This window comes from Uruburuella suis (genome assembly GCF_004341385.1).
Lineage (GTDB): Bacteria > Pseudomonadota > Gammaproteobacteria > Burkholderiales > Neisseriaceae > Neisseria > Neisseria suis.
In genome coordinates this window covers 1-57,671 of record NZ_SLXE01000001.1, presented here as the reverse complement: position 1 = coordinate 57,671, position 57,671 = coordinate 1, and the positions used below count along the sequence as shown (strand labels likewise).

49 protein-coding genes, 2 pseudogenes and 1 CRISPR repeat array (1 of these 52 running past the window's edge) are annotated in these 57,671 nt (G+C 53.8%); of the genes and pseudogenes, 22 read left to right on the top strand and 29 right to left on the bottom strand.

Translation table 11 applies throughout. The features are described 5' to 3' along the window. Positions 1-741 carry the 3' portion of a DUF1963 domain-containing protein gene (locus tag EV680_RS00235; RefSeq protein WP_165870879.1) on the top strand. 1,605 nt of this gene lie to the left of the window's left edge, so 741 of the gene's 2,346 nt are visible here — the last part of the coding sequence; its start codon lies off the left edge, out of view; its stop codon occupies positions 739-741. Positions 742-1,193: 452 nt separating this feature from the next. Here the strand turns inward: EV680_RS00235 and trpD are convergent, their stop codons facing one another. From trpD to EV680_RS00205, 6 genes are all read right to left on the bottom strand, one after another. Next, positions 1,194-2,228: an anthranilate phosphoribosyltransferase gene (gene trpD / locus EV680_RS00230; RefSeq protein ID WP_132951987.1), complete on the bottom strand. Its 1,035-nt coding sequence runs from the start codon at positions 2,226-2,228 to the stop codon at positions 1,194-1,196. Between the two features lie 23 nt (positions 2,229-2,251). After that, entirely contained in the window at positions 2,252-2,839 is a 588-nt protein-coding gene (locus EV680_RS00225; RefSeq protein WP_132951985.1) for an aminodeoxychorismate/anthranilate synthase component II, read from the bottom strand. Between the two features lie 219 nt (positions 2,840-3,058). After that, positions 3,059-3,823 (bottom strand): endonuclease/exonuclease/phosphatase family protein, encoded by a 765-nt coding sequence (locus EV680_RS00220; protein WP_243650308.1) that lies wholly within the window; start codon positions 3,821-3,823, stop codon positions 3,059-3,061. A gap of 153 nt (positions 3,824-3,976) precedes the next feature. Further along, entirely contained in the window at positions 3,977-5,011 is a 1,035-nt protein-coding gene (gene ruvB / locus EV680_RS00215) for a Holliday junction branch migration DNA helicase RuvB (RefSeq protein WP_132951981.1), read from the bottom strand. A gap of 192 nt (positions 5,012-5,203) precedes the next feature. Then, positions 5,204-5,509 (bottom strand): hypothetical protein, encoded by a 306-nt coding sequence (locus EV680_RS00210; RefSeq protein WP_132951979.1) that lies wholly within the window; start codon positions 5,507-5,509, stop codon positions 5,204-5,206. A gap of 68 nt (positions 5,510-5,577) precedes the next feature. Further along, entirely contained in the window at positions 5,578-6,069 is a 492-nt protein-coding gene (locus tag EV680_RS00205; protein WP_132951977.1) for a peptidylprolyl isomerase, read from the bottom strand. Between the two features lie 154 nt (positions 6,070-6,223). On the opposite strand from EV680_RS00205, the gene EV680_RS00200 reads away from it, so the two are divergent. The 18 genes and pseudogenes from EV680_RS00200 (at position 6,224) to coaBC (ending at position 27,095) form a co-directional block, all read left to right on the top strand. Further along, a complete protein-coding gene (locus EV680_RS00200; protein ID WP_132951975.1) occupies positions 6,224-6,847 on the top strand; it encodes a flavin prenyltransferase UbiX in 624 nt (207 codons plus the stop codon). A gap of 281 nt (positions 6,848-7,128) precedes the next feature. After that, complete coding sequence (locus EV680_RS00195; protein ID WP_132951973.1) at positions 7,129-7,647, top strand: hypothetical protein; 519 nt, start codon at positions 7,129-7,131, stop codon at positions 7,645-7,647. A 280-nt stretch (positions 7,648-7,927) separates the two neighbouring features. Continuing rightward, a complete protein-coding gene (locus EV680_RS00190; RefSeq protein WP_132951971.1) occupies positions 7,928-9,268 on the top strand; it encodes a paraquat-inducible protein A in 1,341 nt (446 codons plus the stop codon). Next, positions 9,258-10,901, top strand: a complete 1,644-nt coding sequence (gene pqiB, locus EV680_RS00185) for an intermembrane transport protein PqiB (protein ID WP_132951969.1) — start codon at positions 9,258-9,260, stop codon at positions 10,899-10,901. The genes EV680_RS00190 and pqiB overlap by 11 nt, the downstream gene beginning before the upstream one ends. After that, positions 10,901-11,428, top strand: coding sequence for a PqiC family protein (locus EV680_RS00180; RefSeq protein ID WP_132951967.1), 528 nt, complete (start codon positions 10,901-10,903; stop codon positions 11,426-11,428). The genes pqiB and EV680_RS00180 overlap by 1 nt, the downstream gene beginning before the upstream one ends. A 92-nt stretch (positions 11,429-11,520) precedes the next feature. Further along, entirely contained in the window at positions 11,521-13,170 is a 1,650-nt protein-coding gene (locus EV680_RS00175; protein ID WP_132951965.1) for a multidrug ABC transporter permease/ATP-binding protein, read from the top strand. Positions 13,171-13,391: 221 nt separating this feature from the next. Continuing rightward, entirely contained in the window at positions 13,392-13,634 is a 243-nt protein-coding gene (locus tag EV680_RS11990) for a hypothetical protein (RefSeq protein ID WP_207894255.1), read from the top strand. A gap of 27 nt (positions 13,635-13,661) precedes the next feature. After that, positions 13,662-15,485 (top strand): annotated as a pseudogene (locus EV680_RS00170) (TonB-dependent siderophore receptor); the annotation flags it as partial. Between the two features lie 281 nt (positions 15,486-15,766). Continuing rightward, a pseudogene (locus tag EV680_RS12155) lies at positions 15,767-15,982 on the top strand (ATP-binding cassette domain-containing protein); the annotation flags it as partial. A gap of 88 nt (positions 15,983-16,070) precedes the next feature. After that, positions 16,071-16,544, top strand: a complete 474-nt coding sequence (locus EV680_RS00165) for an ABC transporter ATP-binding protein (protein ID WP_279387848.1) — start codon at positions 16,071-16,073, stop codon at positions 16,542-16,544. Between the two features lie 221 nt (positions 16,545-16,765). Then, the gene (locus EV680_RS00160) at positions 16,766-17,647 is read left to right on the top strand and encodes an ABC transporter substrate-binding protein (RefSeq protein ID WP_132951963.1); all 882 of its coding nucleotides are present in this window, start codon (positions 16,766-16,768) and stop codon (positions 17,645-17,647) included. Further along, positions 17,641-19,608 carry a Fe(3+)-hydroxamate ABC transporter permease FhuB gene (gene fhuB / locus EV680_RS00155; protein WP_132951961.1) on the top strand — a complete coding sequence of 656 codons (1,968 nt, stop codon included), beginning with the start codon at positions 17,641-17,643 and terminating at the stop codon, positions 19,606-19,608. The genes EV680_RS00160 and fhuB overlap by 7 nt, the downstream gene beginning before the upstream one ends. Before the next feature lie 352 nt (positions 19,609-19,960). After that, positions 19,961-21,769, top strand: coding sequence for a DUF294 nucleotidyltransferase-like domain-containing protein (locus tag EV680_RS00150; RefSeq protein ID WP_132951959.1), 1,809 nt, complete (start codon positions 19,961-19,963; stop codon positions 21,767-21,769). After that, the gene (locus EV680_RS00145) at positions 21,769-22,389 is read left to right on the top strand and encodes a 3'-5' exonuclease (RefSeq protein WP_132951957.1); all 621 of its coding nucleotides are present in this window, start codon (positions 21,769-21,771) and stop codon (positions 22,387-22,389) included. The genes EV680_RS00150 and EV680_RS00145 overlap by 1 nt, the downstream gene beginning before the upstream one ends. Positions 22,390-22,875: 486 nt before the next feature. Continuing rightward, positions 22,876-23,139 carry a DUF4212 domain-containing protein gene (locus EV680_RS00140; RefSeq protein WP_132951955.1) on the top strand — a complete coding sequence of 88 codons (264 nt, stop codon included), beginning with the start codon at positions 22,876-22,878 and terminating at the stop codon, positions 23,137-23,139. Between the two features lie 4 nt (positions 23,140-23,143). Beyond that, positions 23,144-24,913 carry a sodium:solute symporter family protein gene (locus EV680_RS00135; RefSeq protein WP_132951954.1) on the top strand — a complete coding sequence of 590 codons (1,770 nt, stop codon included), beginning with the start codon at positions 23,144-23,146 and terminating at the stop codon, positions 24,911-24,913. A gap of 71 nt (positions 24,914-24,984) precedes the next feature. After that, complete coding sequence (locus EV680_RS00130; protein WP_132951952.1) at positions 24,985-25,500, top strand: hypothetical protein; 516 nt, start codon at positions 24,985-24,987, stop codon at positions 25,498-25,500. A gap of 398 nt (positions 25,501-25,898) precedes the next feature. Further along, positions 25,899-27,095 (top strand): bifunctional phosphopantothenoylcysteine decarboxylase/phosphopantothenate--cysteine ligase CoaBC, encoded by a 1,197-nt coding sequence (gene coaBC / locus EV680_RS00125; protein WP_132951950.1) that lies wholly within the window; start codon positions 25,899-25,901, stop codon positions 27,093-27,095. A 162-nt stretch (positions 27,096-27,257) separates the two neighbouring features. After that, a CRISPR array of direct repeats spans positions 27,258-28,347; the repeat unit is 32 nt; unit sequence GTTTCAACTCACAGCCGCCCGAAGGCGGCTGG. A 210-nt stretch (positions 28,348-28,557) separates the two neighbouring features. Here coaBC and cas2 read toward each other — a convergent pair. The 13 genes from cas2 to rpsT form a co-directional block, all read right to left on the bottom strand. Then, a complete protein-coding gene (gene cas2 / locus EV680_RS00120; RefSeq protein ID WP_132951948.1) occupies positions 28,558-28,851 on the bottom strand; it encodes a CRISPR-associated endonuclease Cas2 in 294 nt (97 codons plus the stop codon). 20 nt (positions 28,852-28,871) lie between these two features. Next, positions 28,872-29,045 carry a hypothetical protein gene (locus tag EV680_RS11890; RefSeq protein WP_165870877.1) on the bottom strand — a complete coding sequence of 58 codons (174 nt, stop codon included), beginning with the start codon at positions 29,043-29,045 and terminating at the stop codon, positions 28,872-28,874. A 50-nt stretch (positions 29,046-29,095) separates the two neighbouring features. Then, positions 29,096-29,989: a toll/interleukin-1 receptor domain-containing protein gene (locus EV680_RS00115; protein ID WP_132951946.1), complete on the bottom strand. Its 894-nt coding sequence runs from the start codon at positions 29,987-29,989 to the stop codon at positions 29,096-29,098. A 606-nt stretch (positions 29,990-30,595) separates the two neighbouring features. After that, a complete protein-coding gene (locus EV680_RS00110) occupies positions 30,596-31,339 on the bottom strand; it encodes a pseudouridine synthase (RefSeq protein WP_132951944.1) in 744 nt (247 codons plus the stop codon). A 169-nt stretch (positions 31,340-31,508) separates the two neighbouring features. After that, complete coding sequence (locus EV680_RS00105; RefSeq protein ID WP_132951942.1) at positions 31,509-32,654, bottom strand: THUMP domain-containing class I SAM-dependent RNA methyltransferase; 1,146 nt, start codon at positions 32,652-32,654, stop codon at positions 31,509-31,511. A 323-nt stretch (positions 32,655-32,977) separates the two neighbouring features. Beyond that, positions 32,978-34,252, bottom strand: coding sequence for an MFS transporter (locus EV680_RS00100; protein ID WP_132951940.1), 1,275 nt, complete (start codon positions 34,250-34,252; stop codon positions 32,978-32,980). 93 nt (positions 34,253-34,345) lie between these two features. Next, on the bottom strand, positions 34,346-35,818 hold the full coding sequence (gene xylB, locus EV680_RS00095) for a xylulokinase (RefSeq protein ID WP_132951938.1): 1,473 nt from the start codon (positions 35,816-35,818) through the stop codon (positions 34,346-34,348). A 10-nt stretch (positions 35,819-35,828) separates the two neighbouring features. Beyond that, on the bottom strand, positions 35,829-37,199 hold the full coding sequence (dalD, locus tag EV680_RS00090; protein ID WP_132951936.1) for a D-arabinitol 4-dehydrogenase: 1,371 nt from the start codon (positions 37,197-37,199) through the stop codon (positions 35,829-35,831). A gap of 486 nt (positions 37,200-37,685) precedes the next feature. Further along, positions 37,686-37,823: a hypothetical protein gene (locus EV680_RS11885; protein WP_165870878.1), complete on the bottom strand. Its 138-nt coding sequence runs from the start codon at positions 37,821-37,823 to the stop codon at positions 37,686-37,688. Positions 37,824-37,827: 4 nt separating this feature from the next. Further along, positions 37,828-39,636, bottom strand: coding sequence for an aspartate--tRNA ligase (gene aspS, locus EV680_RS00085; RefSeq protein ID WP_132952235.1), 1,809 nt, complete (start codon positions 39,634-39,636; stop codon positions 37,828-37,830). Positions 39,637-39,680: 44 nt separating this feature from the next. Further along, on the bottom strand, positions 39,681-40,406 hold the full coding sequence (locus EV680_RS00080; RefSeq protein WP_132951935.1) for a DUF502 domain-containing protein: 726 nt from the start codon (positions 40,404-40,406) through the stop codon (positions 39,681-39,683). 319 nt (positions 40,407-40,725) lie between these two features. After that, positions 40,726-41,877, bottom strand: coding sequence for a phospholipase A (locus tag EV680_RS00075; RefSeq protein WP_132952233.1), 1,152 nt, complete (start codon positions 41,875-41,877; stop codon positions 40,726-40,728). Between the two features lie 159 nt (positions 41,878-42,036). Further along, entirely contained in the window at positions 42,037-42,300 is a 264-nt protein-coding gene (rpsT, locus tag EV680_RS00070; protein WP_132951933.1) for a 30S ribosomal protein S20, read from the bottom strand. Positions 42,301-42,613: 313 nt separating this feature from the next. Between rpsT and EV680_RS00065 the strand changes: the two genes are divergently transcribed. Next, positions 42,614-43,771 carry an extracellular solute-binding protein gene (locus tag EV680_RS00065; protein WP_132951931.1) on the top strand — a complete coding sequence of 386 codons (1,158 nt, stop codon included), beginning with the start codon at positions 42,614-42,616 and terminating at the stop codon, positions 43,769-43,771. Between the two features lie 134 nt (positions 43,772-43,905). Here the strand turns inward: EV680_RS00065 and EV680_RS00060 are convergent, their stop codons facing one another. From EV680_RS00060 to EV680_RS00015, 10 genes are all read right to left on the bottom strand, one after another. Continuing rightward, positions 43,906-45,690: an ABC transporter ATP-binding protein/permease gene (locus tag EV680_RS00060; RefSeq protein WP_132952231.1), complete on the bottom strand. Its 1,785-nt coding sequence runs from the start codon at positions 45,688-45,690 to the stop codon at positions 43,906-43,908. A 467-nt stretch (positions 45,691-46,157) separates the two neighbouring features. Beyond that, positions 46,158-48,365 carry a TonB-dependent siderophore receptor gene (locus EV680_RS00055; RefSeq protein ID WP_132951929.1) on the bottom strand — a complete coding sequence of 736 codons (2,208 nt, stop codon included), beginning with the start codon at positions 48,363-48,365 and terminating at the stop codon, positions 46,158-46,160. 237 nt (positions 48,366-48,602) lie between these two features. Further along, complete coding sequence (locus tag EV680_RS00050; protein WP_132951927.1) at positions 48,603-48,962, bottom strand: SpoIIAA family protein; 360 nt, start codon at positions 48,960-48,962, stop codon at positions 48,603-48,605. A gap of 16 nt (positions 48,963-48,978) precedes the next feature. Beyond that, a complete protein-coding gene (locus EV680_RS00045; protein WP_132951925.1) occupies positions 48,979-49,878 on the bottom strand; it encodes a DMT family transporter in 900 nt (299 codons plus the stop codon). Positions 49,879-50,032: 154 nt separating this feature from the next. Continuing rightward, on the bottom strand, positions 50,033-50,608 hold the full coding sequence (gene pth / locus EV680_RS00040) for an aminoacyl-tRNA hydrolase (protein ID WP_424580100.1): 576 nt from the start codon (positions 50,606-50,608) through the stop codon (positions 50,033-50,035). A 44-nt stretch (positions 50,609-50,652) separates the two neighbouring features. Further along, the gene (locus EV680_RS00035; protein ID WP_132951921.1) at positions 50,653-50,943 is read right to left on the bottom strand and encodes an RnfH family protein; all 291 of its coding nucleotides are present in this window, start codon (positions 50,941-50,943) and stop codon (positions 50,653-50,655) included. Beyond that, positions 50,930-51,367 (bottom strand): type II toxin-antitoxin system RatA family toxin, encoded by a 438-nt coding sequence (locus tag EV680_RS00030; RefSeq protein WP_132951920.1) that lies wholly within the window; start codon positions 51,365-51,367, stop codon positions 50,930-50,932. Before EV680_RS00030 ends, EV680_RS00035 begins: the two co-directional genes overlap by 14 nt. Before the next feature lie 125 nt (positions 51,368-51,492). Beyond that, on the bottom strand, positions 51,493-52,497 hold the full coding sequence (gene arsB / locus EV680_RS00025) for an ACR3 family arsenite efflux transporter (RefSeq protein ID WP_132951919.1): 1,005 nt from the start codon (positions 52,495-52,497) through the stop codon (positions 51,493-51,495). A gap of 65 nt (positions 52,498-52,562) precedes the next feature. Next, positions 52,563-52,985 carry an arsenate reductase (glutaredoxin) gene (arsC, locus tag EV680_RS00020; protein WP_132951918.1) on the bottom strand — a complete coding sequence of 141 codons (423 nt, stop codon included), beginning with the start codon at positions 52,983-52,985 and terminating at the stop codon, positions 52,563-52,565. 258 nt (positions 52,986-53,243) lie between these two features. Beyond that, a complete protein-coding gene (locus EV680_RS00015) occupies positions 53,244-53,600 on the bottom strand; it encodes an ArsR/SmtB family transcription factor (protein ID WP_132951917.1) in 357 nt (118 codons plus the stop codon). A 338-nt stretch (positions 53,601-53,938) separates the two neighbouring features. On the opposite strand from EV680_RS00015, the gene EV680_RS00010 reads away from it, so the two are divergent. Then, complete coding sequence (locus EV680_RS00010; protein WP_132951916.1) at positions 53,939-55,957, top strand: site-specific recombinase; 2,019 nt, start codon at positions 53,939-53,941, stop codon at positions 55,955-55,957. 272 nt (positions 55,958-56,229) lie between these two features. Next, a complete protein-coding gene (paeA, locus tag EV680_RS00005; protein WP_132951915.1) occupies positions 56,230-57,534 on the top strand; it encodes a polyamine export protein PaeA in 1,305 nt (434 codons plus the stop codon). The last annotated feature ends 137 nt before the right edge of the window (positions 57,535-57,671 follow it).

Genomic DNA, 57,671 nt, shown 5'->3' with positions numbered 1-57,671 from the left:
ATCTATGCCGACACCGACAGCGCCGACGATGAAAACGAAGCCGAAGCCGCCCAAGCGATTCTGCACACCTTTATCGCCGACAACGACCGCCAAGTCGCCGCGCTGGATGATGCCGAATTGAGCACACTGTGGTCGTCCGAGCGCGCCGTGCTGCTGCCGCAAATCGCCAGCATCCGCAGCCGCACCGACGCATTGATGCTGATTGGCAACCCCGTCGCCAGCGACCAACGCCTGTATGCATTGCAGCAAGAAATGAACCCCGCCAAAACCGCCTGCTGCCGCCAATTAATGCCGGAAATGCACACGCTCGCGGATGATGAATCCGCGCCTTACTGGGGGCATCCGGTGTCCGGCGAATACGCCGTTTCAGGCAGCCTGCAAAGCCAATATCTGCTGCACGACAGCTTTGAATTTGCGCAACACCACGGCGCGCCCTTATATCAATGGGCGCAGCAACAAGGCCTGAGCGACGATGCCATCGAAGCGATCGAAGCCATTATCAACCGCCAGCAAAGCAGCAACCATTTGATGGGCTACCCCTTCTTCACCCAAACCGATCCGCGCTATTACCATGCAGCAAAGCAGGAAGATATATTATTGTTCCAACTCGATTCCGCCGGCCACGGCAACGATGTGGATATTTTGTGGGGCGACAGCGGCGTGGGCGCGTTTTTTATCAACGCCGAAGATTTGGCGGGCGGGCATTTCGAGCGCAGCTGGTTTAATTGGGATTGCTATTAAAACAAAGCCATCCGCATCTTGCGCTTGATTTTCATGCTTGGATTGCGTTGAAATCATGCACGCTTTTTTGGCGCAGATTTCAGGCCGTCTGAAACTTTTTCAGACGGCCTGAAATGTATACAGCCTGAGGCCTTTGCAAAACACCCTTTCCGTCGCTCCTGCGCAGGCAGGAGCCCAGTCTGAAGCGCAGCTTCAGTTGTCGGGCAGGTAGCTACCATGAAAATATGAGAAATCAAATATTTGATTTTATAAAAAATTTATTATTTTCAGAAATATGTGAGATAAGCAAGGCGCTGCTTTGCACTGGACACCCGCCTGCGCAGGAGCGACGGAAAGGGTGTTTTACAAAGGCCTCAGCCTGATCTATAAAACATCGGCTTCCAGTTTATTGATACCCATAAAAAATGCCATCTGAAAGCTTTCAGACGGCATTTTAACAAGCCTGTTTATTTTCAACCCTGAGCCAAGCGCTGCGATGCGGCCACCAATTCTTGCTGTTTGGCGCGCGCCCTGCCCGAATCGATGGCTTCGCGCGCGGCTTCCACGCCCGCTTCCAAAGAATCGGCAACATTCGCCGCATAAATGGTGGCCGCCGCATTGAGCAGCACGATATCGCGCGCAGCACCGGCTTCGCCGGCCAACACGCGGTTCATCATCGCCAGCGATTGGGCGGCATCGGCCACTTTGATGTCGTCGAGGTTTTCGCGCACGGCAATGCCGAATTGCTCGGGGTGGATACTGTATTCGCTGATTTCGCCGTTTTTAAGCTCGGCCACGCGGCTCTGGCCGGTGAGGGTGATTTCATCGAGCCCGTCGCTGCCGTGCACCACCAACACATGCTCGGCGCCCAGCTGCTGCAACACGCGCGAAAGTATGCCCACCAAATCAACGTGAAACACGCCCAACACCTGATTGGGCGCGGCGGCCGGATTGGTGAGCGGCCCCAAAATATTAAACACGGTTTTCACGCCTAAGGCTTTGCGCACGGGCGCTACATGACGCATGCTGCTGTGGTGGTTGGGCGCAAACATAAAGCCCATGCCGGTTTCTTCGATGCATTGCCCCACTTTTTCAGGCGAGAGGCCGAGCGACACGCCCATCTCTTCCATCACATCGGCCGCGCCGCTGGATGACGACACCGAGCGCCCGCCGTGTTTGGCCACTTTGGCGCCGGCCGCCGCGGCCACAAACATGGCGGTGCTGGAAATATTGAACGTGTGCGCGCCATCGCCGCCGGTGCCCACAATGTCCACCAAATGCTGCTTGCCGGCCACGGGCACCGGCGTGGCGAATTCGCGCATCACGCCGGCGGCGGCGGCGATTTCGGCCACGGTTTCCACCTTCATGCGCAAGGCCACCAACAAAGCGGCCACCATTTCCGGCGCCACCTGCGCGCTCATGATTTGGCGCATCAGGCCGCTCATTTCATCGTGAAACAATTCGTTGTTGTCTAAAAGCCGCGCAAGCGCTTGCTGGGGCGTAATCATAAGGTTCTCTTTATGCGGATGATTTAAAAGGCCGTCTGAAAGTTTTTGAATTCAATCAAGAAATTATTCAGCATCTCGTGGCCGTGCTCGGTGAGCAGCGCTTCGGGGTGAAACTGCACGCCTTCGAGCGGCAGGCTTTGATGGCGCACGCCCATGATTTCGCCGTCGTCGGTCCAGGCGCTGATGTTCAGGCATTCGGGCAGGCTTTCGCGCTCGATCACCAAGCTGTGGTAGCGCGTGCACGTTACCGGGTTGGGCAGGCCTTGAAACATGCCTTGAGCATGGTGATGCACCGGCGACACTTTGCCGTGCATCAGCGTTTTGGCGCGCACAATATGGCCGCCAAAGGCTTCGCCGATGGCCTGATGGCCCAAGCAAACGCCCATAATCGGCAGCTTGCCGGCAAAATGCTGAATCGCGGCCACAGAAATGCCGGCCTCGCGCGGCGAACAGGGGCCGGGGCCTATCACCAGATATTGGGGCTTGAGCGCTTCGATTTCGGCCGGCGTGATGTCGTCGTTGCGGCGCACCAGCACTTCTTGGCCGAGCTCGGCGAAATATTGCACGATGTTGTAGGTGAAGCTGTCGTAATTGTCTATCATCAAGAGCATGATGTTCTTTCGCAAAACAGGTGCGCGGCGGCAAGAGGCCGTCTGAAAGCGCGATTATACCGCGTTTTAACACAATATTAACGCACAATATGCAGATTATCGGGGCGCCGGATATGGGCAGCAAATTTTGGCCGAACCGGCATTATCACACCGCAAAGGCCGTCTGAAACCATGAGCAACGGCTTCAGACGGCCTCAAGATAGCCAACATCCACACCGCTCAAGGCAGGCGCGGGCGCACTTTGGCGCTCAAGGGCAGATGGTCGGACAAAAGCTGCCATTGCCGGCTTTTGTGCACTTGCGCATCGAGCACTTCCAAATTGCGCGTGTAGATGCGGTCGAGGCTGAGCAGCGGCATGCGTGCGGGGAACGTTTTCGGGCGCTGCCCCAGCGTGTCGATAAACACTTCCTGTAAATTGAGCGCACTGCCGAGCGAAAGACAGGATTTTTGCCGCCAATCGTTAAAATCGCCGGCGATAATCAGCGGGCTCATCGGGTGCACATGCCGGCTCACATATTCAAAAATGGCCTGATATTGCTTGTTGCGGTCGGGCTCGCGCAAATTCAGATGCGCACACAAACACACCAGCGGAAACGGCCAGCCTTCGGGATGGATTTCGCAATGCAGCACGCCGCGCTGCTCGAGTTTGTTCACACTGATATTGAGGTTGTGGCGCGTTTCAATCGGCAGATGGCTCAAAATGGCATTACCATGATGGCGCTCGGGAAACACTGCGTTTTTGCCGTAGCTGCTGTAAAACGAAAGATGCTCGCTGATGATGTCGTAATGCGGCTGGGCGGGAAACGCGGGCAGCTTGAGCTGGCGGCGCAGGTTTTCACCCTGCACCTCCTGCAAAAAAAGCACGTCGGATTTCAAGCCCTGCAAGGCCTCGGCCATGCTTTCAACCTGCACTTTGCGGTTGAGCGCCGACATGCCTTTGTGCATATTATAAGTGGCAATGATAATCGGAGAATGTTCAGACATGGTGTGTTCTTTATTATCCGGGGTTAACTTGATTATTCTAAGCGGATGCCGTTTAAGTTATGCTAACTATAGTTAAAAATATACTGCCGCTTGCCAAAAAATTCAAATCAATGATGTAAAAGGCCGTCTGAAAACTTTTCAGACGGCCTCTCGCTATTCTTTTTCCTGCTGCAAACCAAAGTGCAGATAGCTGATTTGCGTGGCCATGCGCCCGCGCGGGGTGCGCTGCAAAAAGCCTTGCTGAATCAGATAAGGCTCGATCACGTCTTCAATGGTGTCGGTGGATTCGCCGATGGCGGCGGCCACGTTTTCCAGCCCCACCGGGCCGCCGCTGAATTTGTGCAAAATGGCTTCGAGAAATTTCCGGTCCATCACATCAAGCCCCGCCGCATCCACATCGAGCATGGAAAGCGCCGCATCGGCCACTTCGGCGCTGATGATGCCGTTGTTTTTCACCTCGGCATAATCGCGCACGCGCCGCAGCAGGCGGTTGGCGATGCGCGGTGTGCCGCGGCTGCGGCGGGCGATTTCCCACGCGCCCTCTGCGCCCATGTTCAATTGCAGCAATTGCGCCGAACGCGCCACAATGGTGGCCAAATCGTGGGTTTCGTAAAATTCCAGCCGCGACACAATGCCGAAGCGGTCGCGCAAAGGGTTGGTGAGCATACCGGCGCGGGTGGTGGCGCCCACCAGCGTGAAAGGCGGCAAGTCGATTTTTACCGAACGCGCCGCCGGGCCTTCGCCGATCATGATGTCGAGCTGGTAATCTTCGAGCGCCGGATAAAGAATTTCTTCCACCACCGGGCTTAAGCGGTGGATTTCATCGATAAAGAGCACATCGTGCGGCTCTAAATTGGTGAGCAGCGCCGCCAAATCGCCGGCGCGCTCGAGCACGGGGCCGCTGGTTTGGCGCAGGTTCACGCCCAATTCTTTGGCGATAATGTGCGCCAACGTGGTTTTGCCCAAGCCCGGCGGGCCGAATAATAAAGTGTGGTCGAGCGCTTCGCCGCGCTTTTTGGCCGCCTCGATAAAAATCGCCAATTGCTCTTTGGCTTTGGCCTGGCCGATATAATCGGCCAATGTTTTCGGGCGCAGAGCGCGTTCGAGCAGCTCTTCTTGCGAAGAAATGCTTTGCGCGGTGATGATGCGCTGAGGCGCGGCGGCGGTGAGCTTGTCGGTTTGCAGCATGATGGTGGGCTTTGGTAAAAATCAGTTGGATGATACCTGAAAACAACAGCTTTGGCTTGCAAAGGCCGTCTGAAAAGCCGTCTGGAAATATGTGCCGGCCAAGTTTCAGACGGCCTGCAGCAAAATGAAATGCGGACAAACCCCGAATCCGCATTTCTCAAACTGGGCTTGAAAGATTTTCCACCGTTTTCTTCAGCCGCGCTGCTCGCGCCACATCAGGTAATCGCGCAGCGGCGGCACGGGCGGATTGAGGCAATGCGGGCACACGCCGGTGATGTCTTCATCGTCTTCTTCGATGTGCAGCGCGTTGGGATCGAACCTCGCCTGCTGCATCACAGCCTGCGCCAACGCCTGCGCTTGCACCACGTCGAATTCAAAATTGTCCACAATCTCGGCCAGTAAGCTTTGCTCGGCATCGCTGAAGCCTGCGCTGTGTTCGGCTATCAGGCGGATATAGTCGGGGTTGCGGATTTTGAGGGTGAGTAAATCGGTGTTCATAATCGTCCGTGTGTATGATGTCAAAGGCCGTCTGAAATCTTTTCAGACGGCCTGTTGCGGTAAAACGCTTATACGATTTCGGCTTTGGTGATCACCACCGCATCTTGCGGCACATCATCATGATAGCCGTGGCGTTTGGTTTTCACGCCTTCAATCGCATCCACCACATCTTGGCCTTCCACCACTTTGCCAAACACGGCATAGCCCCAGCCGTGCATGCTCGGATCGGTGTGGTTCAAAAAGTCGTTGTTTTTGGTGTTGATGAAAAACTGCGCCGAAGCCGAATGCGGCGCTTGGGTGCGCGCCATCGCCACGGTGTATTTATCGTTTTTCAGGCCGTTTTGCGCTTCGTTTTGAATCGGCTCGCGGGTGGCTTTTTCGTTCATGTTTTCATCCATGCCGCCGCCCTGAATCATAAAGCCTTTGATGACGCGGTGGAAAATCACGCCGTCGTAAAAGCCGTCTTTCACATATTGCTCGAAGTTGGCCGCGGTAACGGGCGCTTTTTCATGGTCGAGCTCGATGCCGATGGTGCCGAAATTGGTGTGCAGTTTAATCATATTAACAATCCTTGTTGGGCTGGTTTGAATCTTTTAATAGATGGGGAAGCCGCTCAAAATATTCAAGGCCGTCTGAAAAGATTTTTCTGCATGCTTTCAGACGGCCTCTGCCTTTTGCTACAATAAGCGCCTGATTTTGCAAATTGCCGCCTTTATGAACACGCCCGCCCATCCGATTCAAACCGTCACCCTCGCCTTCACCGGCGCTTCCGGCATGCCTTACGGTATGCGCCTGCTCGAATGCCTGCTGAGCGCGGACAAAACCGTGTGGCTGCTTTATTCGCAGGCGGCGCAAGTGGTGGCGCAGCAGGAAATGGGGCTGAGCCTGCCCGCTTCGGCCGCTGCCTGCCAAGCGGCTTTGTGTGCGCAATTTAACGTGTCCGCCGAGAGTTTGCGCGTGTTTGGCAAAGACGAATGGTTTGCGCCACCCGCCTCGGGCACCAATCCTGCCGACGCGATGATTATCTGCCCGGCCAGCATGGGCGTGGTGGCCGCGGTGGCGCACGGCACTTCCGATCACTTAATCGAGCGCGCCGCCGATGTGGCGCTGAAAGAGCGCCGCCCGCTGATTATTGTGCCGCGCGAAACGCCTTTTTCCACCCTGCATCTGGAAAACCTGCTCAAGCTCTCGCAATACGGCGCCGTGATTCTGCCGCCCTCGCCCGGCTTTTACCACCACCCGCAGCAAATCGGTGATTTGGTTGATTTCGTGGTGGCGCGTATTCTCGACCAATTGCGCATTCCGCACACCTTGATGCGCAAATGGGGCGAAAAATAATATGGAAGCTTTACAACAATTTATCGCCATGATTGCAGCTTTCGCCAAATGGATATTGACAATACTCGATGCTTTGTTTTAACCTGCCAGCCATGAACTCACAAGCCATTCGCCCCTTTGCTTATTTTTATTGGTACCCCACAAACGTGCGGTACTTTTTTGCGCTTGTCTGATTCGTTCAGATTCCAAACTTTAAGCAAACGCGAAAACTTCAGCCGCCACAGATAAATCGGGCGGCTTTTTTATTTGCCGCCGCCACCCGCCACACAGGAGCAGATAAAATGAAAACCGCACCCCAAGCCCAACACCCCGCTATCGAAACCGCGCCTTTGCACCGCAGCCATTTAATTGTAGACGGCAACAGCCACCGCACCGATTTGTGCCGCCACCCGCTGCCCGAGGGCAAACAGGCTGCGCTCATCAGCGAAGCGCTGCTGCCGCAAATCCGCACCACCGCCACGCTGATTGCCGCCATGCGCCACGATTTCAGCCAAGCCAGCCCCGATGTGTTCACCGAAGAGGCCGATTGGTTTGCCGCGCGCATTATCGTGCTGGGCGTGCGCCGCTTCCACCTCGACATCACCCTCGCGCCCATGCTGCACACCGCCAACCGCCGCGCCCAAGCCTTTGCCCGCGCCCGCGGCCTGCCTTTTGCCGCCGCCGAAATGCGCATGAGCCTGCACGCCGGCCGCCCCGCCAACCTGCTGATTATCGAAACCGAACACGCCTGCCCCATCAGCGGCAATATCGTGGCCGACAGCCTGGCATTGGCACACACCTTGCCGGCCATTACCCTCTGATTTTTTTTCAGACGGCCTCAACACATAGAAACCCGAAAGGCATCATCATGCACGCATGGCAACAGTTTGATTTGCAAAACACCCGTTACGCCGCCGGTTTTTACCGCTATCGGCGCTATGGTTATTGAACGTGTGTTTTTCAAATCAAGTTGGCTTCAGGCCGTCTGAAAAAGCTTTCAGACGGCCTTTTGCATAATTTGCAAAGATTGCCGGGCGCATATTGTTTTTCCGTTATAATTCTGCCTTGCCAACGCCCTAAGCCGCTTTAGCCAACCGCAATATGCCCCCAATTTACAAACCCGTTTATGCCTACCGCCGCTGGTGGCGCTATCAGCTTTTCCGCCCCGATGCCACTTTGCCCGCGCACACGCTCGACTGCCCCGAATGCGGCCAGCGGGTGCACTTGCCGCGCCTGCGCCAAGGTCAGGAAGCGCATTGCCCCACTTGCGGTTATGAATTGGTGGAGGTTGAAAAAAATCCTTATCTCGCGCCGCTGGCCTATGCTTCCACCGCCTTGATTTTGATGACTTTTGCCTACAGCATGATGTTTATCACCGTGTCGCTACCGGGGGCAACGGCCATCCTCACGCTGCCATCGATGCTCCAATCGCTGATTTTATTCGACTTCGGCTTTTTGGCCGAGGTGATGTTTGTGCTCACTTTCGGCACACCGGCGCTGTTTTTATTTTTATGCCTTTATGTTTACACGGCGCTGGTGCGCAAAAAAAACTATCCCGGCCTGTTTTATGCCACGCGCATACTCTCGCGGCTGCGCCATTGGATTATGGTGGATGTGTTTTTCATCGCCACGCTGGTGGCCTATATCAAGCTTGCCGCCGTGGCGCAGGTGCAGTTTGGTGCGGCTTTTTGGCTGATGTTTGCGCTTTCGGTGATGCTGATCCGCACCGCGGTGTCGATTCCGCAGCATTGGGTGTATTACAAAATCCACGCCATGCAGGGGCGAAATGCGATTCAGACGGCCTCTGCTGATAAAATTTGTTGCAGCAGATGCCTTTATTTCCGCAACCGCACCGAAACCACCTGCGGCGTGTGCGGCTCGGCGCTCTTTCGCCGCCGCCCCAAAAGCCTGAGCATTTCGCTGGCCTTGCTGCTGGCCGCCGCGGTGCTGTATATTCCGGCCAATGTGCTGCCCATCATGATTTCGGCCAACCCGCTCAAAACAGAAGTGAGCACCATCCTCAACGGCATTGCCTATATGTGGCGCGACGGCGATAAATTAATTGCGCTGATTATTTTCAGCGCCAGCATTTTGGTGCCCACGCTGAAAATCGTGTCGATGGGCTTTCTGATTGCCAGCGCCCGTTTCCACCCGCCCTTAAGCGCGCCGAAAATGGCGCTGATCTACCGGCTCACCGATGCGGTGGGGCGCTGGTCGATGATTGATATTTTTGTGATTATTATTTTGATGAGCGCTTTTCACACGCCGCTTGCCCGCGTCACACCCGGCGCCGCCTCGCTCTATTTCTGCCTTGTGGTGATTTTAACCATGCTTTCGGCCTATTTTTTCGACCCCCGCCTGATTTGGGATAAAGCACGCGAGCAGGCAGAAAACAGGCCGTCTGAAAACCTTACCGCCCTTTCCGCCCGATATGACCGATAAAACCCATCCCCCCACCCAACCTGTGCCCGCCCGTGTGCGCAAAACCAATGTGTTCACCTCTGTGGTGTGGCTCATTCCGCTGATCGCCCTTTTCGCCGGCGGCTGGCTTTTGATGCAGAATATCCGCAATACCGGCCCCGAAATCACCTTGCTGATGGACAGCGCCGAGGGCATCGAAGTGAACAACACCGTGATTAAAGTGCTCAGCGTTGAAGTGGGCCGCGTTACCCGCATCAAGTTGCGCGCCGACCAAAAAGGCGTGGCCGTCACCGCCCGCCTCAGCGCCGATGCTAAAGATTTAATGCGCCAAGACACCCAATTTTGGGTGGTGAAACCGCGCATCGACCAAAGCGGCGTTACTGGCCTCAACACCTTGGTGTCAGGCGCCTACATCGCCTTTACGCCCGGCAAAAGCGCTGAAAACCAAGACACTTTCACCGTGCTCGACATGCCGCCTATCGCCGCCATCGGCCAAAGCGGTTTGCGCCTGAAGCTCTCAGGCAAAAACAACAAAATGCTCAGCGTCGGCAGCCCGATATTGTATGAAAACTTCACCGTCGGCCAAATTGAAAGCGCCCGCTTCAACCCGAAAAACGAAACCGTCGACTACACCATTTTCATCCAAAGCCCCAACGACAAATTAGTGGGGAAAAACAGCCAATTCTGGCTCGAAACCGGATTCAGCATCAACACCACCGGCAGCGGCATCCATATTGATTCCGCACCGCTGCCCGCGCTGCTCTCCGGTGCCATTTCTTTCGCCCCGCCCATCGGCGGCGACAAAGGCGCAACGCCGGCCAATGAAGACACTTTCGAGCTTTACAACAACCGCAACGAAATCGACAACCTGCCCGGCCAAAGAGCGCTTTATTATGTGGCCTTTTTCAAAAGCAGCGTGCGCGGCCTCGCTGTGGGCGCACCGGTGGAATACAAAGGCATCAATGTCGGTACCGTGGCCGATGTGCCCTATTTCGCCCACAACGACAGCCTGAAATTGTTCCAAAACGGCTGGGTGCCTGTGCGCATCCGCCTTGAGCCTGCGCGCATGGAAATCAACGCCCAAGCACAAAGCCGCGAGCATTGGCAAAGCCAGCTTCAAACCGCGCTCAACAAAGGCCTCACCGCCACCTTAAGCAGCAACAATCTCGTGCTCGGCAGCAAAATGATTGAGCTCGTGGAAGCGGCCGAGGGCAGCAGCAGGCTCAAGCCTTATGCCGATTATGCCGGCCAAACCGTGATTGCCACCCAAGGCGGCGGCCTCGACGATTTGCAGGCCAAGCTGGCCTCCTTGCTGGATAAATTCAACAAACTGCCGCTCGAGCAAACCGTGGGCGAGCTCAATGCCTCGCTGCGCAATCTGCAAACCACCCTCAAATCAGCCGAGCGCCTCATCAGCCAGCCGCAAACACAAGCCATGCCGCAAGCGCTCAACCAAACCTTGGCCGAATTGCGCCAAACCCTGCAAGGCGTGTCGCCGCAATCGCCGCTTTACGGCGACGTGCAGGCCACCCTGCAAAGCATAGACCAAACCCTGAAAGATGCGCAGCCGCTTATCAATACCTTGAAAGAAAAGCCCAACGCACTGATTTTCAACAGCAACATCAAAGATCCGACACCGAAAGGAAGCCGCTGATGCGCCGATTAATCCTTGCCGGCATCGCCGCAACCGCGCTGGCGGCATGCAGCACACCGCAAGCCACACAATATTTCACCCTGCCCGACAGCCAATACAGCCTGCCGCCGCAACGCGGCAGCGAAATCGCCGTGCGTGTGATTTTGAGCGAGCCTTTAAACAACGGCGGCCTGGTTTATCAAACCGATGCCTACCGCATCAATTTCGCCCGCAACCATTTGTGGGCAAGCGCACTCGATAACGCGCTGGCCGCCAGCTTCAGCAACAAACTCAACCGTCTTAACTCACGCTACCGTTTTACCCCTGCCAACAGAAGCAGCGTAGGCGCGCCCACACTGAAAATCTATATAGAAGCCTTTCAGGGCAGCTATCAGGGGCAAACCCTTGTGCGCGGTTATAGCGTATGGCCTGATGGGCAAAGCCGAAATTTCAACGCCGAAACGCCGCAACAAGGCGACGGCTACACCGCCATGGTGGAATCGCTTAATGAAGGCGTAGCCACCGCTGCCGGCACAATTGTCCGCTAACTTGATACCGTTTTACCTCAAGGCCGTCTGAAACGATGTTCAGACGGCCTGAATCCTGATACTTCCCGCTTTTTACTCCTCTGCTCCCACCCATGAACATCATCAGCCTTGTTTTCCACCAGCACCGCAAACCTTTTCTGGCCATGTTTGCCCTCACGCTGCTTTCCGGCCTGCTCGGCATCGGCGTATTGGTTTTTATCAACAGCTACCTGCTGCAAAGCGGTGAAACCACTGTGCAGGGCGTGATGTGGCAATTTGCCGCCTTGCTGGTGCTTTATCTTGCCGCCGCCACATTTGCGCAAATCCGTTTGTCGAAACTCGGGCATCAGTTTGTGTTCGAACTGCGCACGCAATTGCTCAAACGCATCATGGATTCGCACGATGCGCAAATCCAGCTTACCGGCAAACCCAGGCTTTTGGCCAGCTTGTCCAACGACATCCGCAGCATCAGCATGGCTTTTGCGCGGCTGCCCGAATTGGTGCAGGGTGTTTTGTTTACTTTCGGTTGCAGCGCCTATCTGATTTGGCTGTCGCCGAAGCTGTTTATCGTCACCGCCTTGATTCTTACCGTTATGATTTTGGGCAGCCATTATGTGGTCAAACGCGTCTACACCAGCTTCAAAGCCATGCGCGGCTTTGAAGACAAGCTCTACGCCCACTACGAAACCAGCCTTGACGGCCACAAAGAGCTGAAACTCAACCGCTACCGCGCCGAACGCTTCTACAACGAAGATTTCACCGCCGCAGCCGCACAAAACCGCCATTACGCCATCCGCGCCGACAGCTACCACGCCTTCGCCGTCAACTGGGGCAACACCCTGATGCTAGCCGCCGTCGGCATCATTTTCTACCTCTCGATTTACCACCATTGGGCAAGCCTTGCCGATGCCGCCACCATTACCATGACCGTATTGTTTATGCGTTCGCCGCTCTCGCAGGCCATCGGTGCCTTTCCCATGCTGATGAACAGCCAAGTCGCGCTCAATGCCTTGAATGATTTGGGCTTAACCGATTACCAAAGCAGCTTTCACGGCAACGAAACCCTGCCGCAAAACTGGCAGAGCATCCGCCTTGAAAACATCACCTATGCCCATCCCATGCAAGGCGGCCATCATTTTGCGCTCCAACCCGTCAATCTCACCCTCAAGCGTGGCGAAACCGTGTTTCTGATTGGCGCCAACGGTTCGGGCAAATCCACGTTGTCGATGGTATTGGCGGGCTTATACACACCGCAAAGCGGCAAAATATTTGTCGACAACACCGAAATCACCGAAGCCAACCGCAGCGCCTACCGCCAACTGTTTGCCAGCGTGTTCACCGATTTCCATTTGTTTGAAAAACTGGTCGGCGATAAAGGCGAAGACGTCTCGGCCGAATTGATTGCCGAATGGTTAGGCCGTCTGAAAATGGATGAAAAAGTGAAAATCGAGCAAAGCCGCATTCTCAACAGCAAACTTTCGCAAGGCCAGAAAAAGCGCTTGGGGCTCTTAGCCGCCGCGCTTGAAAACCGCAGCATGCTGATACTCGACGAATGGGCTGCCGACCAAGACCCGCAATTTCGCCGCATGTTTTACGAAACCCTGCTGCCGCTGCTGCAACAGCAAGGCTGCACCGTGTTTGCCATCAGCCACGACGACAAATATTTCCACCATGCCGAACGCATCATCTCAATGAAACACGGCTTATTGAGTGAATACGGCGCGGAAGAAGCGGTTAGAGTGGCAGACGAACACAGCCGTTAAAGCTTCAGACGGCCCATCCAAACACAAACAAAAATTCGTATCATTCACACAATAGTCTTTTTCGCTTCCGGTCGATATTCTCTGTTTAACCGTTTTCCAAACTACAAGCTGCCATAAAATCGTTATAATCCTTACCGAATTAAAAATCATTCACAATCAGGCCGTCTGAAACGCCGAAGCATGATTTCAGACGGCCTGATTTATTCGAAAAAGGATTCTTGATGCAACACACTATTTTCTTTACCCGCAGCCTGCTGGCCGCCGCCATCTTGAGCGCTTATACCCACGGTTTTGCCGCCGATGGCGACACGCAAAGCGCCGAGCTGGAAACGGTTAACGTGGTCGGCTCAATGAACAAACTGCAAACCGTGCCGTTTTTGCAGGCCAAAGATGCAGTCAACATTACCGCCGCAACGCTTTCCGAAGAAGGCGTGGAAAAAGCCGACGAAATCGGCCGCTACTAATCAGGCTTTACCAACCAGCCCTATGGCAGCGACACCAACACCAACTGGTTTCGCATCCGAGGTGCGGAAGCCAGCCAATCTTTTGACGGCGCCCCCGTCAACAATTACGGCTTCTTTACCCCGCACGTCGATACGTTCGGTATCGAAGCCGTTGAAATCACCAAGGGCGCAGATTCACTGACCTACGGCGCAGCCAACCCCGGCGGCCTGATCAACTACATCAGCAAGCGCCCGCACAAAAGCCAAGTCGGTAAAGGCGAAGTTAAAGCCCAAGCCGGCAACAACGGCCAATACGGCATTGCAGCCGATTACACCGGCAGCCTGAATGCCGATCAAAGCCTGCGCTACCGCCTGGTCGGCTCGTTTCGTGCTGCCGATGGCGATTGGAACGGCACCGACAATAAAACCTTTTATCTTGCGCCCTCTTTGGCTTGGGACATCACCGACCGCACCCGCCTGAGCCTGCTTGCCAGCTATCAGCGCGACAAAGGCACACCGAGCAGCAATTTTGTGCCGATGGCAGGTTCTTTGGTTGCCATCGACGGGCAAAAAGTCAACCCGACCACCAACCTTGGCGATCCTTCGGTTGACCATGAAACCAACAAACAATATTCATTGGGCTACGAATTCAGCCACGATTTCAACGACAGCCTGAGCTTCAGCTCCAACTACCGCTACACCCATATCGACAACCATCATTTAGGCACTTACGTATGGTCAAGCGTTGACCCCACAAACTACACCGCCACCCGCGATGCCGTGTTCAACGACGGCACCGCCAAAAATCACAGCATCGACAACCGCATCACTTGGCGTTGGCACAACGAAAACATTCGCAACACACTGGTTGCCGGTGTGGATTACCGCCAACAAAAAGTCAACGGCGTGTACCAATCGTTTGCCATCCCCACCATCGTTTCCCCCGGCACGGTTAATATCTTCTCGCCCACTTACGGCATCAGCGTGGACACGTCCAACATCCCGCGCAACGATTTGAAAGCCAGCCAGCTCGGCTTCTACCTGCAAGACAGCGTGCGCCTGTTTGACAAAGTAGGCATTAGCGCGGGCGTTCGCCATGATCGCGCCAAAAGTGAGGAATACACCAACAACCAATCGGTTAAAGCCAACCACACTTCATATGCCGGTTCGATTATGTATTTCGCACCGTTCGGCCTAAACCCCTATTTCGCCTACACCGAATCATTCCGCCTGCCCACCGGCTTGAGCGGCAACCAAACCCTGTACGACCCGCAAACCACCGAGCAATATGAAATCGGTTTGAAATACCTGCCCGCCTGGTTAGACGGCACCCTTTCCATTGCAGCCTTTAAAGCCAACGACAAAGGCGCGCTGATTTCCAATGCCGGCGGCACAGGCAATACCGTCAGCGGCGATGTTTCCAAACGCAAAGGCGTTGAGCTGCAAGCACAAGCACAAATCACCGACAACTTGAGCGGCCAGCTTGCCTACACCTATCAAACCCGCACCGATCGCGGCTCAGACGGCATCGACTACCACAACACCTTATTTGCCAAACACTCCGCCAGCTTGCGCGGCGTGTACGCCTTCGACCAAGGCACCTTGAACGGCTTATCGCTGGGCGCGGGCGTGCGCTATGTCGGCAGCAGCAAAGTAGACGGACAATGGGCAGTGGCCGCCTACAAAGGTTTGAAAGTGCCCTCATCCACCGTGTTCGACCTGTTTGCCCGCTACGATTTCGCCCGCAATTGGACCGCGCAAGTGAATGTGGACAATATCGGCAACCGCAAATACATCGCCGCCTGCGATGCGAGCTACTGCTATTACGGCCAAGGCCGCAGCATATTGGGCTCTGTCAGCTATAAATTCTGATAACCATTTGAAAAATCATTTTTTTAAGGAAGCTCCGAATAGCGCTGGCGAGTGGGTTTCGCCGGAAATTTTATACACGGCAAAAAACGCCGCCATGCATTATTCAGAGTCTTCTTTCAATAAATACCGTGAAATGCAAGAAAAAGTGATACAACACTACGCACTATAACAGGTAGGTTGGGTTGATAAACCCAACGTTTCAGACGGCCTTATCAGTGTCTGCGCACAATCAGAATTGTAATAATAATAACTATCATTTAAACTATACCATCTTATTTTTCATGCGGCCTCCTGTGTTCCAGCTTCAAAACCTCACCTTCAGCGTGCCCGGCCGCGTGTTGCTGCACGATATTTCCCTTGAATTCAAGCCGGATAAAGTTTATGGATTAATCGGCCACAACGGCTCGGGCAAATCCACTTTATTGAAACTGCTTACCCGCCAAAACCAGCCCACATCCGGCAATCTTTTGCTGGATAATCAGAATATTGCCGCCTATTCCGCCCACAATTACGCCAAACACGTGGCTTATCTGCCACAACACCTGCCCCGCTGCCACCGCACTGACCGCCGCCGAACTCATCAATATGGGGCGCTATGCCTGGAGCGGCCTGCTCGGGCGCAGCAGCAAGGCGGACAAACAAGCGGTTGCCGAAGCTTTCGCACTCACGCACACGGAAAAATTCGCCGACCAGATTGTCGACACCTTGTCCGGCGGCGAACGCTCGCGCATCTGGCTTGCAATGTGCTTGGCGCAGCAAAGCCGCTTTCTACTGCTTGACGAACCATTGGCCGCTCTCGACATCGCCCACCAACTCGAAGTGATGGCCTTAATCCGCGATTTGTCGCACCGCCTGCATTTGGGCGTGATTATCGTGATTCACGACATCAATCTGGCCGCACAATATTGCGACGAGTTGGTGGCATTGAAGCAAGGCCGCTTGCTCAAACAGGGCAAACCTACCGAAATTATGACCGCCGAAGTGTTGAACGATATTTACAGTGTGCAGATGAACATTATCCGCCATCCGCAAACCGGCGTGCCGGTGGCGTTACCTTGAAAAACCGCTTTTATTGTGCGGAAGGTTGGCAGGCCGTCTGAAAGTTTGCAGCACAATAAACCGTTTCCTGCAAACTTTCAGACGGCCTGTCATCTATTCCTTTTATATTCCTTTTGCGTAAAAAACCGAGAATGTAAAAACCACAAAACCCGGCCAATCAACCACACGCATTCAGACGGCTGAACAACGCAAAAGGCCGTCTGAAACCCATACAAACACTTATGCAAAAACACTTTTCAGACGGCCTCAAAACCGCCCTGCTCGTTTTATTCCTGCTCCCTGCGCCCATACAAGCGGCGCCACGTGTGGCCACTTCCGATTGGAGCACCGCCGAAACGCTGACCGCGATGGGACATCCGCCCGTGAGCGTGGGCGACAAACGCGCTTACGGCAACTGGGTCAATTATCCGCCGCTGCCAAACACCACGCTGGATGCGGGTTTGCGTTTCCAGCCGAATTTGGAGCGGCTGTATCAGATTAAGCCCGATATGTTTATCCAATCGCCGTGGTTTGCACATTTGAAACCGCAGTTTGAAAAAGTAGCGCCCGTGCGCGAAATCAGCTTTGCCGGCGACAAGGGCATCGCTTATCCGCAAACGCTGGCGGCCACGCGCGAACTCGGCAGCATCATCGGCGACAAAGCTGCTGCCGAACGTTTGATTCAGCAAACAGAAAAGCAATTCCAACAGCAAAAAAACACGCTTTTTCCATACCGCAAGCGGCCGTTGGCGGTGGTGCAGTTTGTCGATGCGCGCCATTTACGCATCTACGGCAACACCAGCCTGTTTAACGTGGTGATGCAAAAACTCGGCCTGAAAAATGCTTGGCAGGGCGAATCAAACGCGTGGGGCTTTGCCAATATCGCGCTTACCGATTTGGCCAAGCTGCCCCCCGATACGCTCTTAATTATCATACAGCCGCACCCGCGCAACACCCGCGCCGCGCTGGATAAAAGCGCATTGTGGCAGCGGCTGCCGTTTAGCAAGCCGCAAAACCGCCGCGTGTTGCCGCAGGCATGGAGCTACGGCGCATTGCCTTCTATGCAGCGTTTTGCCGATGAATTAGCAGCAAAACTGCCGTCTGAAAAGGAAATCGCATGGTAAATGTTTTCAGACGGCCTATTACCTGCTGGACTTGGGTTTTGTTGTTGACTGCGATCATGAGCAGCGGCTGGATTTTAAAACTGCAATGGCATTGGCCGCCGGCCGATTGGTTTGCCGCGCCCGATGCGCTGCCCATTGATGCGCTGATAGTGCAGAACAATACCTTGCCGCGCATGGCCATGGCTTTGCTTGCGGGCGGCGCACTGGCTTTGGCCACCATGTTGCTGCAACAAATCATGCGCAATCCACTCGCTTCCGACAGCACTTTGGCCGTGAGCAGCGGCGCGCAAACGGCTTTGGTGGCCGCTACGGTATTCGCGCCTGCCTTGCTGGCTTGGGGCAATGCGCCGGTAGCATTCGGCGGTGCGGCGTTGGCATTGGCGCTGGTGTTGTGGCTGTCGGCCCGGCGGGATTTGGTGCCGCTCTTGGTGGTGTTGGCCGGTTTGGTGACGGCGCTTTATTTGGGCGCATTTGCGGGCATCATCACGCTGTTTTATTCGGAAGAAACGCGCGGCATCATGCTTTGGGGGGCCGGCTCGCTGCTGCAAGACAGTTGGCACGATAGTTTGCAACTCTTGTGGCGCATTGCTGCGGCTGCCGCGCTGATTGCCATATTGGCAAAACCACTGGCGATGATGAGCCTGAGCGACACCCAGGCCGCCGCGCTCGGCATGCCGGTGAAAACCATCCGTTTGGCGGCATTGGCAGCGGCGGCTTTTCTCAGCGCCAACGTGGTCGGGATGGTGGGCATGATGGGTTTTGTCGGCCTGGCGGCGGCCACGGCGGTGCGGCAACTGGGCGTGCGCACTTTGTGGGCGCGTTTGCCGATGGCGTTTGTGTTCGGCGCGCTGATGCTGCTGCTCACGGATAACTTATTGGTATTGCTCAACCATTACCATCAAGTCGATTTACCTGCCGGCGCAGTAACAGGGCTGATTGGTGCGCCTTTATTATTGTGGCTGATGATGCGTCTGCCTGCCCGAGCACCCTTTCAGACGGCCTCGGCGCAAACCGTGGCGCGCACCCAAGCTTCGCCCTGGTTGCTCAGATTGCCTTTATTGCTGCTGTTTGCGGCAACTTTGGCTTTGCTGGCAGGACAAAGTGCCAACGGCTGGCAGCTTACCTTTCACCCCGATTTTCTCAATCTGCGTTACCTGCGCCTCTTCACCGCTGCCGCTTGCGGCATCATGCTCGCCACCGCCGGCGTATTTCTGCAACGGCTCACACAAAATCCGATGGCCAGCCCCGAATTGCTCGGCATCAGCTCCGGCACGGCTCTGGGCGTGTTGGCTGCGGTGTTGCTGTTTGATGTGCAGGTGCTCAGCAGCGTGTTTTGGTTCATCGGCATCAGCTCGGCCTTGTTTACTTTGTGGCTGATTATGCTGTTTAACCGTAAAAACGGCTTGCTGCCCGAAAAAGTATTGCTCACCGGCATTGCCGTGGCCGCACTGTCTGATGCCTTTATCCGCGTGTGGACGGCAGGCGGCGATTTGCGTGTTCAACAGCTTTTGATATGGCTTTCCGGTTCTACCTATCAAGCCACACCACTGCTTTCGGGTACGGTATTCGCAGCATCCATACTGCTCTTAGCCGCCGCCCTACCCCTGAGCCGCTGGCTGGGCTTGCTGGGTTTTAACGCAGTTGTGGCGCAATCGGCGGGCGTGAACGTGGCCGCCGCACGCACAGTTTTGATTGTTTTCAGCGCATTGCTCACCGCGCTGGCGACCCTGCTTATCGGCCCCTTGAGCTTCGTCGGCCTGCTCGCGCCCCATCTGGCCAATATGCTCGGCGCACGCCTGCCGCACCAACAGCTAACCGCCGCGGCCCTGATTGGCGCAACGGTGATGCTCTTGGCCGACTGGCTGGGCAGGCAAATCGGCTTTCCCTATGAAATCCCGGCCGGTTTGATGGCAACGCTGCTCGGCGGCGGTTATTTTCTGTTGATAATGCGGCGGATGTAAAAGCTCATACCTTATCCCGACACAACACTTTATACCGATTCAAAAAAGTGAGCTTACAAGACGGAAGCCTGCGACAGTACAGAGCGTACGGCAAGGCGAGACAACGAAGTTAGGTTATTTTTTTGGATTGGTATTACTGCACCTGCTATTTCATTTATATCATCATCAATATAAAAGGCCGTCTGAACACCTGTTAATGTTCAGACGGCCTTTTACTGTATCAACCGCTTCGTTTTATTGTTATCTCATTATCTGCTTTCCATAAAAACTTTGCCGCTCAAACTATTTACAGCCTATCCAAGCCGTTTTACAGTATCCGTAATCACTACAAAAATAAACAAGGAAATAGAGCATGGAACGGTTCGACTTCAACCACCCGCCTTTCGACCATCTCAACAACACCGAGCGGCTCATGCTGGAAAAAGCCGTGGACATTGCTTTTTTCAACGATGAAGAAATCATTATCCGGCCGCAGCAGCCCATTGAGCATTTATATGTGGTGATTAAAGGGCTGGTGAAAGAAATCGGCAGCGATGGCGAGGTGATCGCCCTTTATCGGGCGCGCGACACTTTTGAAGCACGCGCCTTGATGGAAGGCCACAGCCAGCATCAATTTGTGGTGCAGGAGCAGGCGCTGGTTTACACCATACCCAAAGCCACCGTGCTCGACATCATGCATTCCAGCCCCCGTTTCAGCGCTTATTTCTACACCAGCGTGGCCGAAAAAATGGCCAGCCTCTCGGGCGATCGCAACAACAGCGAGTTTGAAAGCCTCTTCACCGCCAAAGTGAGCGATGCCTACCGGCAAAACACCGTTTGGCTCGATGGCAGCGCCAGCATACTCGATGCCGCGCAAACCATGAAAACACACAAAACCAAATCGGTGCTGGTGCGCCACCATGAGCAAATCGGTCTGTTCACCGAATCGGCCTTCCGCGACATCGCCATTGCCGGCGCACCAAGCGATGCACCGATTTCGGAATGGTCCACTTTCGATCTGATCGGCATCGATATCGACGATTATGTGTTCAACGCCTTGCTGCGCATGACCCAATTCAACATCCAGCGCGTGATTGTGAACCAAGCAGGCAAGCCGGTGGGTGCGCTCGAGCAAATCGACGTGCTGGCTTATTTTTCCAACCACACCCACTTGGTGGCGCAAAGGCTGGAGCGCGCCCAAACCATAGATGAGCTGGTGGGCATTGCCGCCCAAATGACGCATTCCATTCAGATTTTGCGCAAAAACGGCGTGCGCGCACCGCAGCTGGCGCAATTGATGCAGGTGCTCAACACGAGCCTGTTTGAAAAAGCCTGGCGCCTTTTGGCCACGCCCGAATTATACGAACAAAGCTGCCTGATTGTGATGGGCTCGGAAGGGCGCGGCGAGCAAATCCTCAAAACCGACCAAGACAACGCCCTGATTCTGCGCGAACATGCCGATTTGGCTTTGGCAGAGCAAACCGCCGAGCAATTTTCCGCCACCCTCGAGCGCCTGGGCTATCCGCCCTGCCCCGGCCACATCATGGTCAACAACCCGGCTTGGCGCAAAACCCTGCCCGAATTCAAAAAAATGGTCAGCAGCTGGTGCTATTCTCCCAGCCCCGAATCCATGATGAACCTGGCCATCTTTATCGATGCCAAGCCCGTGGCCGGCGATGCGGCGCTGCTCGATGAAGTGAAAGCGCATCTGCAAAAAACCATGATCAACGATGCCGGCATGCTGATGGCGTTTGCCCGCTCGGTGGAATTGTTTGACGGCCACAGCCGCGGCTTTTTCTCGCAGCTGCTCAGCCGCGGCCAAAACGAAAAGATGGACATCAAAAAAATGGGCGTGTTCCCGGTGGTGCACGGTGTGCGCGCCTTGGGGCTGGAAGCGCGCATCGAAGAAACCAACACCTTCGAGCGCATTCAAAAGCTGATGCAGGCTCGCGTGCTGGATGAGCAGCTGGGCAAAGACACCGCCGAAGCGCTCAGCTATCTGATGGATTTGCGCCTGAAAGCAGGCTTTGCCGCCCTGAGCAACGAAATACCCGAAGAAGCCAACCAAATCGACTTACAAAGCCTCTCCACGCTCGAGCGCGATTTACTCAAAGATGCGCTGCAAGTGGTGAAACGCTTCAAGCAGATGATACACAACCACTTTCATCTGGGGGTGCGCTGATGCAGATAATCGAACGCTTTTTGCGCGCGCGCGAGCGCAAAAAGCTCGCCAACCCGCAATACGATTTCCTCTACGAGCCGCACCCGGATGAAATGGTCAGCTTCGATTGCGAAACCACCAGCCTGGATGTAAAAGAAGCCGAAATCATCTCCATCGGCGCTGTGAAAATCCGCGGCAGAGAAATTCTCACCAGCGAATCGTTTTATGTATTGGTCAAGCCCGAAGGCCTGATGCAGGCGGCCAATGTGAAAGTGCACGGCCTGCGCCCGAAAGACCTTTCAGACGGCATTCCGGTAGAAGAAGCGGTCTATCAGCTGCTTGATTTTATCGGCGGGCGCCCTTTGGTGGGCTATTATCTGGAATACGATGTTGCCATGATCAATAAATTTCTCAAGCCCATGCTCGGCATCCGCCTGCCCAACAAACAAATCGAAGTGTCGAGCATTTATTACCAGCAACAGGCCGAAAGCAATATCCACAACGCCTATATCGATCTGCGCATGGCCACCATGGTGAAAAAGCTCGGCATACCCGACCTGCCCCGCCACGATGCGCTCAACGATGCCATCAACGTGGCCATGATGCTGCTGGCGCTGGAAGCGCGCAAACGCCGCCGATAGCGCACACACCCAGCTTTTGCACACAAGTGTTGCCCACCTTGGTTTTCGTCATTTGAAACATTTAGGCCGTCTGAAAACTTTCAGACGGCCTTTTCACTTTTTCCAACGCCCTAAATACTGTTTTCCCCTGCATGTTTCACCTCAATCCAAACAATTTAGAGCAAATTATCCACGCAGAAACGCTTTATGCACCCTTTTTTCATTTCCATATTTATAAGTTAAATTGCGTTAACAAAGCCTTTATTTACCCTAATTTATGTATTTTTATTTATATATTGCATTAAGCGATATCTTGCATTTTTATGGAAACCATCAGGATAAGTTAGTATCAAATATTTTCAACTATGCTATTCTCCCCACACGTGATTGGTTTGAATCACTGAAAATTGTGTCGGTTCGCTGAAATTGAAGGCTTTTTGCCCCTGATTTCAAACAAGGAAAACGGCATTTCTAATTATAAAATTGTCATCGACAAAGGAGGAAGTCATGTCTGTCAACAAACATGATTCAACCAGCTACTGGAAGGCAAACGTGCGCATTATCACCATTTGTTTGGTGGTGTGGGCATTATGCTCTTACGGTTTCGGCATCGTCTTACGGCCGCTCTTGGCCGGCATCCATATCGGGGGCACCGATTTGGGCTTCTGGTTTGCTCAACAAGGCTCGATTCTCACCTTCATCGCGATTATTTTCTTCTACTCTTGGAGAATGAATAAGCTCGACGAAGAATTCGGCGTACACGAGGAGTAATACCATGAGTCAATTTGTGATTAACTTGATATTCGTGGGCGCTTCTTTTGCGCTCTATTTCGGCATCGCCATTTGGGCGCGCGCCGGTTCAACCAAAGAATTTTATGTGGCCGGCGGCGGGGTGCACCCGGTGCTCAACGGCATGGCCACCGCAGCCGACTGGATGAGCGCAGCATCTTTCATCTCAATGGCCGGCCTGCTCGCCATGGGCGGCTACGGTGCCTCGGCCTATCTGATGGGCTGGACCGGCGGCTATGTATTGCTGGCGCTGCTTTTAGCACCTTATTTGCGCAAATTCGGCAAATTCACCGTGCCCGACTTTATCGGCGACCGCTTCTACAGCCGCACCGCCCGCTTGGTGGCTGTGGCCTGTTTGATTATCGCTTCCACCACTTACGTGATCGGCCAAATGACCGGTGCCGGCGTGGCTTTCTCGCGTTTCCTTGAAGTAAGCAGCACCACCGGCCTGATTATTGCATCGATTGTGGTGCTTTTTTACGCGGTGTTGGGCGGCATGAAAGGCATCACCTACACCCAAGTGGCTCAATATGTGGTGTTGATTATTGCCTACACCATTCCGGCCGTGTTTATTTCGCTCAACCTCACCGGCAACCCGATTCCGCCTTTGGGTCTTTTCAGCAACGAAACCGCCTCAGGCATGCCGCTGCTGCAAAAGCTTGATTTATTGGTAACCGATCTGGGCTTCACTGCCTACACGGCCGATATTCCCAACAAGCTCAATATGTTCTTGTTTACCCTCTCGCTGATGATCGGCACCGCCGGCCTGCCGCACGTGATTATCCGCTTTTTCACCGTGCCTAAAGTATCCGATGCCCGCTCGTCTGCCGGCTGGGCACTGGTGTTTATCGCGCTGCTTTACACCACCGCACCGGCTGTCGGCTCAATGGCCCGCATCAATCTTATCGACACCATCTATCCGCAAGGCGCCGCTGCTGCACCGATTGAATTCGAAGCGCGCCCCGAGTGGATGAAATCATGGGAAACCACCGGCCTTTTGAAGTTTGACGACAAAAACAGCGACGGCAGAATCCAGTATTACAACGACAAATCCGCAGGCTTTGAAGCCACCGCTGCCGAACGCGGCTGGAAAGGCAACGAGCTGACTGTAAACAACGATATCTTGGTATTGGCCAACCCTGAAATCGCCAACCTGCCCTCTTGGGTGATCGGCCTGATTGCCGCCGGCGGCTTGGCTGCTGCGCTCTCTACCGCCGCAGGCTTGCTGCTCGCCATTTCATCCGCCATTTCGCACGATTTGATTAAGAAAACACTCAAACCCGATATCAGCGAAAAAGGCGAATTGATGGCTGCGCGCATCTCGATGACCGTTGCCATTGTGATCGCCACTTGGTTGGGCATCAACCCGCCGGGCTTTGCCGCACAAGTGGTGGCGCTGGCCTTCGGTATTGCCGCTGCCTCAATTTTCCCGGCTTTGATGATGGGTATTTTCTCTAAACGCATCAACAGCGCAGGCGCCACCGCAGGCATGTTGGCAGGTTTGATTTCCACTTGCGTGTATATCTTCCTGTATTTGGGCTGGTTCTTCATCCCGGGCACCAACACTTTTGAAAACGTAGAAGCCAACTGGCTGTTCGGCATCTCTCCGTTGTCGTTCGGTGCAGTGGGTGCTATCATCAACTTCGTTGTCGCGTTCGTGGTGTCCAGCTTGGGCAAAGCGCCGCCGCAAGAAGTGCAAGATCTGGTGGAAAGTGTGCGTTATCCGCGCGGTGCCGGCGGAGCAGTCGACCACTAAGCATTAACTTAACCAATCGGTTTGGGCTTCCGCATCAGGAAGCCCAAATCATTTAACACAAAGGAGCGCCCATGATTTGGGAATTCGTTGCCACCCTATCCGCCGGCATCGGTGCCGCCGGCATCATGATGATGATCCGCCTGTTTATTAAAAAGCTGCCCAAATGGCTGGTGCCGGCAGCGGCCGGCCTAGGCATGATAGGCTTTCAGGTTTATAGCGAATACACTTGGTTTAGCCACACCCGCTCATTGCTGCCCGAGAGCGCCGTGGTGGTGGCCGAAGTGCCGGAAAACGCGTTTTACAAGCCTTGGTCGTATATTAAACCGCAAGTATTGAAATTCGTGGCCATCGACACCGCCAAAACCGCCCCCGTCGGCGAAAGCGGCCAAGTATTGCAAACCAATCTTTATTTTTTCGAGCGCCGCATGAGCGCACAAACCTGGCCGATATTGATTAACTGCCAAACCCGTTTACAAGCCAATGCCCCCCAACAAAATACTGGCGAACCCCTATCCGTTGATGCCGATGCTTGGAGCAAAACCGACTACAGCGAAAAAATCGCTTTAGCCATTTGTCCGAAGCCCTAACGCACATGCGGCAGCATTGCCGGCAAACACAAACAAAGTTTTATCACTTTAAGCCAAGTCTGCTATATTAGGTCGTCTGAAACCTTTCAGACGGCCTAATACCAATCCAAAAAAATAATCTAACTTCGTTGTCTCGCCTTGCCGTACTATCTGTACTGTCTGCGGCTCGCCGCCTTGTTAGCTTACTTTTTTGAATTGGTATAATCATTGATATTTAAAATTCATCTATAGTTGAATGCAAGAAAAAGTGATACAAAACTACGCACCACAACGAGGTAGGTTGGGTTGTCAAACCCAACGTTTCAGACGGCCTGTGGACTTGTTGGGTTTTCAACCCAACCTACCCGTTGCGCCACTTTTTTCTTACATTTCACTATATATTTCAACAATATAATCTTATGACCACTAAAAAACACATTCTGCTCGGCATCAGCGGCGGCATTGCCGCCTATAAATCCTGCGAACTCGTGCGCTTATTGAAAAAACAAGGCCATGAAGTGAGCGTGGCCATGAGCCGCGCCGCCACCGAATTCGTGTCGCCGCTCACCTTTCAGGCTTTAAGCGGCCACCCCGTGTTGGCCGACACCCATAGCGGCGAATCCGGCGGCAACGGCATGGCACACATCAACCTCACCCGCACCGCCGACGTGTTTGTGATCGCCCCCGCCAGCGCCAACACCTTGGCCAAAATCGCCGGCGGCATCGCCGACAACTTGCTCACCAATTTGGCTGCCGCACGCAAATGCCCGTTGGCCGCAGCACCGGCAATGAATGTAGAAATGTGGTTCAACCCCGCCAACCAACGTAACATCGCCCGATTGCAGGCCGACGGCATCAGCATATTCCCGCCCGCCAGCGGTGAGCAAGCCTGCGGCGAAACAGGTGTAGGGCGCATGCCCGAAGCCGCCGAGCTGGCCGATCTCATTCCCGATTTATGGACACCCAAAATCCTAGCCGGAAAAAAAGTGCTCATCACCACCGGCGCCACCTTTGAAGCCATCGATCCCGTGCGCGGCATCACCAATATTTCCAGCGGCCAAATGGGCACCGCCCTCGCCCGCGCCTGCCGCGCCGCCGGTGCCGAAGTCACATTGATTTACGGCCAAATCCAAACCGCTCTGCCGCCGGGCATGGCCGAAAACGTGCATGCCCTGAGCGCACAAGCCATGCACGAAGCCGTGCACCACCGCATTCATACGCAAGACATCTTCATCAGCGTAGCCGCCATCGCCGACTACAAAGTGCGCAACAGCAGCACACAAAAGCTCAAAAAAAGCGCTGACAGCACCCCACCCGTGATTGAGTTGGCCGAAAACCCCGACATTCTCGCCTCAGTCGCCGCCCTGCCCGATGCCCCTTTTTGCATCGGCTTTGCCGCCGAGAGCCACAACGTGCTCGAACACGCCCGCGCCAAACGCCTGAAAAAAAGCATCCCCATGCTGGTGGCCAACGAAGTCTCAATCGCCATGGGCAGCAGCCGTAATCAAGTGACCATTATCGATGCATACGGCGACACCCCCCTACCCGAAATGAGCAAACACGACACCGCCGCCGCCATCGTGCAGCACTTGAGCACACTACTGCATCAAGCATAACAATCAACCCAAGCGGCCAACCAAAGCAAACATCGTCAAATACATCAGACCATTTCCCAGCCACTTGCAGGCGGCTGTGGCTATGAAGATGTATAAGGTGTAACTCACAGCCATGCGAAGGCGGCTAGTTGTACAGCCATTGCTTCGCGCATTCATCAGACGGTTTCAACTCACAGCCGCCCGAAGGCGGCTGGAAATGCCAATGTCGTTTTTAAGAATTCATCAGCTGTTTCAACTCACAGCCGCCCGAAGGCGGCTGGCAGCCTTGTCTGTTGCACGCGCTGATTGTTCTGACGTTTCAACTCACAGCCGCCCGAAGGCGGCTGGCCACGCTCGAACAGGAGTCTGTTCGCACAACTCTAGTTTCAACTCACAGCCGCCCGAAGGCGGCTGGCAATGTGGTCTATTTTTCGGGTGAGATGTCTGAAGTTTCAACTCACAGCCGCCCGAAGGCGGCTGGCACCATCATACAGACAAACAACTACAATATTAAAGTTTCAACTCACAGCCGCCCGAAGGCGGCTGGGAATGAGTCATAATACAATGGAAACATCTTAAACGTTTCAACTCACAGCCGCCCGAAGGCGGCTGGCCAACTGAAAACCGAAGCAATTGCTCAATCAACAGTTTCAACTCACAGCCGCCCGAAGGCGGCTGGGTTGATCTGTATCAAATTGAACCAGTCTATAAAGTTTCAACTCACAGCCGCCCGAAGGCGGCTGGTTGATGGTCGCAGCAGCAGAATCACCTTCCGCTAAGTTTCAACTCACAGCCGCCCGAAGGCGGCTGGACCTCGTATGAGAACTATGATGTGCACTACAGTCTGTTTCAACTCACAGCCGCCCGAAGGCGGCTGGTGTTTAGTACAGGAGGGTTCAAAGGCGGTATGACAGTTTCAACTCACAGCCGCCCGAAGGCGGCTGGAAGAACTGACACGAGAAGTACAGGTAGGGTTTGAGTTTCAACTCACAGCCGCCCGAAGGCGGCTGGCTGGGGATTGAGGGCAAGCTAGGTACGTTTTCAGTTTCAACTCACAGCCGCCCGAAGGCGGCTGGATGGGGGTATTGAAAGGGTTAAGAAAGTTGTTGTTTCAACTCACAGCCGCCCGAAGGCGGCTGGGCAATACTTCGACACCCTCTTTGTCTTGGAAAATGTTTCAACTCACAGCCGCCCGAAGGCGGCTGGTTGCAGCAGCAGGCGGAAGAAATGACGCTAGACCCGTTTCAACTCACAGCCGCCCGAAGGCGGCTGGTGCCGCCGCTGAAACCCTTGGCCCGCAAGGCTTGCATCGCCCTGTTTCGCTAAGGTTTCACCGAAGACACATGGCCTTACTATATCACAGCCAAGTAAGGCCGGTTTTTTCCAAATTGTTAAAGAAATCAAGCCGCGCTGATCTGCGGGCTTTTTGATGAGCACTACAGGTTAGCGCTCGTGCAATCCGTTCAGATAATTCGCCACAAGTTCAGATAATCAGGGTGTCTTTAAAAATATCCACTGCGGCTTTGGCGCCGTGGTGTTCTACTTTGCGCCGCCATTTGCTGCCGAGGTGGTAAAAGCGCAGGCTGTCGGTTTCGGGTTGATAGGTGGCCAGCAGTTTGGCTTTCAGCTGCACCCATTGGTCGGGCGCGAGGTCGCATTCGAATACGGAATATTGCACCCGCACGCCGTAGTCGAGGCAGTGTTTGGCGATGCGGCGCAGGCGGGTTTGGCCTTCGGGGTCGGCTAGGGAGATGTCGTAGGTAATCAGCATCAGCATTTCAGGTAGCCTTTAGCGCATCAGAAACGGTGGGTATTCGGCCAGATCGCCGCGCAGGTGCCGCGCAGGTGCCGCGCCAGCAGCATGGCTTGGATATGGGGCAGCAGGCCGATTTCCACTTCTTCCTGCAAATAGGGGTGGACGATTTTTTCCTGTTTCTTGGCTTGCAGGGTTTGAAACAGCAGCTTATGCATTTTATTTTCTTTGTTGTTTCATTTTAGCAAGTCATGCTGGCATCCAAATCCTATTTAATTACATTTGATTTAAATCGAACATCTCCCACTTCCAATGGCAATGCTTTCAATATTTCATTCAATGCAATCAAATCATTAGCAGGCTTTTTCCAGACATAAGGCTTCAGCATAGCCGGTACAATTCCCTTTTCTCCATTTTCATTAGCGAACACCAAAGTAATAATTGAAAAATTTTCTTCTTGGCGTTTTTTTGCAATTGCATAATCAATCTCACTGGCCAAATATTTTTCATCAGTATAATCAGGAGTAATGAAAAATATTGCTGCGCAAGAATCTGACATTCCTTGCTGTAAAGCTCTTTCTAAATTCACGCCCGCAGACATATCTTCCTCATCTAACCAAGGCGAAAAACCTAATAATTCCAAAGTGCTTTTAAAATGCCGAACTCTATTTTTATTAATACTTTTATGGCTAAGAAAAATTTTCATCGGCTGCATACTCATTTCTACCTTATGTTGTAAAAAATTTAATTTCAAATCACGCTCTAAATCAATAACCCAGTTTTCAAAACCATTACTGCTGTCAAACAAGAAAACTGCATCCCGCCTTTTAAGATTCATCAGCTTAAATACTTCCTTTCTGATTAATTCAGGATTATTTTTATCCTTTCCCGTTAAAGGTAAATTGAGTTCATCAATACCCATAGTTTGCACAAAAACTGTTGGCCCTTGATCAATCAATATCACCACATAAAAATCACCAAAACGGCCAATTTTATAATGTGTTCCTGAAACCACAGGCCAATAATTCAGCATATTTGGAAATTGGAATTTGATGTAAATTTTATATGCTTCAAAAGCGATATCCTTTACGTTTTTATTACCCGTTTCTTGCTCTACCGGAGCATTTTCATAAGCTTGATTTGCGATATCTTGGAAATTCATATTCCATTAACCCTTATTAAAATTTTCAACATGTCATCATAAAGCGACAGATGGCACCTGCCATCCATTTATTTCCCCAAACACCCCCATATACCCCATTCCTTCCAAAAAACTAAGGGCGGCGAAGCAAATCAGCACCAATTTGAGAGATAAGTCTTAATTCACTCTCAATAAATAGTTCCATAAATCTATATTATAATTTAAATTAATTAATTCGCAAAATAAATAAACCACGCGTAAAATAATCACCTCGTTCTGCTATCTAGCTGGAACGTGAGTTGAAACCATGATTCTATTTTATATGACAACAACAAACGCCCCTTACCAGGGGCGTTTTTAATTAACATGAGTTCAGGATAAGCACTGATGTTGTATCAATTCAAAAAAGTAAGCTAACAAGACGGCGAGCCGCAGACAGTACAGATAGTACGGCAAGACGAGATAACGAAGTTAGGTTATTTTTTTGGATTGGTATTAGAAATCGCCGCATTGATTCCACTTCAATGTTGAAAGGTTATTTTTTAAATGAGTATCACATAACAAAGGCCGTCTGAATCTTTCAGACGGCCTCTTCCATTAAAACATCATCATTAAAAGCGTTAGTTATCAAAAGCGCTCGTTTGCGCCCAAATAGCGCCATTGCCCGGGCGGCAGGCGGCCGAGTTTGACTTTGCCCATGCGGATGCGTTTGAGGCCGGTTACGCGCAAGCCCACCAGCTCACACATGCGGCGGATTTGGCGCTTTTTGCCTTGTTGCAACACAAAGCGCAATTGGTCTTCGTTTTGCCATTCCACTTTGGCCGGGCGCAGCGCTTCGCCATCGAGGCTGAGGCCATGGTTGAGCAGACGCAGGCCTGCTTCGGAAAGCGTGCCTTTTACGCGCACGAGGTATTCTTTTTCGATGCCGCTGCCCTCGCCGATCAGCTGCTTGGCAATGCGGCCGTCTTGCGTGAGCACCAATAAGCCGACAGAATCGATATCGAGCCGGCCGGCGGGCGCGAGGCCGAATTTGTGTTGCTCGGTAAAGGTGATGCGGCTCTCGTCGCCCGGCCAATGGTTTTGCGGTGTGATTAATTCGGCGGCGGATTGATAGCCTTTTTCGGCTTGTGCGCTCACATAGCCCACGGGCTTGTTGAGCAAAATCGTTACCCGCTGCGCTTGGCGCTCGTGCGCCTGTTTGTTTAGATCGATGCGGTCTGCCGTGCTTACTTTTTGGCCGAGCACGGCCACTTCGCCGTTGACCTTTACCCAGCCCTGCTCGATATAGCTGTCGGCCTCGCGGCGGGAGCACAAGCCCAGCTCGGCCATGCGCTTGGAGAGGCGCACTGTGTCTTGAGGATTATTTTGCATGGCTGCCTTTCAACGATGCCGCGGTCTGTTTGAGTGGCTGCGGCCTGAATCATAAAGCGTGATTATAACAGAGCAAATCTGCGGGGTATGTTTTCCGGCGTGCAGGGTAACGCAAAAACCGCAGGCCGTCTGAAAGGTTTCAGACGGCCTATTTGTTCACAAAACCATATTATCCGCGGTTGGAACCTTTAACCATATCGATCAGAAACAGGCGGCAATCGAGGTTGCCGTTGTAAAGCGGGATTTTGCGCTTGGGTTGCAGGCGCATGAGCTTGGGCATGTCGCGGTCGGCGGTGAGCATGCCGGCCAGCCAGCCGGCGTAATGCTGCTTGAGCCAGCTGCCCAATTGCGGATAAAGCGCCTGCAAAGCCTGCACTTCGGCCAGGCGCACGCCGTAGGGCGGGTTGGAAATCATGATGCCGCCCTCGCCGTTGGGGCGCGTGGCTTGTACATCTTGCACCTGCCAGCGGATTAAATCGTTCACCTCGGCCGCTTCGGCATTGGCCATGGCGGCGCGTATGATGTGGCGGTCGTTATCGCTGCCGGCTATCGGCGCGGCGGTTTGAAACACGATTTTGGTTTCGGCTTCGCGGCGGATTTTATCCCACAGCGCTTTATCGAAACCTTTGAGCTTTTCAAAGCCGAAGCGGCGCATCAGGCCGGGCGCGCGCTGTGTGGCAATCCAAGCCGCTTCGATGGCGATGGTGCCGCTGCCGCAGAATGGGTCTTGAAACGGCTGGCTGCCGTCGTAGCCGGCCAAAAGCAGCAGGCCGGCGGCGAGGTTTTCGCGCAGCGGCGCTTCGCCCGTGTCTTGACGGTAGCCGCGTTTGAATAAGGCTTCGCCGCTGGTGTCGATAAAAATCTGCACGGTTTTGTCGTTTAAAAACGCGTGCACGCGCACATCGGGCTGGAATTTGCCCACGCTCGGGCGCGCGTTGCAGACTTCGCGAAAAGCATCGCACAAGGCATCTTTGATTTTCAGCCCCACAAAATCGAGGCTTTTCACCTGCGCCCGCTTGCCTTCCACTTTCACCTTAAAGGTTTGCTCGAGCGCAAACCAGTTGCCCCATTTGATGTTGCGGGCGAGCTTATAGATGTCGTCTTCATCGCGGTAGCTGCCTTTGGTGAGCTGAAGCAACACGCGGCTGGCGGTGCGCGCATGCAAATTGGCGCGATACACTTGCTCCAAGCCGCCTTTGCAGGCCACACCGCCGTCGGTCGGCTCGATCTGAGCGCAGCCTTGCGCCTGCAATTCCGCCGCCAACACGTTTTCCAAGCCGCGCGGGCAGGTGATAAAAAGAGAGTAAACAGTCATGGCTTGCCTTTCGGGGTCGTGCCCAATCTAAAAAATAAAATAACAAGCCGGTGCATCAGGTTATTTTTATAGATTGGACATAAGCCACGTTCAGGCCGTCTGAACGCGGTTCAATGCAAAGAGGCGGATTATAACGGATAAACCGATTAAACAATTGAAGAAGCTGAAAATATATTCCGCCCACTGTTTCCATGCCCAGCCGCTTTGCCGTTTGGTTTGCGACACCCAGTTTGTCTTATTGCACTCATTTGTTTTGCAAACAACAAACAGGCCGTCTGAAACCTTTCAGACGGCCTGTGGCCGGCCATGCTGCTTGCCGCTCGTCAACCGACCTGTTGCGCGTCCTCCGCCGGTGCATCAAAGCCCGGCTGCTTCACTTTCAAAAGATAAGTGAGCACAAAAGCAAACAGGTAAAGCGCGGCATAAGCATACACCACACCGATAAAGCTATAGTAAGGCAGCAAAATGGTGGCAATGGTGGGCGCGAGGAAATTAGACATGCCGGCAGACAAATTATAAATCGAAATCGCCGCGCCTTTATGGTTTGGTTCCAGCGTGGTAAACACCGCCGTCATCGGCACAAAGGCCGCCACAAATATGCCCAGCAAAATCGCCGGAATCCAAGCCATGTAGAAATTGTGGCCGAAATGCTGCGGCAGATAATAAAAGCACAGCGTCGACACCGCCATACCGATGCAGCCAAACCAGCGCACCACTTTCATCCAGCCCAGCTTCTCGCCGACTATGCCCCACAACACATTGGAAAACAGCGTGGTGGCGAAAAACACACCCCAGATTTGCAGCCATTCGGGCGTGGAAAAGCCCAGCTCATCCACAAACATCATCGGCATAATCACCGCAAAGCCAAACAGCGACAAGGTATTGATAATGCGGATCATGCTGGCATAAAGCACATTGCGGTTGCTCACCAAAAGCGTCACCGCTCGGCTCAACTCGGTGAATTTTTCCCTCGTGGAAAGATTGTGCATATGTGAAGAAGCATTCACCTTGCGCAACATGGTCACCGCCACCATGCCGCCGGCAAAGCAAAACACCAGCGCCAGCCACAGCGTGCCGCGCTCGCCGATCACTGGAATGGTGAAGCTCGGAATATAGCTGCCGGCCACACCGATGCCGATTGAATAAGTGGTCCAAAACCAGCCCATTGCCGGGCTGATTTGCGAGCTGTGCACATTTTGCACAATCATCACGATAAATGAATAGAGAAACAGCGGATAAGCGAAGCCGCGTATGCCGTAAAACAATAAAATCAGCGGATAATTGGCATCACCCAAGCCAAACACCAAAAAGAGTATGTGAAACACACACCACAGCACAAAGCCGATAATCATCGCCTTGCGCGGCGTGATGATTTCGGCAAACACGCCCGACACCCAAGCCGATAGCGCCGCGGCCAAACCGTAAACGGAAAAAGCCAGCGAAGATTGCGATTGCGTGAAGCCCAAGCTGGTAATGTGATGGGAAAGAAACGCCAGCTCAAAGCCGTCGCCGGTCATAAACAGCGCAATGGCGATATAGCCCCATACCAGATTCAGGGGCAGACCCAGCCATTGCTTGGTCACTGCGGAAGTGTTCATAAAATACCTCTCTCGCTTGAAACAGAAGCGGGGCCGTCTGAAAAAAGACTGCACCCGTGCCGGCAAGCCGCTACGGCAGCCTGCCGCAGCTGATTAAAAAGATGATTTTTCCCTGGATGCCGAATCGTTTTGATACAACGAACGAAATATTTGATAGCGCCTTTGCAAATCTGCCAATCGCTGCGGCTGCGGCCGGTAAACCTTGTCGACCTCAGGCTTGGTGCACACTTCGGCTTCGGTTTTGCCATCGGCCAAAGCCGCCAGCCGTGCCGCGCCGAGCGCGCCGCCGGTGGCGCCGCCTTGATGGGTGAAAATGTGCAGCTGCAAAATATCGGCCAGCAATTGCGCCCAAAAAGGGCTGCGGGCGCCGCCACCGAGCAAAGAGCATTGGCTGATGCCCGTGCCGCTCTCTTTCAACACCCGCACACCGTCGGCTAAGCCGAAGCCCACGCCTTCGAGCACCGCATAGCCCATTACCGCGCGGTCGGCATTGTGGCGGATGCCGTAAAACATACCGACGGCAGCCGGATCATTGTGCGGCGTGCGCTCGCCCGAAAGATAAGGCAGAAAAACAGGCGCTTGCGCTTTGGCTTCATCGCTCAACGCTTCGATTTCTTGCAGCAATTCGGCCTCTTTCACCCCCACCAGCCTGCAATACCAGCTCAAGCAAGCCGCGGCGGAAAGCATCACGCTCATTTGATGCCAGCGCTCGGGCAAAGCATGGCAAAAGCAATGCACGGCCGATTCGGGTGCCGGGCGGTAAGCTTCGTTTACCACAAACACCACGCCCGATGTGCCCAATGAAATAAACGCATCGCCCGGCTGCACCGCACCCACGCCCACGGCGCTGGCGGCATTGTCGCCCCCGCCGCCGGCCACAATCACGCTTGCACTCAAGCCCCATTGCCGTGCAATTTCGGGCAGCAGCGTGCCGCTGTTGGCGCTGCCTTCCACCAAAGCAGGCATATGGCTTCGGCTTAAGCCGCATTTTGCAAGGATTTCATCCGACCAGTTGCGCTTGGCCACATCCAGCCATAAAGTGCCGGCGGCATCCGACACATCGGATATTTTTTTGCCGGTCATCAGCAGGCGGATATAGTCTTTTGGCAGCAACACCGTGGCGGTTTGGGCAAATATTTCCGGCTCGTGCTTTTTCACCCACAAAAGTTTGGGCGCGGTAAAGCCGGGCATGGCCAGATTGCCGGTAATGGCATGCAGATTAGGCGCGGCCGCTTCCAACTCGGCGCATTCTTGAGCGCTGCGGGTGTCGTTCCACAAAATCACCGGCCGCAGAAGTTTGTCGGCAGCATCCAACAGCACCGCACCGTGCATCTGGCCGGATAAACCGATGGCACTCACCGCTTGCCAACGCGCGCCGGCTTGCGCACGCAGATGGGCGATTAAATCATTGGTTACTTGCCACCATTCGGCGGCCGATTGCTCCGACCATTGGGGATAAGGGCGCTGAATCGTCAAGGGCATGCCGTGGCTGAGCACGATTCGGCCGTGCTCATCCATCAGCAGCGCCTTGATTTCAGAAGTGCCGAAATCAAGACCTAAATACATGGCCTGCTCCTTAAGCGATAAAAGTGCGGGCTTGGGCTACTTTTTCACGCAGCAGCGCTTCAAAGTCGGCATTGCCGGCCAATTCGCCAAACAAGGCTTTATCTTGGGCAAACACCTGCACCGGATCGGCAGATTGATACATGGCATGCACCGCCGCTTCATCAATAATGCCGTCTTGATAGGCAAAGGGCAGCTTGCCCTGATGCCATTGCTCCATAAACACGAAAAACAGCGCCGGCAGCAAAGCCGTGGCCTCGGGGCGTACGCCGCTGCGGTAGCGCTCAATCAGCGTCGGCTGGATTTGGGCGGGAATTTTCGAGAAACCGTCCGCCGCCACGCGTTGATTGGTGTCTTTGATATGCGGGTTGGTAAAGCGCTCCAACACCACATCACGATAGGCCGGCAAATCGATGCCGTTGTCGCCCAGGCTCGGAATCACATCTTGGGTAACATAATCATAAGCCACTTGGCGCACGCGCTCGTTCAGCGTGCTGTTGTGGATAAACGATTCGCCCTGCAACGTGCCCGCCCACGCAATCACGGCATGCGGCACATTGAGCACGCGGATTTTCGCCTCTTCATACGGAATCACCGAATCCACCAGTTCCACGCCCACTTCTTCCAGCGCCGGGCGCACATTGTCTTTGAAATTATCTTCAACCACCCATTGGATAAAGGTTTCGCCCATCACCGGCGCTTTATCCGCGATGCCGGTTTTTTCCTGAATGCGCGCGGGCAAATCCTCGGCCGGGCGCGGCACAATGCGGTCGACCATGGTGTTGGGCGTGGTGGCGTTGTCTTTCAGCCAAGCAATCACATCTTGCTGGCCGGTGAGCGTGAGAAATTCCACCAAACCATCGTGGAAACGCTCGCCATTGTGGCGCACATTGTCGCAGCAAAGCAAAGTCACTTTGCCATCGGCCAGCTGCATACGCTTTTTCAGAATTTTGGCAATAATGCCGTAGATGGTTTCATGGCCGCCCTGCAAATCGGCTTGCAGGCTGGGGTTGCTTTGGTCCAAGCGGTATGCACTGTCGAGATAATAGCCTGCTTCGGTCACGGTAAAGGCAATCACTTTAGTGGCTTCAGCCGCGCCCTCTTCAATCAGCGGTGCCAAATCGGCCTGCCACGGCAGCAATTTTTTAATCGACTTAATCACCTCATAAGCGCGCTCATCATGCGGGCTGATGGTTTCCAGCACATATTCGCCGTTTTGCGCCTGCAGCGCCTGCACCGTGTGTTCGCTGTCGTTGCGGATATTGCCTGCCGCAATCGCCCAGCTGTCGTTGCCGGCTTTAATCAATTCGTTGAGATACCACGCTTGATGCGCGCGATGGAAAGAACCCAGGCCGATATGCAACCATGTGTATTGTTGGCTCATAGAAAAACCCTCCTAAACATTTATTGTTTGTAAAAAGCGGATGAAATTTGATCTATTTCTTGTAGTTATATGAAATTAATTTGTGTATTTTACATAAATGCACCAGCAAAATCACAAGTAATTAAACTAGATTTAATTTATTGATAAAAGTAATATTGCTACAATTATTTTAAATAAAAATCAATGCTTTAAATGAAACAACTCGATTTTCATCAACATCTTATCTAGTCACCCTCATCTATTCCAACGCTTTCGATCATTTTTACTCTCTAGTATTCAACCCGTTTTAATTACATACAGTTACAAATAAATAGATTTACAGAAATATTTATTTTAAAACTGTATGATTATTTTAAAATCAGACATAAATCCGACCATTTCGCACGCCTTCCTCATTAATGAAACACCATCGAATATTAATAAAATTAATAACAAAAGGCCGTCTGAACGGTTCAGACGGCCTTTTCACAATCATCCGTTTTTCATTTATTTCACGCAACAACAGGCAAAGCGCTTGTTGCTGCCGGCGTAATCCCGCAGCATTTTTTGATGGATTTCATGATAAAAAAGGCCGTCTGAAACACTATTGTGTTTCAGACGGCCTTTGTCTTTATGGCAGCTCAAGGCATCAAACTTCTTTGCTCTCTGCCGCTTTTTGGCGCAAACGCAAACCCAATTCGCGCAATTGTTTATCGTCCACATGATTGGGCGCATCCACCAGCAAGTCTTGCGCGCGCTGGGTTTTCGGGAAGGCAATCACATCGCGGATGGATTCGGCACCGGCCATCAATGTTACCAAGCGATCAAGGCCGAAGGCCAAGCCGCCGTGCGGAGGCGCGCCGAATTTGAGGTTGTCGAGCAAGAAGCCGAATTTGTTTTGCTGTTCTTCCGGGCTGATTTTCAGCGCCGCAAACACTTTTTCCTGAATGTCGGCGCGGTGGATACGGATGGAGCCGCCGCCGATTTCCCAGCCGTTGAGCACCATATCGTAGGCGCGGGCGAGGCAGTTTTCGGGGTCGCTGTCCATCAAGTCTTCATGGCCGGGTTTGGGCGAGGTAAACGGATGGTGCATGGCAGCATAGCGGTCGTTTTCTTCGTCGTATTCAAACATCGGGAAATCGACTACCCACAGCGGCCGCCATTCGTTGGTGAAGTAGCCGCCTTCTGCACCGTGCTCATGGCCGATTTTGATGCGCAAGGCACCAATGGCTTCGTTCACCACTTTGGCTTTATCCGCGCCAAAAAAGATGATGTCGCCGTTTTGGGCGCCGGTTTGCTCGATAATGGCTTTCAGGGCGTTTTCCGACAAGAATTTCACAATCGGGCTTTGCAGGCCGCTGTCTTCGCCGTTGGAAAGGTTGGTCACATCGTTCACTTTAATGTAGGCCAAGCCTTTGGCGCCGTAAATGCCGACAAATTTGGTGTATTCGTCGATGTCTTTGCGACTCAATTTCGCACCGCCGGGCACGCGCAAGGCCACCACACGGCCGCCTTTCATGTCGGCTGCGCCGCGGAACACTTTGAATTCTTCCGTTTTCATCAATTCGGTAAGCTCGGTGAATTTCAAGTCGACGCGCAAATCGGGTTTGTCGGAGCCGTAGTAAAACATGGCTTCGCTAAAGGGCATGCGCGGGAAGTCGCCCAACTCTACATTCAGCGCGTCTTTAAATACTTGCTTGGCCATGCCCTCGGTGATGTTCATGATTTCGTCTTCGCCGAGGAATGAGGTTTCCAAGTCGATTTGGGTGAATTCGGGTTGGCGGTCGGCACGCAAATCTTCATCGCGGAAGCATTTGGTGATTTGGTAGTAGCGGTCGAAACCGGCCACCATCAGCAATTGTTTGAACAATTGCGGCGATTGCGGCAGCGCAAAAAATTCGCCCGGGTGCACGCGGCTGGGCACGAGGTAATCGCGTGCGCCTTCAGGGGTGGAGCGGGTGAGCATGGGGGTTTCGATGTCGATAAAGCCTTGCGCATCCAAGTAGCGGCGCACGCCCATGGCCACTTTATAGCGCAATTTCAGATTATTCTGCATCACCGGGCGGCGCAGGTCGATTACGCGGTTTTGCAGGCGCACGTTTTCGCTCAGGTTTTCATCGTCGATTTGGAAAGGCGGCGTGGCCGCAGCATTTAAAATGTCGATTTCTTTGGCCAAAATCTCGATTTTGCCGGACACCATTTTATCGTTGGTGGTGCCTTCGGGGCGGTTGCGCACGCGGCCGGTGATGCTGAGCACGAATTCATTGCGTGATGAATCGGCGGTGGCAAAAGCTTCGGGGGTGTCGGGGTCGATCACCACCTGCACAATGCCTTCGCGGTCGCGCAAGTCGATAAAAATCACACCGCCGTGGTCGCGCCGGCGGTGCACCCAGCCTTTAACGGTAACGGTTTGGTCGAGGTATTGCTCGTTAATCAAGCCACAATAGTTGGTACGCATAATCATCCCTTTGGGTGTTTTCATTATTTAAATCATTTTTTAAATCATTTAAGGCCGTCTGAAGGTTTTTCATCAGCATTGCCCGAGCTTTCAGACGGCATCGATTCAAACAGGCTGTGTTGCAAATGTTTGGGCACTTCGGGCAGCACCATGCCCAGCGAAATCACATATTTGAGCGCATCGTCCACGCTCATGTCGAGTGTGCGCACATCGCTTTTCCTCACCATAATGTAATAGCCGCCGGTGGGATTGGGCGTGGTGGGCACATACACGCTGAGGTATTCGCCGCCTTCGGGCAGGCTTTGGCGGATGTTGTCGGGGATATTGCCCGACACAAAGGCCAGCGTCCAGATATCGGGCTGCGGAAACGGCACCAGCACCGGCGTTTTAAACGATTGGCGCGAATCGGAAAGCAGTGATTCCGACACTTTTTTCACGCTGGAATAAATCGATTTCACCACCGGAATGCGCCCGAGCAGCGCATCCCAGGCGGCGATGATGCGCCGGCCGAGCACATTGGCGCCAAACAAGCCGGTTACAAACAGCACCAACACGGCCACAATCACACCCAAGCCGGGAATATTGAAACCAATCAAATGCATAGGCTGCCAATGCTCGGGCAGCAGGTTAATCAGCTGGTCGGAGGCGGAAACGATATAGGTGATCACCCACAAGGTTACCGCTATCGGCAGCCACACCAAAATGCCGGTGATAAGGTATTTTTTCAGCGCCTTGCCTATGCCGCCGCTGTCGGCCGTGTTTTTTGCCATGAGTTGCTTAATCTTTTGTATTGCTGCCCAAACGGCGCATTATACGCGCTCGGGCGGCAAGAAACGAGTGTTTTCCAACGGTGTGGCGCCCATCTCAAAAAGCAGAGCCGCGAGCTGGGCGGCTTGATGCCGTCTGAATGTTTTTTTTTGCACAAACGGGCACGGGTGTTCTGACATTTCGTTTATGAGCGGGATTTTGTTTCTGGGCATGCAGATGCAAAGCAAAAACGCAGCGAGATTGGGCACCTTGCGAGGCTTTTCGCCTTGCAAGCACGCTTGTGCCCTCAAATCTTACGTGCGGATGAAATGTGAACAGCCCCTAAAACCCATCCCAATCATTAAACATCAAACCGAAGCCGATGCTGTTGTGCTTGTGGTTGTAATCAAGCAGGCTCTCGCCATAGCCGTGAAAGCCCTGCACATAAGCTTTCAGACGGCCTTTGAGCGGAAAGGTGTAATCGGCCTGCACGCCGCCCTTGCCGGTTTTCGGGTTGTAGCGCATGGTGGCGGCCATGGTGCGCTGGTCGTTAAAGCGGTATTGCAGGCGCAAATTGCCATAGCCCATATAATCGGCAATATCGGGGTTGTCGTTATCGTCGCCGTTGCCGTTAAACACCGGCGCCCACACTTTGGGAATCACCGTAAACTTGCCCCATTCCATACCCGCCATGGCGTAAACCCGGTTCCACGAGCGCGACAGCGGCCGCCCCTGCCCGTTGGATTGATGCACAATGCCCGCGCCCAACATACGCAGCTTGCCGCCGCCGGGCAGATCGGCTTTCACCGGCTGGGTGATAAACATTTCGGGCATATAATCGTTATTGCGAAACGGTGCCGATTTCTCACCCTGGCTCCACAGCTGCCAATGCGAGGTTTGCGTGTAGCCAAACCACATATCGGCGCGGGTTTTAAACAAATCTTCCATCAATTTGGTTTTAAACGACACCTGCATTTTGGCTTCGAGCCGCTTTTGCTCGGTCGACACCGCATCGTCTGCCACACCGCGCGAGGGCGATTCGGGATAGCGGTTGGGGCTGCTGTTGTACCAGGCCGGCAGCAAATACATGGGATTGTGCTCGCGCACCGTCAAAATGCCGCGCGGATCGTTTTGGTCGAGGTCATACATCTGGCTCAAAGGCGTGTAGGCCTCGGCCGCTTCCACCAGCGTTTGCGTCGGCTCGGTGTTTGCCACCGTGGGGCGCTCGTCAAACACAATCTTGGTTTCGCCTTTATCCAAGCTCTCGTTAACGGTGCGCACCAAATCCACCGATTTTGCTCCGGCCATAGCCGCTGCGGGCGGCGTAGCGGGCGGGAATTGCGCGGCATACACTTTATCGAAACACGCCAAGCGCATGGCATTATCCTGCACCAGCGTGCATTGCAGCGCCGCATCGTTGGCGGCGGCACTTGCAACCGGCGGCCAAGCCGCAGCCAAGCTGGCAGCGGCCAATATCCAAGCGGGTTTCACCATCATGTATCGCCTCTTATAAACAAACAGGCCGTCTGAAAACGGCCGGCCTGCGCGGCTCATTCTGAGCATTCGTTCAGACGGCCTCTCGAAAAAACAATGCCCCCGAAGAACAATGGTTTGTCCGTCGCGGGGCATGTGCGCCGTAGCGTCTGCTGCGATTTAAGCCAAGGCTTTGATTTTGGCAGACAGGCGGCTCTTGTGACGGGCAGCTTTGTTTTTGTGATACACGCCTTTGTCGGCAATGCGGTCCATCACTTTAACAGAATCGCGGTAAACGGTTTGCGCAGCAGCTTTATCGCCGGCTTCAACAGCTTTCAGTACTTTCTTAACCGCGGTGCGGAAAGCGGTACGCAGGCTTGCGTTGTGGGCGCGGTTTTTCACAGCTTGGCGGGCACGTTTGCGGGCTTGTGCGCTATTGGCCATATTGGTTATCTCCTGATAAGAATCAAATTTCGTAAACGCGCAATTTTAATGGCTTCACCAACTCAATGCAAGCGTTTTAGCGATAAATCCTTATCTGCGCTTGTAAAACACGCCGGAAAACAACACGCCGGGGCGCACCGCCCCTTCAGACGGCCTGCATTTCCAAACCCACATCCCCCGCCGCCGGGCGCCGCAGCCATATCATTTTGATTTTTATCAGGCATTCCATTACAATAGCGCCGGCCTGCCGCCGGGAACGGCAAAGGGGCGGCAGGCCGATTTTCACCAACCTTTCATCAGGAAAACGACCCGTATGAAAAAAACCGCATTAAGCGTATTCACCGTGCTGGCGCTGGCAGCCTGCGGCGGCCAAAGCGAACAAAAACCCGCCCAATCCCCGGCATCCGATGCAACGGCGAGCGCCGTATCCGCCACCGACGGCCTGCCCGTAACCGACACCCTTAATATCTACAACTGGTCCAACTATGTGGACGAGAGCACCGTAGAAGCTTTCAAAAAAGCCAACGACCTGAAGCTCACCTACGATTTGTATGAAAACAACGAAACGCTCGAAGCCAAAGTGCTCACCGGTAAATCAGGCTACGACTTGGTGGTGCCCGGCATTGCCTTTTTGCCGCGCCAAATCGGTGCCAGCGCTTATCAAAAAGTGCATAAAGACCTGATTCCGAATTATCAAAACATCGACCCCGAGCTTTTAAAAATGCTCGAGAGCGCCGACCCGGGCAATGAATACGCCGTACCCTATTTCTCCGGCGTCAACACTTTGGCGATCACCGCCAAAGGCAAAGAAGCGCTCGGCGGCGCCCTGCCCGAAAACGGTTGGGATTTGCTCTTCAAGCCGGAATACACCAATAAGCTCAAAGCTTGCGGCATCGCCCTATGGGACACACCCAGCGAGATGTTCCCCATTGCGCTCAACTATTTGGGCAAAGACCCGAAAGGCACCAATCCCGACGACATCAAAGCGGCGGCCGATATGCTGCAAGCCATCCGCCCCGACATCAAGCGCTTCAGCCCCTCGGTGATTGACGAATTGGCACGCGGCGATGTGTGCTTGGCAGCGGGCAACGGCGGCGACCTCAATATGGCCAAAGCGCGTGCGGAAGAAGTGAAAAGCAATGTCGGCATCGAGGTGCTCACCCCCAAAGGCATGGGCTTTTGGATTGAATCTTGGCTGATTCCGGCCGATGCCAAAAACGTGCTCAATGCGCATAAATACATCAACTACACACTCGAGCCCGAAGTGGCCGCGAAAAACGGCGATTTCGTCACCTTCGCGCCCGCCAGCCTGCCCGCGCGCAAGCTGATGAACCCCGAGCTCGTGGCCACACGCTCGATTTTCCCCAATGCGCAAGACATGAAAGACGGCTTTGTGATGCCGCAAATGAGCGACGATGCGAAAAAGCTCACCGTCAGCCTGTGGCAGAAAATCAAAGTCGGCACGCATTAAGCAGGCCGTCTGAACGCTTGAAAACGACTGCACAGCAGCCGTTTTATCTGACAAACAACAAGGCCGTCTGAAACCTTTCAGACGGCCTTGTTGTTGCTATGCACGCCAATCTTCACAACCATCCGGCAGCACGTTTATGCTGCGCAGCCGGCCCGGGCAATATACATGCTTTTATCATGAAACTCAGCCAGTGTGCCGCGATGGCCGATGCTCACAATAATGCTGTGCGGCAATTGCCGGCGCAGCAGGCGGTAAAGCGCGGCTTCAGTCGGTTCATCCAAAGCGGAAGTGGCCTCATCGAGCAATATCAATTTCGGCTTTCCCAGCAAAATGCGGGCAAAAGCCACGCGCTGCAATTCACCCGGAGACAAGGTTTGCTGCCAATTGCCCACTTCATCGAGCTTATCGATCAGCTTCTCCAGCCGGCAAAGGGTAAGCGCTTGCGCCAATTCGGGATGATGGGGATCGATATTGGGATAACACACGGCTTCGCGCAGGCTGCCTTGCGGCACATAAGCGCGTTGCGGCACAAACATGGTGTCTTCGTGACGCGGGCTGCGGATGCTGCCGCTGCTGCCAAACGGCCACAGGCCCGCCATCATGCGCAGCAACGAAGTTTTGCCGCAGCCCGACGGCCCCTGTATCAACAGGCTTTGCCCCGAACTCACAACCAAGCTGATGTTTTCTATTAGCTTTTCACCATCTGCACGATAAAGGGTTGCATTTTGCAACCGGAGGCCGTCTGAAACGGTTTCCTGCTGCGGCAACTGCGTGCAGGAATCATCGTCCATGCTTTGCATAAAGCCGTAAAGCCGCTCCAGCCGGGCGCGGTAAACGGTGAATTGCTTATAAAAATTGCGGAAAAACGACAGCGCGTTTTGCAAACGCACAAACACCAGTACGGTTTGTTGGATATCGCCGATTTTGATTTGCCCGGCAAACAAGCGCGGCGCTTGCAGCAAGATAGGCAACAGCTTAATGCTTTGGGTGACGATATCATTAAAGCCGGTGAGCATCAGGCTTTGGCGCACAATCAGCCAACGGTTGCGGATAATGGCGCCAAAGCGCATCGACAGGCTTTTCTGTTCGCGCCATTCGCCGTGATAAAAAGCGATGCTTTCCGAATTATCACGGATGCGGATCAGCGAATAGCGGTAATCGCCGTTGAGTTGTTCGTTTTGATAATTGTATTTAATCAGCGGGTTACCTATCCACATGGCAATGGCGGTGGCGACAATCACAAAGATGAAAATAAAATACACCAAGCCTTTGGGAATGGTGAAGCCAAATAGGTGTAAGGCCCCGGCCAGCCCCCACAACACCAGCGTAAATTCAACGGTAGACAACACCGAATTGAGCATGCCGCGGATAAATTCAAAAGTAGAGGCGATAAAATCCTGCGCATCTTGCTGGATACGCTGCTCGATATTGTCCGGTGCGATGCGCAACATTTGCAGGCGGTGGTAGTTTTTGTCGGCCAGCCAGCGCGAAACCAATAGCGCATTGAGCCGTTCCGACCATTTGATGGCCAGCGATTGGTCGAAAAAATCGTTCAACACCACATTCACCGTGCGCAGCAGCAAAATGCCGGCATTAATAAACGCCACCGTCCAAAATGCCGCCACATCCAAATCCTGCATGGCGGTGTAGATGCCGTTTGACGTGAAGGTGTTCAACACAAACAGGCGGATTTCGGTGATCAGCAGCACCAACATCACCGCCAGCACCAACAGCACTTTAAAATTGCTTTTCTTGTCGAGGCAGGGGCGCAGCACATGCCAAAATTCGGTGCCGAAGCGGGTTTTCTTCAAAAGCCAGGCGCTCAGCACCACCACGACCAGCACACCGATAAACGTTTGCAGCAGCCACGCCGGCGTGCCGGCAAGCTCGGCCTGCCATTTGGGAAGCGTCGATTCCATCATCAAAACACAGACCTTTCGCCCGTCACATCAAGGTTTGTTCACATTGCAGCCAAGCACAGCCATCGGCAGCACCAATAAAACAGCAAGCTGAAAATCTCGGCAGCCATCCATAAAGGCCGTCTGAAATCCATATATAGTGGAATGCATAAAAAAGTGACACAACGAGTAGGTTGGGTTGAAAACCCAACAAGCCCACAGGTCGTCTGAAACGTTGGGTTTATCAACCCAACCTACTCCGTGATAGTGCGTGGTTTTGTATCACTTTTTCTTGCATTTCACTATAGGGTTTCAGACGGCCTCCCCGCCCTTATACCAATCCAAAAAAATAACCTAACTTCGTTGCCTCGCCTTGCCGTACTATCTGTACTGTCGTAGGTTTCCGTCTTGTTAGTTTACTTTCTTGAATGGGCATTACACCCTGCTGCGGGACAAAACAGCGAGCGTGCGCAAAGCGGCTTCATTCTCTAAAAAGCGTAATTCAGTTTCAGCCAATAGGTGCGCGGCAGCCCCACCACGGCAAAGCTGCGGTCGTACAAGCCGCGCTGCACCTGCCAATACTTTTTGTTAAGCAGGTTTTCAATGCCACCGTTGAGGGTGAGCGATTGCTTGTTGCGCATTTTTACCGTGTATTTCGCACCGGCATCCACAAGCGTGTACGACGGAAATGCATAGGTTTTGGCATAATCTTGATACGATTTGCCGTAATATTGCACGGCAGAATTCAGCGTTAAGCCTTGCACAAACGGCGTATCCCATTCCACGCCGGCTTTGGCGATAATGCGCGGGCTGGATACCTGCGTGCCGCTGATAATCACATCGTTATAGCTCGGCACATCAAGCAAATCGGCTTTGATATATGACAAACCGATGCTGGGGCGCAGGGTTTTGTTGAGCAGATTGGCATAGGCATTCAGCTCGATGCCGCGATTACGCTCTTTGCCCTGTGTGGCACCCGCAACGTGGCTCAAGCCGTCGAAAGTGCTGGCCGTGCGCCAATAGCCGGGCTTGCTGATTTGGTACACGCTGGCGCTGGTCACGACATCACCCCAGTTTTTGCGCACGCCCAATTCTATTTGGCGGCTGATGCGCGGGCGCGACATATTACCGTCCTCATCTACCGCACCGGGCTCCAAGTCTTCCAGATAATTGCCATACACCACAAAATCGCTGCTCGGCACCCAGGCGGCGGCCAGCAGCGGGCTGAAGCGGTGCGTGCGCTGCGCCCCACCGACGGTGTGGTCTTCCTGCTTCATCCATTGCAGACGGCCGCCCAAGGTAAGGCGGAATTGATCGTCTTTAAAACCCAAAGTGTCGGAAAACGCCCAGCTCGGTGAAGTGTTGGTGGTGTCTGCACCCTGAATATCGGCGGTGGCAAACTCCGGCGCGGCGGGAAATTCGGGGTGATAGATATTCAAATCCGTCATCAGCGTGCTGCTCGCCCGCCGGCCGGTGTCGTGATCGCGCGAACGCTGCACATAGTCAAACGCCGTGTTCCAATTGTGGCTCACCGGCCCGGTTTGGAAATAACCGCGGGCTTTCAGGTTGGCGCTGGTGGTGCGGGCAATAAAACTCACCGGCTGCGCACCTTGGGCAACAAAGCGCTTGCTGGTGTTGTTCCATGCGCCGTTTTGGTAATTGCCCTGTTCGTCCAGCATCTGAAGCTGGGCGACATTGCCGTAAAATTTGGATTCCATATGGCCGATGCCGCCGGAAATCGCCACCCAATCGTTGGGCATATAGTCAAACGTAAACAGCAGCGAACGATCGTCAGTGGTTTGGCGCTGCCATGCGGGTGCCAGATTGGTTTTACCGTCCGGCGCGGCCGGCAGTTTGAAACCGAACAATTGGATATCCTGAAAGCGCGCCCGCCCGCCTTGAGTGGCGCGTTTGGCATACATGGCATCAAACGCCGCCTGAAATTTCTCGCCGCGATAGTCCACATTCAAGGCTGCCTCTTTGGCATTTTCTGAAAAATGATCGCGCGCCGTGTCGCCTTCGCGGAATTTGCCGTTGAAGCGCACGCCCCATTGTTTGTTTTCGCCGAAACGCTGCCCCACATCGATAGATGGCTGGATGCGGCTGTCGCTAAACCAAGCCAGACCCAAATTGCGGTTGCCTTCATCACTGGCTTTTTTGGTTTCAATATTCACCGCTGAGCCGACTGCACCCTCGGGATCCATACCCACCGTGGCGCTCGATGCGCCTTTAATCAATTGCGCCGCGCCCACCGCAGCAGTGGGCGAATTGTAAGTAGAATACAAACCTGCCAAGCCGTTAACGCTGAACTGACGTGCATCCAACTGCAAACCGCGCACATACAGGCCTTGCAAGGTATTGCTCTCGCCGCCAAACGCCATCACCGAAGCATCGGTTTTGGCAATCACATCCACAATCGTGCGCGGCTCTTTATCCTCAAAGGCTTTTTCATCGTAATTCACAGCGGTAATCGGTGCGGTAAATGCATTTTGGCGGCCGAGCAAGCCTAAATTCACCCGATCACGCTGATAGCTGTTGGTGGCTTCAGAAATCGCTTTCGCCGCCTTGCCTTTCACGGTAACGGTTTGCAGCTCGGCTTGAGTGGATGCCTCAGGTTCATTATCGGCCGGCTCAGCGATGGCCACTTGCGAAAAACCCAGACTGATTATTGCGAAAGTTATGGTATTTAATTTCATAATATCGGTAACAAGTTGTAAATTAGAGTCAATTATAGCTAAAATTAAAGCTAATGGTAATTATTTTTAATCATATATAAAAATTAAGAATGCTTGTGTGTAAGCAAGCAACATGATTATTTTTTTGAATCGGCATAAACCAAAATCGGAATAAAGATAAAAGGCCGTCTGAAAAGCTTTCAGACGGCCTCGCGTTTGTGTGGCACCACAATCAAACCCTATTGATGATGCAAATGCTTACTCTTCCGAGCCCGAGCCCAAAAGCCAGGCTTGCGCTTCGGCGGCATCGTCGAAATATTTGGGATGTTGCTGCGTGATCAAATCCGACAGGCGCGATGCGAGCTTGATCCACACATCATCCACCACAATGGCGATGCGGCCGAAATCATCTTCGTGCTTGCTCATAAATTTAAGCTGCTCCACCGCCATATCGATGGTGAAATCTTTCAGCATCGACAAATCCAGCAGCATATCGGGGCGATGCACTTTTTCAACACATTTAAGCGCGGCCGCTTCGAATTCCTGAAAATCTTCCAGGGTGAATTCGTTATACAAGGCCACATTCAAGCCGTAAGATTGTTCTCTGATGGAAATCATGGTGCGCTCCTGAAGATTAATGTTTGGTTTTGAAATAATGCAGCCATTGCTGCGGATGCACGCCGCTGAGCATGCCGCTGGCAATTATCATACCCATACCGAGCATTTCTTGCCAGCCTATGCTGTCGCCCCAAAGCCACATACCGGCAAAAGTGGAAAACACCACGGTGAGGTAAGAGAGCGCCGCCACGGTGAGCTTGTCGCCCACTTTATAGGCGCGCGTGAGGCAAAGCTGCGCCACCAGCGCCGATGCGCCGATGCCAAACAAATAAGGCGCCGCCTGCCAGCTCAAGCTGTGCCAACCCGTGGCCGTTGCCCACAGCGCACTCATTGCCATGCCCACCAGCGATAAATAAAACACCACCCGCCAGCCCGGCTCGCCCATAAGCGACAATTCGCGCACCTGCATATAGGCCCAGCCGGCAAAAAAGCCGCCCAGCAAGCCCACCAGCGCCGGCCACTCTTGGCCGCCGCCCACCGAAGGGCGCAGCAGCACTACCACGCCGGCAAAGCCCAGCACCAGCATGATTTGCTTATAGCCGGAAAGCTTTTCGCGCAACACGATAATCGAGAGCAGCGCCAGAAAAATCGACGAAGTGTAGCTGAGCGTCACCCCCGTGGCCAGAGGCAGGTGCACCACCGCATAAAATATGCAAAACATGCCCAGCGTGCCCGACACGCTGCGGCTCAAGTGCGCGCGCCAATGCGGCGTGAAAAAGGTTTTGCCCTGCGCTTTGGCCAGCATGCCCAGCACCAGCGCGGCAAAGCTCATGCGCCAAAACACCAATTCGCCCGAGCCCAATTCAAAGCGGTTGCCGGCTTCTTTCACCCAGATATTCATCAGGGTGAAGGCCAGCGCCGCGATGATCATCCAGCCGGAGCCGAGCGGGTCTTTTTTGGAAAGATGGTTTTGCATAAGTATTCAGGCCGTCTGAAAGCTGATGGTTTCATACCAATCCAAAAAAATAACCTAACTTCGTTGTCTCGCCTTGCCGTACTATCTGTACTGTCTGCAGCTCGCCGCCTTGTTAGCTTACTTTTTTGAATTGGTATCAGACGGCCTGCCTTGGTTATTTGCTGTGCAACGCGCGCATCGCTTCTTCAAATTCGCCGGCCATGATTATCGGCATGCTTTGCAGCGATTTGCTGATGGCCTCGTCGATTTGCTGGCGCTCTTGTGCGCTGGGTTTGTTGAGCACATAGCCCACCACCAGATTTTTATCGCCCGGGTGATCAATGCCTAGGCGCAGGCGGTAGAAATTTGGGGTGCCCAGCCGCGCTTGCATGTCTTTTAAGCCGTTGTGGCCGCCGTTGCCACCGCCGAGCTTGAATTTGATGCGCCCGCAGGCGATATCGAGCTCATCGTGCGCCACCATAATTTCTTCGGGCTTGATTTTGTAAAACTGCGCCAACGCCACCACCGCCTGGCCGGAGCGATTCATAAACGTGTTGGGCTTCAAAAGCCACACATCGCCCTCAGGCCGCGCCACGCGTGCCACTTCGCCGAAAAATTTCTTTTCTTCTTTAAAGGCGGCCTTCCATTGCCAGGCCAATTCGTCTGCGAACCAAAAGCCCGCATTGTGGCGGGTGTGTTCATATTCACGGCCCGGATTGCCTAGGCCGACGATTAATTTGATTGCTGCCATGATGTGCTCAAATGAGGTTTTATCTTGAGGCCGTCTGAAAGCTTTCAGACGGCCTCGTCTTCCGTTTTCGATTGCACGCGCAAGCGGCGCGCTTCTTTCGGGTCGATCAGCAAAGGGCGGTAGATTTCCACGCGGTCGCGCGCGCGCAGCACGGTATCGTCTTTCACCGCCTTGCCGAAAATGCCCAAAGGTGCCGCTTCGATATCGGCTTCGGGAAATTCACGCACCACATCGCTCAGCCGCACCGCTTCGCGCGCGGTTGTGCCCGCAGCCACTTCGAGCCGCTGCAAAAACTGCTTTTGCGCCGTGCCATACACAATTTCAATTTTGACCATAGCGCCTGTCGGCCTCTTTGATAAACGCATCCACCAGCGCGCCCGATAAATGGCTGAACACCGGCGAAATCAGCGCCGACAAAATGCTGCCGGCAAAATCATATTGCAGCCGGAATTCGATTTTGCAGGCATCATCGCCCAGCGGGATAAATTTCCAAGTGCCGTTGAGCGTTTTAAACGGCCCCTCGAGCAAATCCATGCGGATTTCGCGCCCGGGAATATTGTGGTTGTGCGTGGCAAACGATTGCTGCACGCGCATATAATCCATAAACAAACGCGCCTTAAGCTCATTGCCCTTGCGCTCGATGATTTCGGTTTTGCTGTACCACGGCAGAAATTGCGGATAATCCTCGGCGCGGTCGACCAGCTCAAACATCTGCTCGGCGCTGTGCAGCACCAATACATTTTTCTCTACGGTTTTCATGAAATTCGCTGCAAACGCAAAAGCCGCCATTATAAACCAAAACACCGGCCGCTTCGAGGCGGCCGGCGTGGCTTATTCATCAAGGCTCATCAAGGCTGTCTGAAAATTCAGACGGCCTGCTCAAACTAACCCGCCCGGCTGCGGTTGATCAACCACACCAGCGAGAGCATCACCGGCACTTCCACCAACACGCCCACCACCGTGGCCAGCGCCGCGCCCGAATTCAGACCAAACAGCGAAATCGCCACCGCCACCGCCAGCTCGAAAAAGTTCGATGTGCCGATCAGGCAGGCCGGTGCGGCGATTTCATGCGGCAGCCCCAGCCGGCGCGCGCCGAAGCGGGCGATAAAATAAATGCCGTAAGTCTGCACCAGCAAAGGAATGGCAATCAACACAATCACCGCAGGCTGCGCCAAAATGGTTTGCGCCTGAAAGCCAAACAGCAACACCACGGTTAAAATCAGCCCGCCAATCGAAAAAGGTTTCAGACGACCTGCAAACTGTGCCACCGATTTGCCCGCGGCCAACAAATAGCGGCGCGTCAACATACCCGCCAAAAGCGGCAACACCACATAAAGCACGGTGGAGAGCAGCAGCGTGCCCCACGGAATATCGATATTGCTCACCCCCAGCAGCAGCCCGGCAATCGGCGCATAAGCCACAATCATAATCAAATCGTTCACCGACACCTGCACCAGCGTGTAATTCGGGTCGCCCTTCACCAGCTGGCTCCACACAAACACCATCGCCGTGCACGGCGCCACGCCGAGCAAAATCATGCCGGCGATATATTGCTGCGCATCATCGGGCGACACCCAATCTGCAAAAAACACCCTGAAAAACAACCAGCCCACCGCCGCCATGGTAAAAGGCTTGATCAGCCAATTCACCACCAGCGTGAGCCACAAACCTTTCGGGCGCTTGCCCACATCTTTCACCGCCGACCAATCAATCTGTATCATCATCGGATAAATCATCAACCAAATCAGCAGCGCCACCGGCAGATTCACATGCGCGATTTCCATCGCCGCCACCGCCTCGAAAACGGAAGGCAGCCACACACCCAGCGCCACACCCGCCGCAATCGCCAGCGCCACCCACAGGCTCAAAAAGCGCTCGAACACACCCATTGCATTACCTTCATTTGATATTTAAACAAATATTGAAATCATGGCCGTCTGAAAACCACCGTCCGTCAAACCGGCTGCCCGTTTTCATCCACCACTTGCCCGCCGTCTTCTTTGAAAAACGCACCTTGCTGCGGCGCCGGCAGCAAAGCGAGCACTTTTTCAGACGGCCTGCACAAAGCCGTGCCGATTTCCGTGACCACAAACGGGCGGTTGATTAAAATCGGCGCTTGCAGCATGGCCGCGATTATCTGCGCTTCAGACAAACCCTCATCCGCCAAACCATATTGCGCAAATTCGGGCACATTCACCCGCAATGCCGCGCGCGCACTCAAGCCGCTGTCGGCCAGCAGGCGGCGCAGCGCGGCTTCATCGGGCGGCGCGTGCAGATATTCGATGATTTCCGGCTCGATGCCCGCATTGCGGATGAAAGCCAGCACATTGCGCGATGTGCCGCAGGCCGGATTGTGATATATGATTACAGATTGCATGATGAGCCTCCTGCGCGAATGCGCGGTTTGGTTTGGGCAATGCCGAATTGATTGAGCACGACAAGCCAACGAAGTGAAATTATTTTCAAACCTGCTTTAACCAACACATTCAGTCAGTTTTCAGACGGCCTTATCCTTCAGGTCGTCTGATACCAATTCAAAAAAGTAAGCTAACAAGGCGGCGAGCCGCAGACAGTACAACCAGTACGGCAAGGCGAGACAACGAAGTTAGGTTATTTTTTTGGATTGGTATGAAAACTAATCAGCATCGTGCAACGGCACTTGCCCGCAAACCGGCAGATTGTGAAGCGTGCAGCCGCTGTTTTGCGCATCGAGCGCACAGCATTCTTCCGTGAGAAAAGCCACCAAATCAAGCATCAGCGCCAAATCGGCACGATAGCGCTGAAAACGCCCTTCCTGCTGCACATCAACCAAACCGGCATGGCTCAACTCTTTCAAATGAAAAGAAAGATTGGCCGGCGACACATCCAGCGCTTTGGCAATATCACCCGCCACCATGCCTTGCCCGCCCTGCTTTACCAAAAGCCGAAAAATATCTAGGCGCGTGCTTGCGCCCAGCGTGCTGAATAATCTGCTTGCTTGTGTTGTGTTCATGGCGCTTATTTTATGCCCAATATTTCGATATTTCAATAATTATTTAAATAATGCCGTCTGAAATCCAAGCCGCTGCCACAGTTTATTATACCCATTCAAAAAAATAAGCTAACAAGGCGGCGAGCCGCAGACAGTACAGATAGTACGGCAAGGCGAGACAACGAAGTTAGGTTATTTTTTTGGATTGGTATTGCACCCCATGCCGCCGGCCGCCGCACATGCAGCAAAGAGCCGGCCTCGCTCAGCGCATCAGTGCTTTTCTGCCTGCTGCCGGTTTGAAATTTTCCCGCCTGCCCCCATGTGCGTTAACATTGCTTTACCTATTCCTTGAAATGCTTATGCGAAAAACCCTGCCCGAAACCTTGCACGCCGCCCTCTCCCAAACGCTCGAAAGCGAAATTTTCGTGCTCACGCTGGAAAAAGTTGTGGCTTTTTTGCGCCAAGGCGGTGCGCGCCACGGCACCGAGCGCTTCGATATGCTGCTGGATATGCTGGCAAACGATGCCGCGCTGCGCCAGGCGTTCGGCAACCGTTTTCACCATTGGCTCGCCAATGTGCATGTGTATCCCGCGCTGGTCACCTTGGGCATTTTTTCGCGCAGCGGCTTCAGCCGCGAGATGGGCATCCGCTTATACGAGCGCTTTTATCCTTCGTTTAAAGATTTCAAAAACCTGCGCGATATTTTTCTGCACCTGTTTCATTCACGCGATGAAAAATGGCTGCAAACCATCAAGCTGCGCCAATGGCTCGCGCTGCACCAATTGCTGCTGCAAGATGCCGAGCCGGCGGTGGTGCAGTCGGCTGCGCGCCAGCTCACCCAAGCGCGTCTGCATGCGCTGGAAATGCTTTCCATCTGGATTGCCGCCGAAGAGTTGGAGCCCAATTTCGTGCGCCTCGAGCCCAAGTTGCTCGATGTGAACTCGGCCTTTATCGCGCTGCAACACGAAACCGCCGCCTTGGTGCAGCATTACCGCAGCGGCAGCGAAGAAGCTTACGACACGGCGCATATCGAAGTGATGTTGCAACAAAGCCGCGACACCGTAATCCGCCTGCGCCGGCGCGGCGCCGGTGCGGGCGCGGGCTCTTCGGTGAAAGTGGCGCATCTGCTCGAGCGGCTGGCGCAAAGCCTCGACAGGCTCGAGCTTTTGCTGGGCATCCAAACCGCCGCCGATACCTCGCAATCGCTGCGCCTCACCATCCGCCTGCTCAATGAAATGACCATGGCCGCGGTGGAGCAGCACAGCACCGGCCTGCTGCGCCGGCGCAGCATTCAGATGCTGGCCAAAAGCATCACCGAAAACACGAGCGACCACGGCGAACACTACATCACCCGCAGCCGCAGCGAATATTGGGGCATGCTGCGCTCGGCCGCGGGCGGCGGCGTGTTGATTGCGCTGATGGCACTCAATAAAATCCACATCGGCGAAATGGGCTTTGGCGCCTTTACCACCGCCGTGTTGTCCAGCCTCAATTACGGCCTGGGCTTTGTGCTGATTCAAATGCTGCATTTCACCGTGGCCACCAAGCAGCCGGCCATGACGGCCACGAGCTTTGCCGAGCAGGTGGAGCGCAGCGAAAAAGGGCGCTCGATGGAAATGAAGCTCTCTTCGCTGCTGATTGATGTGGGGCGCTCGCAAAGCGTGGCGGTGTTTGGCAATGTGAGCGTGGCCATTGCGCTGGCGGCGCTGATTGCGTTTGGCTTTGCCCACTATATGCACACGCCGCTGCTCGATGCCGATGCGGTGGCTTATCAAGTGAAATCGGTGCAGCCTTTCACCCAGCCCTCGCTTTGGTATGCCGCCATTGCCGGCGTGTGGCTTTTTTGCTCGGGCATCATCGCCGGCTTTTTCGACAACCGCGCCGATTATCTCGACCTGCGCCGCCGCCTCACCGTGCAGCCGCTGCTGCGCAAAATCCTGCCCTCAAAAACGCGCGCACGCTTTGCCGATTATGTGCACAACAACTACGGCTCGCTGGCCGGCAACTTTATTTTCGGCATTTTGCTCGGCATGACCGGCTATTTCGGCCACCTTTTCGGCCTGCCGCTCGATATCCGCCATGTGGCGTTTTCCTCCGCCAATATCGGCTATGCCGCCGTGAGCGGCCATTTGGGCCCGCTCGCCTTTACCTGGAACCTCTTCGGCGTGCTGCTCATCGGCTTGGTTAATCTGTGGGTGAGCTTTTCGCTCGCGCTCACCGTGGCGCTGCGCGCGCGCGGCACCCGCATCGACAGCCTGCCGCGCCTGCTCAAAGCGGTGTGGGCACAAATCAAGGCCAACCCGCTGAATCTGATTTTTCCGGTACCGGCTGCCGCGCAGGTGATTAAAAGCATGAAAAACGGCGACGGCAAATCTTAGGGTCTGTTCACAATTCATCACGCGGTAAGATTTTGAGCGCAAAAGCGTGACTGCAAGGCGAAAAGCACAGCAAGGTTGAACACCTTGCGAGCATTTTCAACGCAGCCGGCGCGTTTTTGAGCCAAAATATTGCCGCGTGATGAAATGTGAACAGACCCTAGGTTCTATTCACAATTCACCTTGCATGATAAAGGCCGTCTGAAAGCGTTCAGACGGCCTTTATCATGCAAAAATGTTATAATTCAAAAGTTATCCACTCCTTTATATTTTATATGAATATTTTTGAAGCCGTTCTGATTTTGCTGCTGCTGGTTGCCGTGAGCGCGTTTGTGTCGTGCTCCGAGCTGGCGCTGGCCTCGTCGCGTAAAATCAAATTGCAGGTTTTAGGCAAAGAGGGCGACACGCGCGCGCTGGATGTGTTGAACATGCAGGAGCAGCCGGGCAGCTTTATCACAGTGGTGCAAATCGGCCTCAATGCCGTGGCGATTCTGGCCGGTATTGTGGGCGAAGCGGCGGTGCGGCCTTATTTGGGCGCGCTGTTGCAGCATTTGGGCGATGCGGCCTGGGCGGGCACGCTCGCTTCTTTATTGTCGTTTTTTCTGGTCACCGGCCTCTTTATTCTGTTTGCCGACCTGATGCCCAAGCGCTTCGCTATGACCCACCCCGAGCGCGTGGCCGTGCGCGTGGTGCGGCCGATGATGCTGATGATTTTCCTGCTCAAGCCCTTGGTGTGGTTTTTCGACGGCATCGCCAACCTGATTTTCAAAACCCTGCGCATTTCCACTGTGCGCCAAGACCAGCTCACCTCGGAAGACATTTATGCCGTGGTGGACGCCGGTGCCGAAGCCGGCGTCCTCAAGCAGCAAGAGCATTATTTGATTGAAAATATTTTCGACATGCAATCGCGCACCGTTACCTCCACCATGACCACGCGCGAAAACATCGCCTATTTCGACAAAAGCGACAGCGCCGACACCGTGCTCGCGCTGATGGCCGAAAAGCCGCACGCCAAATTTTTAGTGTGCAACGGCGAATTGGAAAAAGTAATCGGCTATATCGAATCGCACACCTTGCTCACGCTTTACCTGAAAGAGCAAAACCTCAAGCTCACCGACAAGCGCGTGCTGCACAAAGCGCTGTTTATTCCCGACACGCTCTCGCTTTATGAAGTGCTCGAAGCCTTTAAAAACGCCGGCGAAGATTTTGCCGTGATTGTGAACGAATATGCGCTGGTGGTGGGCGTGGTCACACTCAAAGACGTGATGAGCATCGTGATGGGCGAATTGGTGGCCACCGAAGAAGAGCCGCAAATCATCCAGCGCGATGACGTTTCCTGGCTGATCGAAGGCGCCGCGCCGCTCGAAGACGTAATGCGCGCGCTGGATATTGTGGATTTCCCCAATTCGGAAAACTACGAAACCATTGGCGGCTTTATGATGTATTCGCTGCGTAAAATCCCCAAGAAAACCGATTTTGTGCTGTTTGACCGCTACAAATTTGAAATCATCGACACCGACAATCTCAAAATCGACCAGCTTTTGGTGTCGCTCAACCCCGAAGCGGTGAAAGCCGAATAAAGCCCTAAGGCCGTCTGAAAGCCTTTCAGACGGCCTTAGGGTCTGTTCACAATTACTTGTCATAAAGGTAGCCACATCACAATGCATCCCAATAAAACCGTGCTGTGGAAGTTGCGCTTTAGCTTATCGTAGCGGCT

Excerpts from the sequence above, each read along its gene's own strand:
- trpD (WP_132951987.1), bottom strand. The coding sequence starts at position 2,228 with ATGATTACGCCCCAGCAAGCGCTTGCGCGGCTTTTAGACAACAACGAA.
- EV680_RS00225 (WP_132951985.1), bottom strand. The coding sequence starts at position 2,839 with ATGCTCTTGATGATAGACAATTACGACAGCTTCACCTACAACATCGTG.
- EV680_RS00220 (WP_243650308.1), bottom strand. The coding sequence starts at position 3,823 with ATGTCTGAACATTCTCCGATTATCATTGCCACTTATAATATGCACAAA.
- ruvB (WP_132951981.1), bottom strand. The coding sequence starts at position 5,011 with ATGCTGCAAACCGACAAGCTCACCGCCGCCGCGCCTCAGCGCATCATC.
- EV680_RS00210 (WP_132951979.1), bottom strand. The coding sequence starts at position 5,509 with ATGAACACCGATTTACTCACCCTCAAAATCCGCAACCCCGACTATATC.
- EV680_RS00205 (WP_132951977.1), bottom strand. The coding sequence starts at position 6,069 with ATGATTAAACTGCACACCAATTTCGGCACCATCGGCATCGAGCTCGAC.
- EV680_RS00200 (WP_132951975.1), top strand. The coding sequence starts at position 6,224 with ATGAACACGCCCGCCCATCCGATTCAAACCGTCACCCTCGCCTTCACC.
- EV680_RS00195 (WP_132951973.1), top strand. The coding sequence starts at position 7,129 with ATGAAAACCGCACCCCAAGCCCAACACCCCGCTATCGAAACCGCGCCT.
- EV680_RS00190 (WP_132951971.1), top strand. The coding sequence starts at position 7,928 with ATGCCCCCAATTTACAAACCCGTTTATGCCTACCGCCGCTGGTGGCGC.
- pqiB (WP_132951969.1), top strand. The coding sequence starts at position 9,258 with ATGACCGATAAAACCCATCCCCCCACCCAACCTGTGCCCGCCCGTGTG.
- EV680_RS00180 (WP_132951967.1), top strand. The coding sequence starts at position 10,901 with ATGCGCCGATTAATCCTTGCCGGCATCGCCGCAACCGCGCTGGCGGCA.
- EV680_RS00175 (WP_132951965.1), top strand. The coding sequence starts at position 11,521 with ATGAACATCATCAGCCTTGTTTTCCACCAGCACCGCAAACCTTTTCTG.
- EV680_RS11990 (WP_207894255.1), top strand. The coding sequence starts at position 13,392 with ATGCAACACACTATTTTCTTTACCCGCAGCCTGCTGGCCGCCGCCATC.
- EV680_RS00165 (WP_279387848.1), top strand. The coding sequence starts at position 16,071 with ATGGGGCGCTATGCCTGGAGCGGCCTGCTCGGGCGCAGCAGCAAGGCG.
- EV680_RS00160 (WP_132951963.1), top strand. The coding sequence starts at position 16,766 with ATGCAAAAACACTTTTCAGACGGCCTCAAAACCGCCCTGCTCGTTTTA.
- fhuB (WP_132951961.1), top strand. The coding sequence starts at position 17,641 with ATGGTAAATGTTTTCAGACGGCCTATTACCTGCTGGACTTGGGTTTTG.
- EV680_RS00150 (WP_132951959.1), top strand. The coding sequence starts at position 19,961 with ATGGAACGGTTCGACTTCAACCACCCGCCTTTCGACCATCTCAACAAC.
- EV680_RS00145 (WP_132951957.1), top strand. The coding sequence starts at position 21,769 with ATGCAGATAATCGAACGCTTTTTGCGCGCGCGCGAGCGCAAAAAGCTC.
- EV680_RS00140 (WP_132951955.1), top strand. The coding sequence starts at position 22,876 with ATGTCTGTCAACAAACATGATTCAACCAGCTACTGGAAGGCAAACGTG.
- EV680_RS00135 (WP_132951954.1), top strand. The coding sequence starts at position 23,144 with ATGAGTCAATTTGTGATTAACTTGATATTCGTGGGCGCTTCTTTTGCG.
- EV680_RS00130 (WP_132951952.1), top strand. The coding sequence starts at position 24,985 with ATGATTTGGGAATTCGTTGCCACCCTATCCGCCGGCATCGGTGCCGCC.
- coaBC (WP_132951950.1), top strand. The coding sequence starts at position 25,899 with ATGACCACTAAAAAACACATTCTGCTCGGCATCAGCGGCGGCATTGCC.
- cas2 (WP_132951948.1), bottom strand. The coding sequence starts at position 28,851 with ATGCTGATGCTGATTACCTACGACATCTCCCTAGCCGACCCCGAAGGC.
- EV680_RS11890 (WP_165870877.1), bottom strand. The coding sequence starts at position 29,045 with ATGCATAAGCTGCTGTTTCAAACCCTGCAAGCCAAGAAACAGGAAAAA.
- EV680_RS00115 (WP_132951946.1), bottom strand. The coding sequence starts at position 29,989 with ATGAATTTCCAAGATATCGCAAATCAAGCTTATGAAAATGCTCCGGTA.
- EV680_RS00110 (WP_132951944.1), bottom strand. The coding sequence starts at position 31,339 with ATGCAAAATAATCCTCAAGACACAGTGCGCCTCTCCAAGCGCATGGCC.
- EV680_RS00105 (WP_132951942.1), bottom strand. The coding sequence starts at position 32,654 with ATGACTGTTTACTCTCTTTTTATCACCTGCCCGCGCGGCTTGGAAAAC.
- EV680_RS00100 (WP_132951940.1), bottom strand. The coding sequence starts at position 34,252 with ATGAACACTTCCGCAGTGACCAAGCAATGGCTGGGTCTGCCCCTGAAT.
- xylB (WP_132951938.1), bottom strand. The coding sequence starts at position 35,818 with ATGTATTTAGGTCTTGATTTCGGCACTTCTGAAATCAAGGCGCTGCTG.
- dalD (WP_132951936.1), bottom strand. The coding sequence starts at position 37,199 with ATGAGCCAACAATACACATGGTTGCATATCGGCCTGGGTTCTTTCCAT.
- aspS (WP_132952235.1), bottom strand. The coding sequence starts at position 39,636 with ATGCGTACCAACTATTGTGGCTTGATTAACGAGCAATACCTCGACCAA.
- EV680_RS00080 (WP_132951935.1), bottom strand. The coding sequence starts at position 40,406 with ATGGCAAAAAACACGGCCGACAGCGGCGGCATAGGCAAGGCGCTGAAA.
- EV680_RS00075 (WP_132952233.1), bottom strand. The coding sequence starts at position 41,877 with ATGGTGAAACCCGCTTGGATATTGGCCGCTGCCAGCTTGGCTGCGGCT.
- rpsT (WP_132951933.1), bottom strand. The coding sequence starts at position 42,300 with ATGGCCAATAGCGCACAAGCCCGCAAACGTGCCCGCCAAGCTGTGAAA.
- EV680_RS00065 (WP_132951931.1), top strand. The coding sequence starts at position 42,614 with ATGAAAAAAACCGCATTAAGCGTATTCACCGTGCTGGCGCTGGCAGCC.
- EV680_RS00060 (WP_132952231.1), bottom strand. The coding sequence starts at position 45,690 with ATGGAATCGACGCTTCCCAAATGGCAGGCCGAGCTTGCCGGCACGCCG.
- EV680_RS00055 (WP_132951929.1), bottom strand. The coding sequence starts at position 48,365 with ATGAAATTAAATACCATAACTTTCGCAATAATCAGTCTGGGTTTTTCG.
- EV680_RS00050 (WP_132951927.1), bottom strand. The coding sequence starts at position 48,962 with ATGATTTCCATCAGAGAACAATCTTACGGCTTGAATGTGGCCTTGTAT.
- EV680_RS00045 (WP_132951925.1), bottom strand. The coding sequence starts at position 49,878 with ATGCAAAACCATCTTTCCAAAAAAGACCCGCTCGGCTCCGGCTGGATG.
- pth (WP_424580100.1), bottom strand. The coding sequence starts at position 50,608 with ATGGCAGCAATCAAATTAATCGTCGGCCTAGGCAATCCGGGCCGTGAA.
- EV680_RS00035 (WP_132951921.1), bottom strand. The coding sequence starts at position 50,943 with ATGGTCAAAATTGAAATTGTGTATGGCACGGCGCAAAAGCAGTTTTTG.
- EV680_RS00030 (WP_132951920.1), bottom strand. The coding sequence starts at position 51,367 with ATGAAAACCGTAGAGAAAAATGTATTGGTGCTGCACAGCGCCGAGCAG.
- arsB (WP_132951919.1), bottom strand. The coding sequence starts at position 52,497 with ATGGGTGTGTTCGAGCGCTTTTTGAGCCTGTGGGTGGCGCTGGCGATT.
- arsC (WP_132951918.1), bottom strand. The coding sequence starts at position 52,985 with ATGCAATCTGTAATCATATATCACAATCCGGCCTGCGGCACATCGCGC.
- EV680_RS00015 (WP_132951917.1), bottom strand. The coding sequence starts at position 53,600 with ATGAACACAACACAAGCAAGCAGATTATTCAGCACGCTGGGCGCAAGC.
- EV680_RS00010 (WP_132951916.1), top strand. The coding sequence starts at position 53,939 with ATGCGAAAAACCCTGCCCGAAACCTTGCACGCCGCCCTCTCCCAAACG.
- paeA (WP_132951915.1), top strand. The coding sequence starts at position 56,230 with ATGAATATTTTTGAAGCCGTTCTGATTTTGCTGCTGCTGGTTGCCGTG.